This is a genomic window from Kitasatospora sp. NPDC059577, from assembly GCF_042735475.1.
Classification (GTDB): Bacteria; Actinomycetota; Actinomycetes; order Streptomycetales; family Streptomycetaceae; genus Kitasatospora.
On record NZ_JBHWBZ010000041.1, the window covers coordinates 1 to 56,674 of the forward strand.

50 protein-coding genes and 6 pseudogenes are annotated in these 56,674 nt (G+C 71.2%); 27 read left to right on the forward strand and 29 right to left on the reverse strand.

Annotated elements, in window-relative coordinates:
• The first annotated feature begins 145 nt into the window (after positions 1-145).
• Positions 146-2,707, forward strand: a complete 2,562-nt coding sequence (locus tag ACFV0O_RS26890; RefSeq protein ID WP_380346048.1) for an FG-GAP-like repeat-containing protein — start codon at positions 146-148, stop codon at positions 2,705-2,707.
• A 92-nt stretch (positions 2,708-2,799) separates the two neighbouring features.
• On the opposite strand, the pseudogene ACFV0O_RS26895 reads toward ACFV0O_RS26890, so the two are convergent.
• From ACFV0O_RS26895 to ACFV0O_RS26910, 4 genes and pseudogenes are all read right to left on the reverse strand, one after another.
• A pseudogene (locus ACFV0O_RS26895) lies at positions 2,800-2,850 on the reverse strand (hypothetical protein); the annotation flags it as partial.
• Positions 2,847-3,200, reverse strand: coding sequence for a hypothetical protein (locus tag ACFV0O_RS26900; protein WP_380346050.1), 354 nt, complete (start codon positions 3,198-3,200; stop codon positions 2,847-2,849). The gene ACFV0O_RS26900 and the pseudogene ACFV0O_RS26895, both read right to left, overlap by 4 nt.
• Before the next feature lie 158 nt (positions 3,201-3,358).
• Positions 3,359-4,906 (reverse strand): DEAD/DEAH box helicase, encoded by a 1,548-nt coding sequence (locus ACFV0O_RS26905; RefSeq protein ID WP_380346052.1) that lies wholly within the window; start codon positions 4,904-4,906, stop codon positions 3,359-3,361.
• Positions 4,907-5,272: 366 nt separating this feature from the next.
• On the reverse strand, positions 5,273-5,476 hold the full coding sequence (locus ACFV0O_RS26910) for a cold-shock protein (protein ID WP_099897249.1): 204 nt from the start codon (positions 5,474-5,476) through the stop codon (positions 5,273-5,275).
• 518 nt (positions 5,477-5,994) lie between these two features.
• Here ACFV0O_RS26910 and ACFV0O_RS26915 point away from each other — a divergent pair.
• Positions 5,995-6,222, forward strand: coding sequence for a hypothetical protein (locus ACFV0O_RS26915; protein WP_380346054.1), 228 nt, complete (start codon positions 5,995-5,997; stop codon positions 6,220-6,222).
• A 315-nt stretch (positions 6,223-6,537) separates the two neighbouring features.
• A complete protein-coding gene (locus ACFV0O_RS26920; RefSeq protein WP_380346056.1) occupies positions 6,538-7,101 on the forward strand; it encodes a hypothetical protein in 564 nt (187 codons plus the stop codon).
• Positions 7,102-7,367: 266 nt separating this feature from the next.
• On the opposite strand, the gene ACFV0O_RS26925 is transcribed toward ACFV0O_RS26920, so the two are convergent.
• Positions 7,368-8,252, reverse strand: coding sequence for a UbiA family prenyltransferase (locus tag ACFV0O_RS26925; RefSeq protein ID WP_380346058.1), 885 nt, complete (start codon positions 8,250-8,252; stop codon positions 7,368-7,370).
• Positions 8,253-8,330: 78 nt separating this feature from the next.
• Here ACFV0O_RS26925 and ACFV0O_RS26930 point away from each other — a divergent pair, with 78 nt between their 5' ends.
• The 4 genes and pseudogenes from ACFV0O_RS26930 to ACFV0O_RS26945 all read left to right on the forward strand — a co-directional run.
• Positions 8,331-9,395, forward strand: a complete 1,065-nt coding sequence (locus tag ACFV0O_RS26930; protein ID WP_380346060.1) for a type III polyketide synthase — start codon at positions 8,331-8,333, stop codon at positions 9,393-9,395.
• A gap of 6 nt (positions 9,396-9,401) precedes the next feature.
• Positions 9,402-9,923, forward strand: a complete 522-nt coding sequence (locus ACFV0O_RS26935) for an isoprenylcysteine carboxyl methyltransferase family protein (protein WP_380346062.1) — start codon at positions 9,402-9,404, stop codon at positions 9,921-9,923.
• Complete coding sequence (locus ACFV0O_RS26940) at positions 9,920-10,933, forward strand: NAD(P)/FAD-dependent oxidoreductase (RefSeq protein ID WP_380346064.1); 1,014 nt, start codon at positions 9,920-9,922, stop codon at positions 10,931-10,933. Before ACFV0O_RS26935 ends, ACFV0O_RS26940 begins: the two co-directional genes overlap by 4 nt.
• Positions 10,934-11,335: 402 nt before the next feature.
• A pseudogene (locus ACFV0O_RS26945) lies at positions 11,336-11,413 on the forward strand (AAA family ATPase); the annotation flags it as partial.
• A gap of 46 nt (positions 11,414-11,459) precedes the next feature.
• Here ACFV0O_RS26945 and ACFV0O_RS26950 read toward each other — a convergent pair.
• The 4 genes from ACFV0O_RS26950 to ACFV0O_RS26965 all read right to left on the reverse strand — a co-directional run bounded on the left by ACFV0O_RS26950 (position 11,460) and on the right by ACFV0O_RS26965 (position 14,569).
• On the reverse strand, positions 11,460-11,840 hold the full coding sequence (locus ACFV0O_RS26950; RefSeq protein ID WP_380346065.1) for a hypothetical protein: 381 nt from the start codon (positions 11,838-11,840) through the stop codon (positions 11,460-11,462).
• A gap of 1 nt (position 11,841) precedes the next feature.
• A complete protein-coding gene (locus ACFV0O_RS26955; protein ID WP_380346066.1) occupies positions 11,842-12,279 on the reverse strand; it encodes a hypothetical protein in 438 nt (145 codons plus the stop codon).
• Positions 12,280-12,429: 150 nt separating this feature from the next.
• The gene (locus ACFV0O_RS26960) at positions 12,430-12,819 is read right to left on the reverse strand and encodes an ArsI/CadI family heavy metal resistance metalloenzyme (RefSeq protein WP_380346186.1); all 390 of its coding nucleotides are present in this window, start codon (positions 12,817-12,819) and stop codon (positions 12,430-12,432) included.
• A 268-nt stretch (positions 12,820-13,087) separates the two neighbouring features.
• A complete protein-coding gene (locus ACFV0O_RS26965; protein ID WP_380346068.1) occupies positions 13,088-14,569 on the reverse strand; it encodes an IPT/TIG domain-containing protein in 1,482 nt (493 codons plus the stop codon).
• Between the two features lie 389 nt (positions 14,570-14,958).
• Here ACFV0O_RS26965 and ACFV0O_RS26970 point away from each other — a divergent pair, with 389 nt between their 5' ends.
• Positions 14,959-15,339: a hypothetical protein gene (locus tag ACFV0O_RS26970; RefSeq protein WP_380346070.1), complete on the forward strand. Its 381-nt coding sequence runs from the start codon at positions 14,959-14,961 to the stop codon at positions 15,337-15,339.
• An 11-nt stretch (positions 15,340-15,350) separates the two neighbouring features.
• Here ACFV0O_RS26970 and ACFV0O_RS26975 read toward each other — a convergent pair.
• The 3 genes and pseudogenes from ACFV0O_RS26975 to ACFV0O_RS26985 form a co-directional block, all read right to left on the reverse strand.
• A pseudogene (locus tag ACFV0O_RS26975) lies at positions 15,351-15,686 on the reverse strand (IS5/IS1182 family transposase); the annotation flags it as partial.
• 84 nt (positions 15,687-15,770) lie between these two features.
• Positions 15,771-16,178 (reverse strand): annotated as a pseudogene (locus tag ACFV0O_RS26980) (lyase family protein); the annotation flags it as partial.
• Between the two features lie 977 nt (positions 16,179-17,155).
• Complete coding sequence (locus tag ACFV0O_RS26985; RefSeq protein WP_380346072.1) at positions 17,156-18,136, reverse strand: GlxA family transcriptional regulator; 981 nt, start codon at positions 18,134-18,136, stop codon at positions 17,156-17,158.
• A 71-nt stretch (positions 18,137-18,207) separates the two neighbouring features.
• Between ACFV0O_RS26985 and ACFV0O_RS26990 the strand changes: the two genes are divergently transcribed.
• A complete protein-coding gene (locus tag ACFV0O_RS26990) occupies positions 18,208-18,882 on the forward strand; it encodes an HD domain-containing protein (protein WP_380346074.1) in 675 nt (224 codons plus the stop codon).
• 49 nt (positions 18,883-18,931) lie between these two features.
• Entirely contained in the window at positions 18,932-19,354 is a 423-nt protein-coding gene (locus ACFV0O_RS26995; protein ID WP_380346076.1) for a RidA family protein, read from the forward strand.
• A 115-nt stretch (positions 19,355-19,469) separates the two neighbouring features.
• Here the strand turns inward: ACFV0O_RS26995 and ACFV0O_RS27000 are convergent, their stop codons facing one another.
• The gene (locus ACFV0O_RS27000; RefSeq protein ID WP_380346078.1) at positions 19,470-19,631 is read right to left on the reverse strand and encodes a hypothetical protein; all 162 of its coding nucleotides are present in this window, start codon (positions 19,629-19,631) and stop codon (positions 19,470-19,472) included.
• A gap of 361 nt (positions 19,632-19,992) precedes the next feature.
• On the opposite strand from ACFV0O_RS27000, the gene ACFV0O_RS27005 reads away from it, so the two are divergent.
• Entirely contained in the window at positions 19,993-21,150 is a 1,158-nt protein-coding gene (locus ACFV0O_RS27005; protein WP_380346080.1) for a HEAT repeat domain-containing protein, read from the forward strand.
• Between the two features lie 202 nt (positions 21,151-21,352).
• Here the strand turns inward: ACFV0O_RS27005 and ACFV0O_RS27010 are convergent, their stop codons facing one another.
• The 3 genes from ACFV0O_RS27010 to ACFV0O_RS27020 form a co-directional block, all read right to left on the reverse strand.
• Positions 21,353-22,045: a hypothetical protein gene (locus tag ACFV0O_RS27010; protein WP_380346082.1), complete on the reverse strand. Its 693-nt coding sequence runs from the start codon at positions 22,043-22,045 to the stop codon at positions 21,353-21,355.
• A 31-nt stretch (positions 22,046-22,076) separates the two neighbouring features.
• Positions 22,077-23,936: a serine/threonine-protein kinase gene (locus tag ACFV0O_RS27015; RefSeq protein WP_380346084.1), complete on the reverse strand. Its 1,860-nt coding sequence runs from the start codon at positions 23,934-23,936 to the stop codon at positions 22,077-22,079.
• Between the two features lie 944 nt (positions 23,937-24,880).
• Positions 24,881-25,723, reverse strand: a complete 843-nt coding sequence (locus ACFV0O_RS27020) for a PH domain-containing protein (protein ID WP_380346086.1) — start codon at positions 25,721-25,723, stop codon at positions 24,881-24,883.
• Between the two features lie 682 nt (positions 25,724-26,405).
• Here ACFV0O_RS27020 and ACFV0O_RS27025 point away from each other — a divergent pair.
• Together ACFV0O_RS27025 and ACFV0O_RS27030 are read left to right on the forward strand one after the other, a co-directional pair.
• Positions 26,406-26,954 carry an RICIN domain-containing protein gene (locus ACFV0O_RS27025; protein ID WP_380346088.1) on the forward strand — a complete coding sequence of 183 codons (549 nt, stop codon included), beginning with the start codon at positions 26,406-26,408 and terminating at the stop codon, positions 26,952-26,954.
• A 23-nt stretch (positions 26,955-26,977) separates the two neighbouring features.
• Positions 26,978-27,532: an RICIN domain-containing protein gene (locus ACFV0O_RS27030; protein WP_380346090.1), complete on the forward strand. Its 555-nt coding sequence runs from the start codon at positions 26,978-26,980 to the stop codon at positions 27,530-27,532.
• A 278-nt stretch (positions 27,533-27,810) separates the two neighbouring features.
• Here ACFV0O_RS27030 and ACFV0O_RS27035 read toward each other — a convergent pair whose 3' ends face one another.
• Complete coding sequence (locus ACFV0O_RS27035) at positions 27,811-28,395, reverse strand: hypothetical protein (protein WP_380346092.1); 585 nt, start codon at positions 28,393-28,395, stop codon at positions 27,811-27,813.
• A 197-nt stretch (positions 28,396-28,592) separates the two neighbouring features.
• On the opposite strand from ACFV0O_RS27035, the pseudogene ACFV0O_RS27040 reads away from it, so the two are divergent.
• A pseudogene (locus ACFV0O_RS27040) lies at positions 28,593-29,533 on the forward strand (IS256 family transposase); the annotation flags it as partial.
• Between the two features lie 61 nt (positions 29,534-29,594).
• A complete protein-coding gene (locus tag ACFV0O_RS27045; RefSeq protein ID WP_380346094.1) occupies positions 29,595-30,587 on the forward strand; it encodes a hypothetical protein in 993 nt (330 codons plus the stop codon).
• 535 nt (positions 30,588-31,122) lie between these two features.
• Here the strand turns inward: ACFV0O_RS27045 and ACFV0O_RS27050 are convergent.
• The gene (locus tag ACFV0O_RS27050) at positions 31,123-32,424 is read right to left on the reverse strand and encodes a hypothetical protein (RefSeq protein WP_380346096.1); all 1,302 of its coding nucleotides are present in this window, start codon (positions 32,422-32,424) and stop codon (positions 31,123-31,125) included.
• Between the two features lie 219 nt (positions 32,425-32,643).
• Here ACFV0O_RS27050 and ACFV0O_RS27055 point away from each other — a divergent pair, with 219 nt between their 5' ends.
• Positions 32,644-33,318 (forward strand): DciA family protein, encoded by a 675-nt coding sequence (locus ACFV0O_RS27055; RefSeq protein ID WP_380346098.1) that lies wholly within the window; start codon positions 32,644-32,646, stop codon positions 33,316-33,318.
• A gap of 437 nt (positions 33,319-33,755) precedes the next feature.
• Here ACFV0O_RS27055 and ACFV0O_RS27060 read toward each other — a convergent pair whose 3' ends face one another.
• The 3 genes from ACFV0O_RS27060 to ACFV0O_RS27070 all read right to left on the reverse strand — a co-directional run bounded on the left by ACFV0O_RS27060 (position 33,756) and on the right by ACFV0O_RS27070 (position 36,028).
• Entirely contained in the window at positions 33,756-34,574 is an 819-nt protein-coding gene (locus ACFV0O_RS27060; protein ID WP_380346100.1) for a hypothetical protein, read from the reverse strand.
• A 464-nt stretch (positions 34,575-35,038) separates the two neighbouring features.
• On the reverse strand, positions 35,039-35,245 hold the full coding sequence (locus tag ACFV0O_RS27065; RefSeq protein WP_380346102.1) for a hypothetical protein: 207 nt from the start codon (positions 35,243-35,245) through the stop codon (positions 35,039-35,041).
• 429 nt (positions 35,246-35,674) lie between these two features.
• The gene (locus tag ACFV0O_RS27070; protein ID WP_380346104.1) at positions 35,675-36,028 is read right to left on the reverse strand and encodes a beta/gamma crystallin domain-containing protein; all 354 of its coding nucleotides are present in this window, start codon (positions 36,026-36,028) and stop codon (positions 35,675-35,677) included.
• Between the two features lie 426 nt (positions 36,029-36,454).
• On the opposite strand from ACFV0O_RS27070, the gene ACFV0O_RS27075 reads away from it, so the two are divergent.
• The 4 genes from ACFV0O_RS27075 to ACFV0O_RS27090 all read left to right on the forward strand — a co-directional run bounded on the left by ACFV0O_RS27075 (position 36,455) and on the right by ACFV0O_RS27090 (position 38,527).
• Positions 36,455-36,580 (forward strand): hypothetical protein, encoded by a 126-nt coding sequence (locus tag ACFV0O_RS27075; RefSeq protein WP_380346106.1) that lies wholly within the window; start codon positions 36,455-36,457, stop codon positions 36,578-36,580.
• Between the two features lie 165 nt (positions 36,581-36,745).
• The gene (locus tag ACFV0O_RS27080) at positions 36,746-37,315 is read left to right on the forward strand and encodes a hypothetical protein (protein WP_380346108.1); all 570 of its coding nucleotides are present in this window, start codon (positions 36,746-36,748) and stop codon (positions 37,313-37,315) included.
• Positions 37,316-37,674: 359 nt separating this feature from the next.
• Positions 37,675-37,797: a hypothetical protein gene (locus tag ACFV0O_RS27085; protein ID WP_380346110.1), complete on the forward strand. Its 123-nt coding sequence runs from the start codon at positions 37,675-37,677 to the stop codon at positions 37,795-37,797.
• Between the two features lie 301 nt (positions 37,798-38,098).
• On the forward strand, positions 38,099-38,527 hold the full coding sequence (locus tag ACFV0O_RS27090; RefSeq protein WP_380346112.1) for a hypothetical protein: 429 nt from the start codon (positions 38,099-38,101) through the stop codon (positions 38,525-38,527).
• 94 nt (positions 38,528-38,621) lie between these two features.
• Here ACFV0O_RS27090 and ACFV0O_RS27095 read toward each other — a convergent pair whose 3' ends face one another.
• From ACFV0O_RS27095 to ACFV0O_RS27105, 3 genes are all read right to left on the reverse strand, one after another.
• Positions 38,622-39,029, reverse strand: a complete 408-nt coding sequence (locus ACFV0O_RS27095) for a hypothetical protein (protein ID WP_380346114.1) — start codon at positions 39,027-39,029, stop codon at positions 38,622-38,624.
• A 358-nt stretch (positions 39,030-39,387) separates the two neighbouring features.
• Complete coding sequence (locus tag ACFV0O_RS27100) at positions 39,388-40,347, reverse strand: hypothetical protein (protein ID WP_380346116.1); 960 nt, start codon at positions 40,345-40,347, stop codon at positions 39,388-39,390.
• A 90-nt stretch (positions 40,348-40,437) separates the two neighbouring features.
• Positions 40,438-40,944: a hypothetical protein gene (locus ACFV0O_RS27105; RefSeq protein ID WP_380346118.1), complete on the reverse strand. Its 507-nt coding sequence runs from the start codon at positions 40,942-40,944 to the stop codon at positions 40,438-40,440.
• Positions 40,945-41,155: 211 nt separating this feature from the next.
• Between ACFV0O_RS27105 and ACFV0O_RS27110 the strand changes: the two genes are divergently transcribed.
• From ACFV0O_RS27110 to ACFV0O_RS27130, 5 genes and pseudogenes are all read left to right on the forward strand, one after another.
• Positions 41,156-41,737: a TetR/AcrR family transcriptional regulator gene (locus ACFV0O_RS27110; protein ID WP_380346120.1), complete on the forward strand. Its 582-nt coding sequence runs from the start codon at positions 41,156-41,158 to the stop codon at positions 41,735-41,737.
• A gap of 313 nt (positions 41,738-42,050) precedes the next feature.
• Positions 42,051-42,842, forward strand: coding sequence for a hypothetical protein (locus tag ACFV0O_RS27115; protein ID WP_380346122.1), 792 nt, complete (start codon positions 42,051-42,053; stop codon positions 42,840-42,842).
• Positions 42,843-43,870: 1,028 nt separating this feature from the next.
• Positions 43,871-44,202 (forward strand): annotated as a pseudogene (locus ACFV0O_RS27120) (methyltransferase domain-containing protein); the annotation flags it as partial.
• Positions 44,203-44,774: 572 nt separating this feature from the next.
• A complete protein-coding gene (locus ACFV0O_RS27125) occupies positions 44,775-45,266 on the forward strand; it encodes an HIT family protein (RefSeq protein WP_380346124.1) in 492 nt (163 codons plus the stop codon).
• Positions 45,267-45,767: 501 nt separating this feature from the next.
• Positions 45,768-46,649 (forward strand): hypothetical protein, encoded by an 882-nt coding sequence (locus tag ACFV0O_RS27130; RefSeq protein WP_380346126.1) that lies wholly within the window; start codon positions 45,768-45,770, stop codon positions 46,647-46,649.
• A gap of 63 nt (positions 46,650-46,712) precedes the next feature.
• Here the strand turns inward: ACFV0O_RS27130 and ACFV0O_RS27135 are convergent, their stop codons facing one another.
• Entirely contained in the window at positions 46,713-47,690 is a 978-nt protein-coding gene (locus ACFV0O_RS27135) for a GlxA family transcriptional regulator (protein WP_380346128.1), read from the reverse strand.
• A gap of 69 nt (positions 47,691-47,759) precedes the next feature.
• Positions 47,760-48,587, reverse strand: a complete 828-nt coding sequence (locus tag ACFV0O_RS27140; protein WP_380346130.1) for a S1 family peptidase — start codon at positions 48,585-48,587, stop codon at positions 47,760-47,762.
• Positions 48,588-48,782: 195 nt separating this feature from the next.
• Between ACFV0O_RS27140 and ACFV0O_RS27145 the strand changes: the two genes are divergently transcribed.
• The gene (locus ACFV0O_RS27145) at positions 48,783-49,832 is read left to right on the forward strand and encodes a GlxA family transcriptional regulator (RefSeq protein WP_380346132.1); all 1,050 of its coding nucleotides are present in this window, start codon (positions 48,783-48,785) and stop codon (positions 49,830-49,832) included.
• Between the two features lie 1,021 nt (positions 49,833-50,853).
• Here ACFV0O_RS27145 and ACFV0O_RS27150 read toward each other — a convergent pair.
• The gene (locus ACFV0O_RS27150; protein ID WP_380346134.1) at positions 50,854-53,853 is read right to left on the reverse strand and encodes an NACHT domain-containing protein; all 3,000 of its coding nucleotides are present in this window, start codon (positions 53,851-53,853) and stop codon (positions 50,854-50,856) included.
• Positions 53,854-53,962: 109 nt separating this feature from the next.
• On the opposite strand from ACFV0O_RS27150, the gene ACFV0O_RS27155 reads away from it, so the two are divergent.
• Entirely contained in the window at positions 53,963-54,187 is a 225-nt protein-coding gene (locus ACFV0O_RS27155; RefSeq protein ID WP_380346136.1) for a hypothetical protein, read from the forward strand.
• A gap of 263 nt (positions 54,188-54,450) precedes the next feature.
• Here ACFV0O_RS27155 and ACFV0O_RS27160 read toward each other — a convergent pair whose 3' ends face one another.
• Both ACFV0O_RS27160 and ACFV0O_RS27165 read right to left on the reverse strand, forming a co-directional pair.
• Positions 54,451-55,563: a hypothetical protein gene (locus ACFV0O_RS27160; protein ID WP_380346137.1), complete on the reverse strand. Its 1,113-nt coding sequence runs from the start codon at positions 55,561-55,563 to the stop codon at positions 54,451-54,453.
• A gap of 116 nt (positions 55,564-55,679) precedes the next feature.
• Complete coding sequence (locus ACFV0O_RS27165; RefSeq protein WP_380346139.1) at positions 55,680-56,618, reverse strand: hypothetical protein; 939 nt, start codon at positions 56,616-56,618, stop codon at positions 55,680-55,682.
• Positions 56,619-56,674 lie beyond the last annotated feature (56 nt).

Sequence of the window (56,674 nt, forward strand, 5' to 3'; positions counted from 1 at the left end):
GGGTGGCGCGCGCGGGCGCTCCCTACGGCCCCCGCTGTGCATCCGGCTCGAGAGGGAGGGCGCGGGCCCGCGCCCGGCGCCCGAGGGTCCCGCCGCCCCCCCCCCCGGCCGTACCACTGATCGCCACATCACCTCGAAGGACCGTATGAACATCCTCCGCCGAACACCTCGCGCCGCCGAACGCCCGATCGCGGCGCTGGCGGTGCTGTCCGCCCTGGGCGCCTGTCTGATGTCGCTGGGAGCGGCCCCCGCACTGGCCGCGACCCAGGGCAGCCCGCTCACCGCCCTGTTCGACAACACCGCCGTCACCGCGGACACCGACACCTCGGCCGGTGACCTCGACGGCGACGGCGACACCCTCTCCGCCTCCGACCTCGACGCGGCGGGCTGGTCCCGGAGTGCGCGGATCACCGTCAGCGGCGCCACCTTCTCCCGGGCCGATGTGGATCCCGGCCGCCCGGACAACGTCCTCGCCTCCGGCCAGACCGTCGCGGTCAGCGGCAGCGGCAGCGCGCTGAGCTTCCTGGCCACCGCCGCCAACGGCCCCGTGACCGGCAGCGGAACGGTGCGCTACAGCGACGGAACGAGTAGTGGCTACCGCCTCACCGTGGGCGACTGGGCCCAGGGTGACGCCGCCGAAGCGGCTCTCACCCTCCCGCACCGCAACACCGCCTCCGGCCCGCGGACCGCCGACGCCCGGCTCTACGCGGTCTCAGTCCCGATCGTCCGGGGCAAGGCCGTCACCTCGGTCACCCTGCCGAACGTCGGCGGGGTACTCGGCAGCGGTAGGCCGTCCCTGCACGTCTTCGGCCTTGCCCTGCGCGACACCACGTCCGCCCCCGACGGAAAGACCTGGGAGGCGAGTTGGGCGGCAGCGATGGGTGTGGCCAGTCCCGTGCCGCAGAGCGGCGGCTGGACCGGGCAGACCCTGCGGATGACCGTCCACCCGAACCTCGCGGGGGACACGGTCCGGATCAAACTGACCAACGCCCTCTCACCGTCTCCGGTCACCTTCGGGCACGTCACCCTGGCCGTCCAGGCCGATCACGGAACCCCGAAGGCCACCCCGGTGTCGCTGACCTTCGACGGCTCCCAGCAGACCGTGGTGCCGGCCGGCGGCGAGGTCCACAGCGACCCGATCGCCTTCCCGATCAGCCAGGGCGACAACCTCCTGGTCAGCGTCTACCTGCCCGGACCGGTACGGGTCGCGCCGATGCACGACTGGGCACTGAGCACCTCGTACACCACCGAGCCCGGCGCGGGCGACCACAGCGCCGACGCCGACGCGACCGGGTACCCCGGGCAGTTCCGGTTCTGGACCTTCCTCACGGGTGTCGACGTCGCGAACGACAACGGCGGCGGCACCGTCGTCGCGCTCGGCGACTCCCAAACCGACGGTGGTCACACCGCCGTGGACGCCAACCATCGATGGCCCGACTACTACGCCGCCGACGTTCGCGCCGGCTCACCGAACACGGGCGTGGCCAATGTCGGTCTCTCCGCGAACTCGCTGCTCACCGACACCGCCGGCGGGGCCGGGGTGAGCGCGCTCAACCGCCTCGACCGCGACGTCTTCGCCCAGCCCGACGCCCGGACCCTGGTGCTGTACGAGGGCATCAACGACATCGGTCTGCACAACGCCTCCGCCACCGATCTGATCAGCGGAGTCCGGCAGGTCGCGGCCCGGGCGCACGCCTACGGGATGCGTGTGCTCGTCGCGACCATCCCGCCGTTCGGCGGCAGTACCCACTACAGCGACGCCGGGGAGAACGTCCGGCAGGCCGTCAACGGCTACCTCCGCTCCTCCCACGACGTCGACGGCTGTGCGGATTTCGACCTGGCGGCACGCGATCCGCTGATGCCCAGCCGCCTCCGGGACGGCCTCTACGACCGGAACGACAACCTGCACTTCAACGACACCGGCACCAAGCTCCTCGCCGACACCCTCGCCCGGGGCACCCCTGGTGTCGCCACCGCGATGTCCCAGACCGCGATCGGCGACATCAACGGCGACGGTGTCGCCGACCTCATCGCCCGCGAGGACTCCACCGGCAGCCTGAAGGCCTGGTACGGCAGTGGCGACGGAACCTTCAGCGGCCCTGCCGTCGTCACCGGCGGTTGGCGGGACTTCTCGGAGACGACCCTCGCCGACTTCACCGGCGACGGCTTGGCGGACATCCTCGCCAAGGGCCCGGACAACGTCCTCCACCTCTGGAAGGGCAACGGCGACGGGACCTTCGCCCACCCCGTCCAGGTCACCTCGGGCTGGAACTTCACCCAGACCACCTCCGCCGACTTCGACGGGGACGGCAAGACCGACCTGGTGGCCAAGGGCGCGGACAACAACCTCTACATCTGGCCCGGCCACGGCGACGGCACCTTCGGCTCCCCTTCCAGACTCACCTCGGGCTGGAACTTCACCCAGACCACCTCCGCCGACTTCAACGGCGACGGCCAGGCCGACCTCGTCGCCCGAAGCGCCGACGGCATCCTGTGGATGTGGACCCACAACCCCGGCGGCTCCTTCAACACCCCCGTCAAGCTGACCGACGGCTGGACCTACACCCAGACCGTCGCCGGCCGCACCACCAAGGGCGGCAAGGCCGACCTCCTCGCCCGCGACGACTCCACCGGTGTCCTGAAGCGGTGGCCCGGCGACGGCAACACCGGCTTCGCCCGGCCCACCGACCTCACCGCCGGATGGTGACCGCTGAGCTTCCCCGTTGAGCGGGAGGCGGTGACTACCCGCAGGCCGAGGGTGGAGAGCAGGGCCGCGCCGTAGGCCCTGGGCCTGCCTTTCTCCTCCAGGACTCCGTACTCCAGGGTGAACCAGTACGCGTCGCTGATCATCTGCAGCACGTCCGGGTTCTCGATTCGCACCGCCGCCTGCCCGATCGCCGGTAGAGGTCGGCGAACTGCGGGTGGGCGAGGTGGATGCCGTGGCCGAGGACGTCGTGGACGACATCGGGTTCGGGCGTGTACAGCGGCACCGCCGGGTGGCGGACGAACCGCACCGCGTGGAAGTGCCCGCGGGCCATCGACCCGAAGAACCGCTCGTTGGCGACCACACCACCTGCCAGAGTGAAGTCGAAACCCGTCAGGGCCCGCAGCCGCGCGCCGACCTCGGAGCGCTGCGGGACTCCGTCCGGCGGGATCGGGGCCCGTTCCCTTGTGCGAGACCGGCCGGCGGTCGAGGACACGTCGCACCAGCAGGCATCCGGTGAAACGTCAGCCGGGCATCAGCGTGGGCCACCAGGACCTCCGAGGTGAGTGAAGTCGGCAAACTCCACTACGCCCGGAGGTCCTCCCGTGATCAACGGCCACCGGCTCCTGTCACCGACGTGTCGACCGAGTACGACTAGGCGGCGAGGGCGACGCGCCTCGGTGCCCGGCGGCGGCCGGAGGAGCCCTGGTTGTCGCGGCCCGCGACAGTCGCGCGGGTGTCACCGGCCGCGTGGGCGGGGCGGTTGCGGCGGTTGCGGCTCGTGGACGGGCTGCGGCGGGGGCGTTCGACGGCGGGGTCGGCGATGACGACGGGCACGCCGGTGGGGATGCGGGCGCCGGTGATGCGGGTCAGGTCCTCGTCGCCGGCGCTGACGCGGGTGGTGACGGGGGTGATGGCGGCCGTGTTCATCAGGCGGGCCATCGCGCGGCGCTGGTTGGGCAGCACCAGCGTGACGACGGTGCCGGACTCGCCGGCCCGGGCGGTGCGTCCGCCGCGGTGCAGGTAGTCCTTGTGGTCTGTCGGCGGGTCGAGATTGACGACCAGGTCGAGCCCGTCGACGTGGATGCCCCGGGCGGCGACGTTGGTCGCGATCAGCGCGGTCACCTCTCCGCTGCGGAACTGCTCCAGGGTGCGGGTGCGCTGGGGCTGGGACTTGCCGCCGTGCAGGGCCGCGGCCTTCACTCCGTTCGCGAGCAGGTCCTCCACCAGGCGGTCCGCGCCGTGCTTGGTGTCGGTGAACATGATCACTCCGCCGTCGCGGGAGGCGATGTGGGCGATCGTGGCGTTCTTGTCGTGGTTCTGCACGTGCAGCACGTGGTGCTCCATGGTGCTGACCGCTCCTGCGGACGGGTCCACCGAGTGGGTGACCGGGTCCTTGAGGAAGCGCCGCACCAGGCGGTCGACGTTGCGGTCCAGGGTGGCGGAGAACAGCATCGTCTGGCCGCCTTCGGCGACCTGGTCGAGGAGTTCCGTGACCTGCGGCAGGAATCCCATGTCGGCCATCTGGTCGGCCTCGTCGAGGACGGTGATGCCGACGCCGTCCAGCTGGCAGTCGCCGCGTTGGATCAGGTCCTTGAGCCGGCCGGGGGTGGCCACCACGACCTCCGCCCCGCGGTTCAGCGCCTGGGCCTGGCGTCGGATCGACGTCCCGCCCACCACGGCCGCCATCCGCAGTCGCACCGCGTGGGCGAACGGGGTGAGGGCGTCGGTGACCTGCTGCGCGAGCTCGCGGGTGGGGACCAGGACGAGGGCCAGCGGGCGGCGCGGTTCGGCGCGCCGGCCGGCGGTGCGGGCCAGCACGGGGAGGCCGAACGCGAGGGTCTTGCCGGACCCGGTGCGGCCCCGTCCGAGGAGGTCCCGTCCGGCCAGCGAGTTCGGCAGCGTCGCGGCCTGGATCGGGAACGGTGCGGTGACGCCGTGCCGGGTCAGGGTGGAGAGCAGTGCCTTGGGCAGGTCCAGTTCGTCGAACGCTTCGACGGCCGGGAGGGCCGGGGTGGTGCTCACCGGCATCGCGAACTCGCCTTGCGGAGTGGAACCCTGGCGGCTGCTACGACCGCGGGCAGGGCGGTCGCCGTAGAACGAGCTGCCGCCGGAGCGGGATCCGTAGGTGCCGCTGGAGCGGGAGGATTCCGAGGAGCGGGAGTCGGCGTTCCGGTACGGGGAGCGACTGGAGCGGTTCATGTGAAACCTTCCTGGGGCGGCACGTCGCGAGGATGCTCCGCAGCGCGGTGCGCCGGCAGGAGGCCGCAAGGGAACGGGCCGAAAGTGTGAGGAACGGGCGTGGACGGTGGAACCGTGCGGCACGTCACCGACGGTCGCCGCTCACCGCGGAGGGCGGGAGCGAAGAACCTCGAACCGTGAGCTGTCACGGCAGGGCGGCGATCCGGACGCGGCGCCGTGCGTCTCGCGTGGGGATGGCCGCCGGTGGCGGAGCCAGGGGCCGGAAGCGGCCGGGAAGCGCGTCGTGGCGCAATGCGGAGGGGCCCGCACCGGGCATCATGTACGCGGTGCGGGCCCCTCGCTACCAGGCGGGTGCCGTGGCAGGAACTACAGCGGACGGATGTTCTCGGCCTGCGGGCCCTTCTGGCCCTGCGTGACGTCGAACTCCACCTTCTGGCCCTCGAGCAGCTCACGGAAGCCGTTGGCGTTGATGTTCGAGTAGTGGGCGAAGACGTCAGCGCCGCCACCGTCCTGCTCGATGAAGCCGAAGCCCTTTTCCGCGTTGAACCACTTCACAGTGCCATTAGCCATAAAGAAATCTCCTTCAAGGGGCTGTCCGAAGCGAGCACAGCGCGCGCTTCGAGTCGCCGCGATGAGCACCCACCCGGGGAAGAGCCGGGAAACAAAAAGGCGCCTGCGAAACATCAGCAGGCGCACACAAAGTTCATGGGAACCACTACTGCAACTAGAACGACTCTAGCAGGCCCAGGCCCGCAGCGGGCGGAAATTCCACCCCGGCCCTTCCGGACCCCTTCCCCCAGGGCCGCCGGGTGCGGGGCGAGAGGACCGTCAACACCCTTGCAGAGATGACTGGTTGGGCATGAATACCGCCTCCTGGGAGCCGACCGACCCGCGCTCCCCCGGAAGGGTGAGTCGCGCGGTAGCTGAGCACCCGCCCCCACCACGACAGACCCGCGAAAGCGACGCACCACGCCCACCGGCCCCATCCGGGGCGCACTGGACGGTTTGCGCAGAATTCCTGTCGCAGCTCCGGAGGCGAGTGCACCGAGAAGACCCGCTCCCGGGTTTTTGGGCGCATACTGCAGGAAATGACGAAACCTGCAGCAGTCCGCCGCGCCCTGCCCACCAGTCCCTTCAAGCCCCCGGCTGAAGCACCGCGCAAGCGCTTCGCAGTCGGCGACCGCGTCACCCACGACACCTACGGCCTCGGCCGGGCCGTCGGCGTCGAAGGAGACAGCGACATCGCGGTACTCGTCGACTTCGGATCGCGGCGGGAACGCATCACCCAGCCCTACGCCACGATGTTCAAACTCTGACCCAGGACGCACGCGGTTCTCCGCCGCGTGCGCCGCACATGGTGCGAGCCCTCCGTGCCGGGTAGCCGTGGTCGGGTGCGGGTGCGGGTTCGTCGCTGTGGCGCTCCAGGCCTGCCGGTCGGCTGATGCCCACGGACGTCCCGGCTGACGGTCGGACCCCCGCGACCCTTGGTCACCCGCACGAGTGAAGGTGGGCGTGGGGCCGGATCGCTGGCGGAAGCAGGTCGGGCTTCGGTGCCTAACGTGGTTCGGAAAGTCACCGTCGGTGAGCCGCTCGACCGGCGTCGCCGCGTCCCCAGGGCCAAGAGGTATGTCATGAATCGTTTCATCGTCCTTACCGTCGGCGTGGTTGCCATGGTGGCCACCGCCTCCGGCTGCAGCAGTTCCGGCACCACGGCTTCCTCGACCCCGACTGCGGGCACCAGCACGCCCACGACCGCCACCGGCTCCGCCGCTCCCAGCGGAAGCGTCGCCACGGTGAAAACGGCGAGTTCGCCGTTCGGCCAGATCCTGGTCGACGGTTCCGGTAGGACGTTGTACCTGTTCAAGGCCGACACGGGGACGACCTCGACCTGCAACGGCACCTGTACGCAGAATTGGCCGCCGCAGACCACGACCGGAGCACCCAGCAGCAACGGAGTGACCGCGTCCCTCGTCGGAACGACCACCCGTTCGGACAACTCGACCCAGGTGACCTACAACGGCCACCCGCTGTACCACTTCTTCAAGGACACGAAGCCCGGGGAAACCAACGGCCAGGGCGTCAACGCCTTCGGCGCTTCGTGGTACGTGGTCAGTCCGAGCGGTGACGCGATCACCAGCGCGGCCTCCGCTTCGGCTTCACCGTCGGCCAGCTCCACCGGCGGCGGCAGCTACTGAGACCCGCTCCTGAACCTGTGCAGTTCGAGGGCTCGGCTCACGTGGCTGACCCCTTGCAGGCCCCGCTTGAACATGCCTGCCCGGCGCTCGGAATTCGAACGGACCGCAGGCTCGTGGTCGGCTCCCGGGCGTCGGGGGCCTGGGGGCGCCTCGCCCTCGGGTCGACCAGTACCGTGGTCGTCCGCCCCCGCCGTCCCGTGGTCGTCGTACCGGCGGAGCACGACACCGCCTGCCTGGCCGCCGACTTCGGGCGGCCCATGCTCCGATCAGGTGAGTGCGGCACCGCGGACCAGGAGCAGGCCGACGTCGAGGGTGGTCAGGGCGAGGGTGGCCAGGAAAGGCAGTCGGCTGCGCGGGTCGGACCGTGGCGGTCGCGCGACGGCCAGTGCCAGCGCGCCGGTGAGGGCAAGTGAGGTCAAGCCCGCGGCGCCGAACCGCCCTGACGGCCCGAGGACGAGGACGAACGCCCCGGCGAGCAGCAGCACGGCGGCCAGGACCCTCGCCGGTCGCGGGCCGAGACGCTGGGGCAGGCCGCGGACATCGGTCGCCAGATCGTCGTCGATGTCGGGCAGGACGTTGGTGACGTGGGCGCCCGTGCCCAGCAGTGCGCCGGCGACCATCACCCATCCGGCCGGCCAGGGGTGTCCGGGCAGGGCGAGGGTGACGAAGGCGGGCAGCAGCCCGAAGGCCGCGGCGTAGGGCAGCCACGAGAGCACCGTGCGCTTGACGCCGAGGTTGTACGACCATGCCGCAGCGACCCCGGCCAGGTGAGCCGTGCCGGCCGCGAGCCCGTTGGCCAGGGACAGCGGAACGCACAGCGCGAGCGCGCACCCGGAGGCGACGGCCGCGGTCCGCGGGCGCACCGTGCCGGCCACCAGTGGCTTGTCACCCCGACCGGTGGCAAGGTCCCGGCGCAGATCGACGCGGTCGTTGCACCAGCCCACCGACAGCTGCCCGGCGAGCACCGCCGAGGCCGCCAGCGCGGTGCCCGCCGGGCTCCGCCCGGAGGCGGCCGCCAGGGCGGTGATCACGGCGGTGACGGCGATCGAGGGGAGGGCGTGGGAGGCGGCCAGCAACCCACGGACCGGGCCGCCCGCGCCGGGACGGGACTGCCCGGCCGCAGGCGTGTGCTGGGCTCCGGCGGTGTGCACGGTCCCATGCTAGATCGGGCAAACCGCCGAATACATTCCATTTCGTGATGAATAGTCAGATAGCCGTAGTCTGGCCGGATGAGCAGAGTCGCCGCCGTCTACGGGGTACTCCCGCCGCACCGGTACGAGCAGGGCGAGATCACCGAGGCCCTCGCGGCGATGTGCCTGCCGCCCGATGGGGACCGCGCAGTGTTGGAACGGCTGCACGCCACCTCCACCGTCGGCACCCGTTACCTGGTCCTGCCGCTGGAGCGCTACCTGGAGCTGGACGGCTTCGGGCAGGCCAACGACCTGTTCGTCGAAGCCGGGCTGGAGCTCGCCGAGCAGGCGCTGACCGGCGCCCTGGCGGCGGCCGGCCTGGCACCCGACGAGGTCGACCTGGTGATCTCCACCTCCGTGACGGGCATCGCCACACCCTCGCTGGAGGCCCGGCTGGCCGGGCGCGTGGGCCTGCGGCCGGACGTGAAGCGCGTGCCGATCTTCGGACTCGGTTGTGTCGCGGGCGCGGCGGGCCTCGCCCGGCTGCACGACTACCTTGAGGGACATCCCGGGCAGGTCGCGGTCCTGCTCTCGGTCGAGCTGTGCTCGCTTACCCTGCAGCGCACCGACACCTCGGTGCAGAACCTGGTGGCCGGTGCGCTGTTCGGCGACGGCGCCGGCGTGCTGGTGGCCGTCGGCCGGCAGCACCCGCGCCACCAGGAGTGGGCGGGTCCGGAGGTGGTGGCCACCCGCAGCCTGCTGTACCCCGGCACCGAACGCGTGCTCGGCTGGGACATCGGCGACACCGGATTCAAGATCGTGCTCGGCGCCGAACTGCCCGAGCTGGTCCGCCTGCACGTCGGCGAGGACGTCAGGGCCTTCCTCGCCGAGCACGACCTGAAGCCGCCGGACGTCACCGGCTGGGTCGCCCATCCGGGCGGGCCCAAGGTGCTTGACGCCCTGGGCGAAGCACTCGGGCTGGACGCGCGGGCGCTGGAGCTGACGCGGCGTTCGCTGTCCCGGGTCGGCAACCTCTCCTCCGCCTCGGTACTGCACATCCTGCGGGACACCCTCGAACTGTGCCCGCCGCCGCCCGGTACGCCCGGTCTGCTCCTCGCCATGGGGCCGGGCTTCTGCTCCGAACTCGTCCTGCTCCGCTGGTAGGTCCATGTGCTCCCTTACACCCTGCTGATCCTCCTGGTAGCCGCCGAACGCCTCGCCGAACTCGCCGTCGCGCGACGCAATGCCGCTTGGAGCCGTGCGCTTGGCGGCGTCGAGTTCGGCCGCAGCCACTACCCCGTGATGGTCCTGCTCCACACCGGGCTGCTGGCCGGCTGCGTGGCCGAGGCCCAGCTCGCCGACCGCCCGTTCCTGCCCGCCCTCGGCTGGCCGATGCTCACCCTGGCAGTCGGCGCCCAGGCACTGCGCTGGTGGTGCATCGGCACGCTGGGGCCGCGCTGGAACACCCGGGTCATCGTGGTACCCGGACTGCCCCTGGTGACCACCGGCCCCTACCGACTGCTCAGCCACCCCAACTACCTCGCCGTCGTCGCCGAAGGGGCCGCTCTGCCCCTCGTCCACAGCGCCTGGCTCACCGCGACCGCCTTCACCCTGCTCAACCTGCCCCTGCTCGCCACCCGGCTGCGCTGCGAGAACGCCGCCCTGGCCGACTGCACCGAGGTGCCGGCGTGATCGACCTGTTGGTTGCCGGCGGCGGGCCCGCCGGCCTCGCCACCGCGATCCACGCCGCCCTGGCCGGGCTCGACGTGCTGGTCGTCGAACCACGGCCGGCCCCGATCGACAAGGCGTGCGGCGAGGGACTGATGCCCGGGGCCGTCCGCGCCCTGGCCGCGCTGGACGTGGCCTTGACCGGCCACCCGATCCACGGCATCCGCTACCTCGACGACCGCTACCGAGCCGAGGGCAGGTTCCGACACGGAGCAGGGATGGGCGTACGGCGGACCGTCCTGCACGCGGCGCTGTCCCGCCGGGCGGCCGAGCTCGGCGTGCCGACGCTGCAGAGGAAGGTCACCGCCGTCCACCAGGACGGCGACAGCGTCACCGCCGCCGGTCTCACCGCCCGCTACCTGGTTGCCGCAGACGGCCTGCACTCGACCATCAGGCGGCAGCTGGGCCTGGAACGCACCGACCCGCGACCACCGCGCCACGGGTTGCGGCGGCACTTCGCGGTGGCGCCCTGGACCGACTGCGTGGAAGTCCACTGGTCCGCACTCGGCGAGGCCTACGTCACCCCGCTGGGCCCGGACCTGATCGGCGTCGCCATCCTGACCGGCGAGCGGATGCCGTTCGACGCGCTGCTGCCCGCGTTCCCCGCACTCCTTCACCACCTCGCCTCCCAGGCCGCCTCGGCCGTCCGGGGCGCCGGACCGATGCGCCGGCGGGTCGGGGCCAGGGTGGCCGGGCGCGTCCTCCTGGTCGGCGACGCCGCCGGCTACATCGACGCACTCACCGGAGAGGGCATCTCGCTCTCCCTCGCCGGTGCCGCCCACCTGGTGCGCTGCGTACACGCCGGCCGACCGCAGGAGTACGAGCAGGCGTGGCGGCGGGCCACCTTCAATCACCACCTGCTCACCGGCGCGCTGGTACGCATCCGCGCCAGCCCGCTACTGGCCCCGCGAATCGTCCCACTGGCCAGCCGCGCTCCTGCGCTCTTCACTGCCCTGGTCAATCGCCTCGCCTGACCGCAACGACGGTGCCGCACAGGGCAGTGCCACCGCCACGCAAGCAGCCCGCGTCACCCTCGTGGACCACTCGGCAGCTGACGGACTCGCGAGGGCCGTCACCACGACGACACGCGGGCTCGACCGAGCCTCCGACGTCCGACACCGACGCTGGGCCGCCCGCCCGCCCGCCCGTCGGCGTCCGGCCGGGTCTCCCGTTGTCTGCCCTGTCCACGGAGCAGTCCCACGCATTCAGTCCTCTGCAGGACGAGATGACAGCTTCCGCGACGAGCAGTGCGCGGGTGTGACGTTGGGGTTGGCCGTGTAGTCGAAGTCGGACAGCCACTTCGAGCGTGGGAAGCCGGCCGCGCGGACGCGCCAACCGGGTGCTTTCCGCGCCCGTTCGACAGACAAGCAGAACGGGCTGAACCGCTGTTCCGGGTTCTGACCGAGCGCGAGGTGAAGAACAGCGTCGCCATCGCCTCCAACGAATCGTTCGGCAAAGTGCACATGTCCCGGCGAACCCGTGCGAGGCGCCGCCGAAACCTCACGGGTTCGACCTGCGTACGGTCCGGAAGTCTTGGTACTCGTCGCAGACGATGCCCTGGTTGACCCAGCGCTCGGGGTCAGCGGCGAGATCGCGCTCTGCCAGCTGGAGTGCGTCCTCAGGGGTGGGCAGAACAGCGATCTCCCGGCCCCACGTCTCGTCCTCGGGATCCAGGGGTGGGAACTCGGTGATGTCGAGAAAGGTGTCGGTGCCGACGTCCTCGACTTCGCTCAGGTAGACGGTGATGCCCGTAGAGCCGGGGCTGAGGGCGATCCAGCGCAGGCCGGGGCCGGAGTCGCTTTCGATGGCGCCCAGGAACTGCTCGATCTGCCTCCCGCGTCGGAGGGCGCCGAGGGCCAAGGCGGGGGCAAGGTGTCGCATGTCAGTTCCTCTGCTGGTGCTGGTCGGGCAGACGAGTCGGATCGATGTGATCAGCAAGGTAGATGAGGGTGGCCTGCGGGTCCATGCCGAAGGCGGCGGCGACCGGCTTGGGGTCCATGGTGTCGACGAGGTCGACCAGGCGGGTGCCGCGGACCATCCGTGGCGGGTAGCCGCAGTCGTCAAGGACGTGGGTCAGGTGGGCAGTTGATGCCGGGCTTCGGCCGCCCTTCGCTCCCTTGGTGACCATGACGTGGGGGTTCTGCGTCGACCAGGCCGTCCGGTGGGCGAGGCATCGTTGCAGCACGGCCCAGGAAGCGGGGTCGAGTGGGACCGGGTGCGGTCGCTTGCCGAGCCGGACTGTTCGCGTGGCTGGGTCGATGTCGGAGACCTGCAGCATGCGGAGCTCGGAGCTGGAGGCGCCGTGCAGCAGGGCGAGCATGCCGAGCAGGGCTTCGTGAGGGTGGGCCCCGTCATTGCAGGTCCACCGGCGGAAACAGGTGACGCTGCTGGTCGAGCGTGAGGGTCCGGCCTCGGTATCCGCTTCCTTTCTTCGAGCGGTTACTCGTCGCGGACAGGGCGATGAGCGGCATCACGGGGTGCAGCAGGCGGTGGTGCCGCAGCAAGCGTCCGGCGCGGTGGCGGCCTTGTCGAGGGTGTCGGCGTCGGCCTTGACGACATGGACCTCCCAGGGCTCCTTGCCGGGGCCGGCGACCCAGACCTTGTCCTGGAGCGCGTAGCAGCAGGAGGTGTCGTTCTCCTCGAAGGTGGCCAGGCCGGTGTCCTTGAGGCGGGTGGCGGTGGCGGTGACCTGCTCGCTGCTCTCGATTTCGACGCCGAGGTGGTCGAGGCGGGTGTCCTCGCCCGGCTCGCCCTCGATGAGGACGAGCTTGAGCGGCGGGGTGGCGATGGCGAAGTTCGCATAGCCGGGCCGGCGCTTGGCGGCCGCGGTGCCGAAGAGCTTGGAGTAGAAGGCGCTCATGTCGGCCGGGCCGGTACTTCCGAGCGGACGACGGCCGGCCGTGATCGCCTTGATCCTCTTGTTCGCAGGCTTCACGACCCCCGTCAACCTGAGGATCCTCGGCCTCGGCCGGTGGTCGGCCCGCGGGGCGACCACTGTGAGCCGGTGGAACGGTGCCCGGAGCGGCGGGCTTGAGGCATTGGTCCGAGGTCCGGTTCCGGGTCGGGGTTGTCGGCCGCTGCTCGACGGTCCACGCCGCCCGGCACCGGACCGCGGACCGATTTCCGGGTCAGCCGGTGTGGGTGAACTCGTCGACCGGGACGGTGGGAGACAGGTAGCCGTTCACCCGTACCCGGACGTCGATGGTCTTGGGCTGGAGGGGATCCGGCAAGGGCACCGTCGCCTTGATCTGGGTCGGCGAGACCCCCGTGACGGTTGCGGTGCGGCTGCCGAAGTACACGGTGGGCGTGGTGCCGAAACCCACGCCGTTGACGGTGACGGTGTTTCCGAGCTTCCCGCTGTCCGGGACGATGCCGGTGACCACCACGGGCTCCGAGCCGCCGTAGGCGAACTGCCCGAACGGCACGGCCGGGGAGGTGCCCAGGTCGTTGGTGACCCGGACATCGACGACGCCGACCCCGTCGGGCGCGATCGCGGTGATCTGGGTGTCATTGACGAGGTTGGGCGGCACGCACGGGACGGTACCGAAGTCGACCATGCTCTCCGAGTCGAAGCCGCTGCCCGTGATGGTGATCAGGGTGCCCGGGGCACCGACACGGGGGCTGATGCTGTCGACCACCGGCGCGGGAGCCGGTACGGGGGAGTTCAGCAGCTTCAGGTAGGTCGAGTTGGAGTGCTGGAAGGCGACCTGGGCCAGGAAGTCCTGGGTCGTGCTCTTGAGCACCTTGGGGTCGTAGGCCTTGTAGTCCGCGTTCAGCGGGGAGAAGGCGGTGGTCGGCTGGACGTACTCGTTGGTCCCGCTGAGGCCCTTGATCACCGTGAGGAGGTCCTTGACGGCCGGGGGCGCGACCGGACCGGGGGACGGGTACCACTGCTTGGCGGTGTCGAGACCGGCCCAGGCCAGCGGCACGAGGTCGTACTTGTTGACGTAGCCCTGGTACAGGGCCCACTTCACGGAGTTGAAGCGGTCGGCGAAGTCCTTCAGACCGGCGGTGGGGGCGGCGAAGGTGCTCACGGCGAACTGCGGCGAGTCGTTCCAGGTCTGGGCCTGCAGGTACAGCGCGAGCATGGTCGCGATGCAGCCGCCCAGGCTGTGACCGACCACGTAGACCGTCGCCCCCTGGGCGGGCTTGAGCAGGGAGGTGAGCGCCTCCACGAGGCCGGAACCGGCCGCCGAGGACTCGTCGGTCATGGCGACGACCTGGGTGAACGCCGTCATGGCCCCCTTCGAGACGGAGACCGGCGACGGCCCGCCGACCGTGAACGGGACCACCGTGCCGACGTCGAGGTCCTCGACCGTGTCGATCGCGTTGCCGACCGTCCCGCGGACGACCACGGCGAACTGGCTCGACGGACCCTTCGCGATGTACGCCATGTTGGCGTTGTCCGGGCTCAGCCCGAGCCAGGCCAGCTCCCAATTGCCCTGCGTCGCCAGGGTCTTGTCGGAGAGCTGCTGGACGATGCCGTCGGAGATGCGCTGCTTCTGCACCGCCAGGGTCTCCCCGGACGGACGCGGGGCCGCCCCGGTCGCCGCGATCGCGGCCAGGGTCATGGTCACACCGGGCGGCAGCGCGCTCGGGTCTTCCGTCATGATCACTCCTCGGGTGTTCTGCTCGGTCGTCGAACAGGCCAGATAGGTCGTGTCCAATGTATTTTCTGGCGTGAACACCTGAGCGCATATCGGCTCCGCGACTTCCCGGTGTCGACCGGTAGCCGGTCGGACTCGGGGCCGTTCTCCACGACTGACCCGACCGGACGCGCCGGCCCCCGACGTGGCGTCCGGTGTCTTCGCGCTCGACGACAAGGACGTCGAGGCCATCGGCGACGAGCTGGGCCCGGTCCTGCCTCCGGGCGCCCGGGTGGAGGCGTGGCACACCTACGGCGGCGACCTGGAGCTCCGAGCCCTGGGCGACTTCGCCGAGATCCTGGAGATCGCCTGCAACGAGGCCGGAGTCGACCACGAGGACGGCCGGGCCGCGCTTGCCGAGCACACCACGTCCCAGGACGTCGTGGCCGCCCTCGTCAAGGACCTCACGGCCAAGTCTCCCCAGGCAGGACCTCGGCAAGATCGCGGCGGAGCTGGAGAAGTTCGCCCCGCTTCTGGACGGCGAGCCGGACGACGACCAGTACGACGCCCTGGTGCACCGGCTGTCGAAGTTCTTCTACTTCTCCACCGACGAGATGCTCCCCGGTGAGTGCGACCTGACCGCGCTCGTGGCTCGGGCGAAGGCCGACACCGCCAAGGGCGGCGACCACACCATGCTCCCCGGATCGAGGGCGGCAGCGACCTGCCTCTCGCGGCGGCCCGCGACGCCAACACCGCCGCCCGCGTGCGGAAGCTGCTCGCCGGGATGTGACTGAGTGTTTCGTCCCTACTCCGGGGTTCGGGTTCCGCGCCAGGTGGGGGTGGCTCCGCCGGTGAGGCGGCGGGTCATGAGGTCGATCATCGCGACGTGGATCACGGCCTCGGAGCGGGCCGGGAGGGCTTCGTAGTCGCGGGAGAGGCGTCGGTCGTGCATGAGCCCAGCCGGTTGGTGCGCTCGACGACCCAGCGACGGGGCGGGATGCGAATCCCCTGGTGATGGGGTCGCGGCGGACGATCTCGACGTCGATGCCCAGGGTGGCGCCGTGTTCGACGACGGCGTTCTTGTAGCCGTGTCGGCCCAGGCCTTGCGGACGGTGGGGTGCTCGGCGGCGATCGTGGTCAGCGAGTGCAGGATGATCGGCGCGAAGGCGTTGAGCTGGAGCTGCCCGGCCTCGGCGGCCATGGTGACGTCGTTGCCGATCACCTCGGGGGCGACCTGGTTGACGGCTTCGGGGATCACCGGGTTGACCTTGCCGGGCATGATGCTCGAACCGGCCTGCACCGGCGGCAGGTTGATCTCGCCGAGGCCCGCGCGCGGCCCGGAGGACAGCAGGCGTAGGTCATGGCAGGTCTTGGAGAGCTTGACGGCGATGCGCTTGAGTACGCCGGACATCTGGACGAACGCGCCGCAGTCCTGGGTGGCTTCGACCAGGTCGGCGGCGGTGACCAGGGGCAGCCCGGTGATGTCGGCGAGGTGGCCCGGGCGGATTCGGCGTAGCCGGCGGGGAGTTGAGCCCGTGCCGATCGCGGCGGCGGCCTCCTTCACGGCGGCCGGGGCGTCGATCAGGTGCGGATACGCGGAGACGGGCGTGCCCGTGATGGGAAAGTTCTCCATCGCGCGCAGGGTGCGGACGCCCCAGTACGCGTCGGCGGGGACGTCGCGGTCCCCGAGCAGGTCGTGTTCGCTGCGGGTGGCGGCGACCGCTGAGCTTCCCCGTTGAGCGGGAGGTGGTGACTACCCGCAGGCCGAGGGTGTCGACCACGGCATGTCGTTCGCGGCCATGGATCGGTTTGCCGCCGTCGAAGCCGCGGCTGTCATGGCCGACGACGGCGTCGTACCAGGTCGTCGACCGCGTCGGCCGGGGCGGCTTCGAAGGACCGCGCCTCGGTGGCGGTCTCTGCCAGGACGTCCTCGTCCGGGCCGTCGAAGGCTCCCGTCGCGGCTCGGCGCGCTGCTCGAACTCCTCCGGGACGGTGCGCAGTTCGGCGTCGACGGTGGCCGGTGACCACGGGGGCGGTGTTCGGGGAGGGCCGGCGGTGCCGGTCAGGACCCGGTCGGCGCCGGGGTCGAGCGCGCGTCGGGTCCGGCCGGGCCGCGGTCCCGGCGCTGCCGCGGGTCACCGTCCGGGTCGGTGGCGGCGTGCGGTCCGACCGGCTCGGCGCCGGCCGGGAAGCCGAGACCTCGTGGGTCTGCACCACGTGTGACACTCCGCCAGGACCCCGGCCGAGCCACCCGGCCGGCCGGGGCATCCTCGAAACCGACACCGGTGCCCGTCGGATGCGCGGCGGCGAGGTCGGGCGGTGTGTTGCCTCCGTCCAGCAGGATGGACCACTGCTGTGCGGTGGGAGCCGGATCGGTGCGCCGACGGTGGGGGATCCCCCGGCTTTGGAGATCGCCCCCATCAGCGGGGGTCCGACCGCTCAGCGGGGGTCCGACCGCCTGGCGGCGGACGTTCCGTGAACACGGGCGACGCGACCCCGGGCCGGGCTTGTTCTCCTGACCGCTCGGGTCCGAGGTTTCTCCTTGCCCGCTCGGTGGCCCGGACGGCAGTGACCCGCCTCCGAAGCCCTTCGGCGTCGCGGTGGCCGTCCTCAGTCCGAGCACGGGACCGCGGGTGAACCGGCCGGACCGTGCGACGTCGAGCGTGTGAAGGTGCGGCGGTAGGCGGTGGGGGTGGTGTCCAGGGAGCGCCGGAAGTGCAGCCGCAGGTTGGCTGCCGTGCCCAGCCCGCAGTCCCGCGCCACCTGGTCCACCGAGCGGTCCGTGGTCTCCAGCATTTCCCGCGCCCGGCCGAGCCGGGCGTTGAGCAGCCACTGCAACGGGGTCGTGCCCGTCTCCTCGGTGAACCGGCGCATGAAGGTGCGCTGCGAGAGGCCCGCGTGCCGGGCGAGCACGCGCAGTGTGAGCGGCTCGCCGAGCCGTTGCAGGGCCCAGCCCCGGGTACCGGAGAGCGACGCCTCACCGGCCACCGCGACGGGAGCCGGCACGTACTGGGCCTGCCCACCGTCCCGGTGCGGGGCGGCGACCAGACCGCGGGCGATCTGGTTGGCCACCTCCGCCCCGAGGTCGCGGCGCACGATGTGCAGGCACAGGTCGATGCCGCAGCACACCCCGGCCGACGTGAGCACCTCGCCCTCGTCGACGTAGAGCACGTCGCGGTCGACCGTGACGGCCGGGAAGCCCCGCTCGAACTCGTCGATGTGCTTCCAGTGGGTCGTGGCGTGCAGCCCGTCCAGCACGCCCGCCGCGGCCAGCGCGAAGGCGCCCGTGCAGATCGACACCACGCGCCTGCCCCGGCCGCGGGCCTCGGCCAGTACGTCGAGCACGGCGTCCGGCAACGGGAGGAGCGGTTCGAACCCCGGCACGACCACGGTGTCGGCGGCGCGCACCTGCTCCAGACCCCCGTCGGCGAGCAGGGCGAAACCCGCGCTGGTGGCCACCTGCGCAGCCGGCGCGCACAGGGTCATCTCGTAGGGGGTCTCCGGCCGGGTGGTGAAGATCTGCGCCGGGATCGCCAGGTCGAGCGGGGTGACCCCGTCCAGCGCCAGGACCGCGACTCGATGCACTGCCATGGCAAGATTCTAGCGAAGTATGGAAATTTTGCCTCTCACCAGGTCAGGGGGGTCGCGGCCAGGCTGAAGACATGACCGGACCCACCCACGAGACGATCGCCGACCTGATCACGCTGCCCGGCACACCGCTTGCCGACGCCGTCGTGAACCTCATCCGGCCGGTGGAAACGCCGTCCGTCTTCAACCACAGCATCCGCAGTTACCTGTTCGCCCGGCTGGTGGCCGACCGCCTCGGCCTGGCCGCCGGCCACGACTACCAGGACGACCTGTTGTTCGCCGCGTGCGCGATGCACGACCTCGGCGTGGCATCGGACGGCCCGCACAGCCAGCGGTTCGAGGTCGAAGGCGCCGACCGGGCCGCCGCGTTCCTGACCGACCGCGGGGTACCCGCCGCCGACGCCGACCAGGTCTGGCAGGCCATCGCCCTGCACACCTCCCCGGGCATCGCGGAACGCCGCGGCACGCTGTGCCTGCTCGTCCGCGAGGGCGTCGCCCTCGACTTCGGCCGCTCACCGGGCGCCGACCATCTCGACGCCGTCACCGACGAGCAGGCCGACACCGTGCACGCCGCCTACCCACGGCTGGACATGATCCGCGCCCTCACCGACGCGATCGTCGCGCAGGCCGCGAAGGACCCGAAGAACGCACCCCGGTACACGACCCCCGGCGAACTCCTCCGCGAACGCGAGACCTTCGGCCGGACCCGGCTGGAGCACACCGGCCGTTCGTCCCGCTGGCGCGACTGACTCCACGGAAACCCGCTACCCCCGTCAACAAGGAAGAGGAAGCACCGCAATGACCGTCCACACCGTCGAGGTCCCCGAGGACAACGCCGTCTTCGGGCAAACCACCAGCGCCTTCGCGAGTTTCGGCTACTCCGCCGCGGTCCGCGCTCACGGCCTCCTGTTCATCGCCGGAACGATCGGTCGCCGCGCCGACGGAACCATCCCGGACACCATCGAAGAGCAGACCGAGATCGCCCTCCGGAAGATCGAGGAGATCCTTCGGCTGGAGGGCCTCGACACGTCCGCCCTCGTCGACGTCACCAGCTACCACGTCGACATCCACCGGCACCTCCCCGGCTTCATCGAGACCAAACAGCGCCTCGTCGAAGCCCCCTACCCGACCTGGACGATCATCGGGGTCAGCGGCCTCGCCAGCCCGGGACTCCTCGTCGAGATCCGCGCGACCGCCGCGTACCCCGACGCGTCCCGGTAGACCGCCGCTCCTGGGCCCGCTCCCCCCGGGCCCAGGAGCAGCCGTCCCGGGCGCCACACTCCAGCGCCTGCCCGGGTTCCTCCTACCTCGCGTGGGACTCGTGCACCTCGGGCTCCTACACCGAAGCCCACATCACCACCACCAACTGGACCAGGGCCAACGGCCTCATCGAGGTACGGAACTCCTCCGGCGGCTCCTCCCGGTAGGGACCGGCATCTCCGACGGTGGTGTGGGACGGGACGGCCTGGTGGGACTCGTTCCACCCCGGCGCGAGCAAGCTGTCGATCCACTCCTACCCCCCAACGACCGCCTGTACTACGGGATCGCCGAGTTCAGCGGCTGTTCCCGGGAGGGACACACGCCGGAGTGGAACCTCTCGAACGGCTCGGTCGTCGACAGCGGCCAGGACATGGTGTGCTGAACGAGCCGCAGTGAACCCCGCAACGGTCTCCCGGTGCCCGCCGTGCCCCGGCCCGGGCACCGGGACCGCTGCGCGCACGCCAGAGCCCACAGTCCGCGCGCCGGACGCTGCCCGGCCGGTCAAGTGACCGTCGCCCGCCCTCCACGTCCGAAAGGCCGCGGGGTGGGGCGGTTTCGGCTGGCGTGGGTTGTCGGGGGCCGGGTGCAGGATACGGGTCATGTCCTCACACGAGATCTCCGCCACGGCGGGCCCGGACCCGACCGCCGTGGTTCGCAGCACCGACTGGGCGGCGCTCGCCCACGCCTACGGCCCGGCCGTCACCACGGCGGACGACCTGCTCGGGCTGCTGCAGGAGGATCCCGAGGTCCAGGCGGAGTCGTTGGGCCGGCTGGAGATGTCGGTTCTCCATCAGGGCTCGCTCTACTCCGCGACCGCGCCCGCGGCCCTGTTCATCGCCGGGATCCTCCCCGATCCGCGCACGCTGGCCGTCCACGAGAGCTTCTTCCCCTGGGACGACCGCCGGCGGCCGCTGAGGGCGGCGTTGCTGGACTGGCTCGGTCAGTTCGCCGAGTCCGCGGCCTGGGACGACGAGGACCTCGCCGACCCACAAGACACGGACGAGGCGGAGGAGTCGGAGGCCGTGCACGCCTGCCGGGCCGTCCGGCCACAGATCCTCGATGCCGCCCTGCGCTTCCTCGACGACCAGGACGAGACGGTCCGCGAGGCCGCGCTCGGCGCCGTCACACACCTCCTCACAGCCGACGACCTCGCCGACCGCATACCCGCCGCCGCGGACCGCCTGGAACACATCGCCCGCAACCGGGGACGACGCCGCGAACGCGCGGGCGCACTCCTCACCCTGGCCCACTGGGGACGGGACACCGCACCGCTGCTCACCGACGACGACCCGGCCGTGCGCACCTGCGCCGCGCTCGGCACCGCAGACCCCTCGGCGGCCGGCGTCCTGCTGACGGCGCTCACCGACCCCGTCGCGGTGGACAGCTGGTTCGACGAGCCGCTGCCGCAGACCGACGGCCACTTCCGCTTCACCGTCCTGCGGGCACTGCTCGACCGCGCCGAGGACTTCGAGCAGATCCTGCCCGCCGCCCTCGCCCTCGTCCCGCTGTGCAGCCAGCACACCGTCGACCGGGACTGGGGCCCGCTGCTCGCCCTCGCCTTCCCCGAGCCCCACACACCCGCGACCCCGCTGACACACGCGCAGAGTGCGTTCCTGGCATCCCTGGTGGACCAGGACCGGTGCTGGGGGCCGATCGCCAACCGGGACGCCTGGCTGCGTTCGGCCGGCCTGCCCACAGACCGCAAGGACCTGCGAGCCCTCGTACACAGCGCACGGGACCGGACCACAGCGTCCTGACGACACGACCGACCGGCCGCCTGCACCCGTGCCCGGCCGGGCACGGGTGCTCGGCGGAACTCGGTCACCTGGCAGCGGGCAGGGCCTTCGCGACCCGGCGACCCGGCGACCCGGATCCCCGGCGACCCGGATCCCCGGCGACCCGGATACCCGGCGACCCGGATGCCCGCTGACGGTGACCGTGCCGCCCGGCGGCGGCTGTTCAGCCGGTGCAGGCGTAGTCGAAGGTGGCCGATCCGCTGAGCTGCTGCGGGGTCAGGATCTCGACGGTGGCGGTCGCGCGCAGGGTGCCCGGGCCGTCGAAGGTCCAGCGCAGGACCAGGTCCACCCGGCGTTCGCCGGACTGCACCGGCTGCACGAGTTCGCCGGAGGACGTTCCGTCGCTGCGCAGCCAGCGGTAGTGGATGGTGCCGGGGTTGCCGTTCGTGGTGACCGTGGCGGTGAGGACGGCCGTTCCACCGCAGGTCGGTCCGGCCGCCGGGGCGGCGGTGACGGAGACGCCGGTGAGGCCGAGCGGTGGATCGGCGCGGCAACGGGTGAGCAGCACGGCCAGCAGGACGAGCAGGACGGCGGCCCAGACCAGCCAGCCGAAGGCCCGGCGTCGGCGGGCCGGCGGTACCGGGTCGCCGGCCGGCGCTTCGCCGCGCCACACCGCGGCGGCCTGCGGTGGTACGCCGGGGCCGAAGCGGCGCAGCTCCGGCGCCGGTGCGGGAGGTGCGGGGGTCGGCGAGGTGGGGGCGGGGGTGGAGTCCCAGGCGGCGGGGTCGAGGAAGGTGGCGCTCTCGTGGTCGTCCGGGGCGGGTCCGCCGCGGTCGGACGGCGCGGTGCGGCCGGGCGCGCCCGGGGCGAGGCGTTCGGTCGGGTCCTGGTCGGGTGTGGATCCTGACGGGGGCACGGGTGGACCTCCTGGGGCGGTGGGGTGCGGATCAGCCGGGCTCGTGGCAGGAGGGGGAGTACAGCTCCCGGTAGGCCGTCGGGGTGCTCCCGGCTGCGGGTGTGGTGGACACCCGGACGCCCCACTGGAGGCGGCTGTCGCCGGTGCCGAACTGGTGGTGGACGGTCAGGGTGGTGCGGCCGGTGCCGAGTTTCACGGTGTCGGTGGCGACGGTCTCGCTCGGGAACTGGGGGGCCGAGTTGTGCATCCAGCTGAGGACGAGCGTGGCGCCGGGCGGGCCGGAGGTGACCACGGTGACGGTGGCCTGGATGCCGTAGCCGCCGTCGCAGGCGATCGAGTCGACGTTCACCGACGCCACCCGGACCGGCGGCGGGGTGGTGGGCGGTGTGCTGGTGGGGGGCGTGGTGGGCGGGGTGGAGCGGCTCGCAGGAGGGCTGGTCGGGGCGGTGTGGGGCGGTGGCGGCGGCGGTGGGGGCACGGAGGTCACGCGATCGGTGGGCGTACGCGACGGGGTGGGGGCGGGCCGCCCGCTGGGGACGGGGCCGGGGCCGGGGCCGGGGTCCGTCGTGGAGGTGGGGCCGGGCGCCGGGTCGGTGGTGGGCGGGCCGGAGGGCGGGGACGTAGGAGAGATCGGCGGCGAGAGCGCGGGCGACGGCGAGGGCCGCCCGGTGGGGGAGGGCGTCGGGTCGGGCGGCGGTGGGGCGGTCGCCCGGGCCGGGTCCAGGGTGGTGGTGATCCGGGGCATCGGACTGCCCGTCAGCGTCCGCTCGCCCCGGTCGGTGACGCCGGCCAGCGCGACCCCGCCGATCACGGCCAGCGCCAGGCCGCCCGCCACCACGCCCGCCGTCAGCCGGGCCCGTCTTCGCGGGAGCGGTCGCCGTACGGTCCCGAGGACGCCGGGATCCGCGGGTGCGGCGGGTGCGGTGGGAGGCGCGGGGACGGCGGGGGCGACGACGGCTCCGGCGAGCTGGGTGTGCGCCAGCGCCGTCGTCCCGGCCGGCGAGGGGCCGCCGGGGCCCCGCGGCAGGAGCAGGGCCAGCAGGGCGACCAGGGCGGCGAGGTCCTCGTGGCCGCGTTGCTCCCACTGCTCGCCGTACCCGGCCGTCGCGGCCCGGTCGAGCAGCCGGACGAACTCGGCCGCGCCGGCCGGCCGGTCCTGCGGCCGTTTGGCGAGCCCGGCCAGGACCAGCGGGCGGACGTGGCCGGGCACCAGCTCGTCGGGGATCCGGGACTCCCGGTGCTGCACGGCGAGCGCGCCGATCGTCCGCCCGGTGAAGGGTCGCTCACCGGTGAGGCACTCGAAGAACGTGACGGTGGCCGCGTAGACGTCGGCGGCGGGCGAGGCCGGGGCGCCGTCCCACTGCTCGGGCGCCAGGTAGGCGGGGGTGCCGGAGATGTCGCGGCCGGACCCGCGGGGGACGGCGATGCCGAAGTCGACCAGCTTGGAGGTGCCGTCGGTGGCGACCAGGACGTTGGCGGGCTTGTAGTCCCGGTGCACCAGCCCGGCCGCGTGGGCGGCGGCCAGTCCCAGGAGGGAACCCTTGAGGACGACCAGCGCCGCCTCGGGCGAGGTCGCCGCCTCCTGCTTGAGAAGCGTGCGCAGTGACACGCCGTCGACCAGCTCCATCACCAGGGCCGCGTGCGGCCCGCCCTCGACGTACTCGTAGAGCCGGGTGACGTACGGGGAGTCGAGCCGCGCCAGCGTCTGCGCCTCGGTGCGCAGGGCGGGGCCGGCGGCGGTGTCGAGCAGGTACTTGATGGCGACGTGCGTGCCGGTGGGGTCGTGGCGGGCGAGCACCACGCGGCCGTAGGCTCCCGCGCCGAGTTCCCGCAGGTGGGTGTAGTCCGGCAACTGCCAGTCGCCGGCTTCCCGTACCGCTTCGTCGTCCATCGCCAACCCCCACGCCTCGTCCCGTCCGGCGGCCGTCGCCCGGATCGCGGCCGCTGCGATCGACGCGGCCGTGCAGGCCCGGGTTCCCGCGTGCGGTGCCGTCCGAACCGCCGGTGCGGCGGGGCCGGCGACGGCGGGGACGTTCCCGCAGGCAGACCGCCCGTCCGGCCGGACGGCGATCGGAAACACACGGGCGCACAAGGGAGTTGTGCGCCGCTGCGGCCCGCGCCGGGGGCGCGCCGCCGCACCCCCGGGCCGGTCGCCGGCCGGGAGGCGGGCCGGCCGCCGGGGCGGGGGAGTGGGCTCCCGGGTGCCGCGCGCATCAGCCGGCGGATCACCCGCCTCTGACCTGTCGGTCCGGCGCTCGTGGCCGAGGGCGAGGTGACGGCCGTCCCTGGCCTTCCCGCCGTGCCACCCGGCGGCACCCGCGGGCTGCTGCACGACGGGCAGATCCGGCAGTACAGGCTCTGACCACGGGCGACGGAACGGCGTGCGAGCGCGGCAAGGCTGCTCGGGAAGTCCGCGAGCCCGTCCGGGTCGGGCGGAGCGGAGAAGACACCGGACACGGACCGGCTGCGGGCGACATCACCCGGCAACTCGGTGGTGAAGTCAGCGAGTGAGTCACGGAACGCGCCAGTGATCGACCAGCCGACCACTTCACCGCTCCACCTGCGGCAACAGAATCAAGTACCGGACGATCCCCAGGAGTTGTACGCGGTTCAGTGGGACTCGCCGCTCTCCCGGTGGCGATCCGGAGCGACCGTCACCGGACCTGCGCACATGCTGGTCGCCGACCGACGAGGAGCCCGGCCGGCGGTCGGAGAGGTCAGCGACGTCGTCACCGCGGCATTGCTCCGGAGACCACGCGCCCTTACCGCCGCGCCCGTGCCCCGCACGCCCGCGCTCGGATCCAGGCCCCCGCCGTCGTGCCGACGCCCACGGGGTCAGCGAAGCAGCGGCGCCGCTCCGTGCTCGCCGATCGCGGCTTCCAGGTCACGGGCGTGCCGCACGGCCTGCTCGCGGGAGACGAACGGCAGGGTGAGCGTGCGCGGCTCCGGGCCGCCGACCTCGACGGTCAGCCGGTAGCCCGGCTTCCTCCGCACCCGGCGCACGACGGCCGACACCAGCCGCCCCGCACCGATCAGCACGGCGGCCACGAGGCCGACGATGAGGCCGCCGGGCTGGACGGCGCCGGCCGTCCAGTCCTGGCGCACCCCGTCGGGCCCCCGCAGCCGCAACACCACCGGCACGCCGTCGGGCCCGACGACCGGCTCGTGCAGCGGCTGACCGGACATGCGGTCCGGATCCCCCGGGATGACGCCCAGCCGGGCGCCGTTCGCGTTCTCGCTCCTCTTCGCGTTCCCATCCCCGAGCCCGTCGGCCCGCAGTGCCAGGAGCCGGTGCCCGACCTCCTCCACGGCCTTCCGGTCCCGGCCGGTCGTCGAGTGCAGCAGCAACTCCTCACCGTCGCGCAGCCGCAGCACGATCGACCAGAAGTCGACCCCGTCGCTCCCCCGCCCCTCGCGGACCGCCACCTCCTCGACGTCCTGCCAGGGGGTGCGGCGAGCCCGCCCCAGCGACCGTGCGGTGATGCCGTTGCGGTCGATGACCAGCCCGGCCCGGGCCATCCGGACGCACCACACCGCACTGATCACCAGGAGCACGGCGGAGAACGCCTTCCCCCCGGGCGGCGCGGCGGACACCCCGGCGAGCGCGATCACCAGGTACAGCGCACCCGCGGCGACGAGCACCACTCTCGCGGGCTCAAGACTCTTGACCGGCTCCATCGGACCCCCGTGAACTCCTCCGACGACACACCACCACTGACGCGTCGCCAGATCGGACGACGCCCGCGCACTCCCGGTTCCCGGCCCGAGCCGGCCCCCTTCTCCGTGCGCGGGGGATCCGCTCTCCGCTGGAGAAGAAGGACACCGAGGACCAACTCGGCGCCCCAGCAGCGCATCAGACAACGTTTGCCCGGTCACGGGAGATCGCTTCATCGACCGGTGGGAGAGTGTGGCCATGGAGACGGCCGACCGCGCGCCGGCGGCGGACGCGACCGTGGTTGAAGAGCCGTGTCCCGACCGTGACCGTGCCGGTCACGAGGATGGGGAGCACCGTGCCGGGAACGACCGGCCACCTGCGAGCCGTGGCGCGGTCACCGGCCTGCATCTATGGCGTCCCCGTGCCGGCCGGTCTCCCCGCGGTCCTGATCACGACGCCAGTGACGTGCGGTGACGCAGACCTGAGCACGGGTACTCGGATGTGGGCTCAGGCGGTCCGTCGCCTGCCGCCCGACCCTGTTCGGCCTCACCGACTGGCCGGGCCGGGCGGCACACGGGGTGGGTGGACCTGTAACGGCGACCCCGCGCGGCCGTCCATCATCTGTCTACCGGTTCTTCGTACTTTTTCCTCACCTGGTCGGCGACGCGAGGGCGTCGCCCGCAGGACGAGAACGAGAGGAAGACAGTGAAGAAGAAGAAACTCGCCGGCACCTTGATGGCCGGCGCCGCACTGGCCGCCACCGTCACCATGGCCACGCCCGCCGACGCCGTGGTGCAGCAGGGCTGGGCGCACGTCCTGAACCTGGGCACCGGCCAGTACCTGGACGACTACGCGCACAACACCAGCCAGGGCGCCCCGGTGTACACCTACGCGCAGACCGGGCAGTCCAACCAGTGGTGGTGGGTGGCCAACAACGACGGCAACACGGTCACCTTCTCCTCCTACGAGACCCAGCAGTCCGGCGGCCTCGGCGCCTGGTGGTACCGCAACCTCACCCGCGACAGCGGCAACGGCGGCGTCCTCGGCCCCCAGCAGCGCTGGGGCGCAGGCATCGGCTTCGGCACCCTGCCCGGTGAGGAGCGCTGGTGGTACGCGAACGGTGACGCCGGGACGTACATCCACTCCAACGCCTGGAACGGCGACTGCCTGACCGCCCACGCCGGAAACCAGGTGACGGTCGAGGGCTGCCGCACCGGCGACCACACCCAGCAGTGGGTCATCAGCTACAGCTGACACACCAGAAGGGAAATCCCGTCGTGAAGAACATCAGAAGGATCCTCACCGCTGCCGGGCTGTCCTTGTCGGTCCTCGCCGGCGTGTTCGCCGTGGAGGCCCCCGCACAGGCAGCCGTGCCCCGGGGCTGGGTGCACGTCCTGAACATGGGCACCGGCCAGTACCTGGACGACTACGCGCACGACACCAGCCAGGGCGCCCCGGTGTACACCTACGCGCAGACCGGGCAGAGCAACCAGTGGTGGTACGTCACCATGACCTCCACCAACACCGTCGTCTTCTCGTCCTACGAGACGCAGACGTGCACCGACTTCTTCTGCACCACCAAGACCTACCAGAACCTGCGCCGCAGCTTCAACAACACCGGCGAGCTGTCCGAGAAGAACCCCTGGTACGACCCGTACGACAACACCGCGACCAGGTCGCGCTGGTTCTACGCGGCCGGCGACGCCGGGGCGTACATCCACTCCGCCGACGGCGACCAGGGCTGCCTGACCGCCCACGCCGGAAGCCAGGTGACGATCGAGGGCTGCCGCACGGGAGACCACAGCCAGCAGTGGGCCGTCATCTACAGCTGACCCGCTGCGGTGGGCCGCGTCCCGCACACCGGGCGCGGCCCACCCGCACGTGTCGATCACGCCTGCCGGATCGAGGCGTTCCCGCTCCGGCCCGTCCCCGCTCCGGCCCGTCCCTGCCGGGTGCGTCCTGTCGATTCGGACCGGCCGGGAGTGGCCGCCGGACACGATGCGCCCGGGTGTCCGACTCTGCCGGCCCGAGCCGGTCCCCGCGAACCGCGCCGCCCCGGCACACCGCGACGCCGTATGTGTCGGGGTCGGGCACCGACTCCGAGGTGGCCTCAGACGCCTGGCGGTAGGACCTCGATGATTTCGGCAATGCCGGCGGCTGGTCCGGCCTCGTGCATGGTGATCACATCGCCGGGCTTCAGATGCTGCCACTGCTCGGGTCGCAGGGGAGCCAGTCGGACATCGGCGGTCTCTCCCGGGCCGAGCTGCGGTGCGAACTCCACCCAGAGCCGCGCGATGTTCAGATCCTGCCGCCCGGCTGCGTCGCGGTGACCGATGTCCCACATGGGCCTGAGCCGGCCGTCTCCCGAGAAGGCGCTCCGGCGTCCGCCCTCGTCCGAGCCCAGCAGGGCCAGGGTCGCACGGATCGTGCCGTGCCGGACTTCCCAGCCCCGCCACTCGCACCAACGGCGGCTCCGGTCGAGCACCATCTGCCGAGCGGCCTCGGAGAGCATCTCCCAGAAGGTGATGGATACCGGATGGACATCCGCGATCTCGATGAGCATGTCGAGCGCCATCTCCCATTCCTGGAGCTCGATCTCCCCGCGAACGTCTTCGGCCGTCCGGCCGTTGTCCGCCACGGCGTCCTCGGGCAGGAGGTCGGTGGCTCGCCGAAGGAGTGTGAAGGCGTCATCCATGTGCTGGATTGTTGCCCGTCCCGGGCGCTTTGTCACAAGTGACCGGGCAGGACGCAGCGGCGCGCTACACGCCCGGACACCCGGCGCGGACGGAGCCCGACGTCGACGGGCGGGTGCGGACGGGAGGACGAGCTCGAACGGCTCCGGGCGCTGATCACCTCGGCGGTCCGGACCGGAAGCGGGAGTTCGGCCTGAACCGCAAGTCCCCGAAGATCGCCGAGGTGCTACCCCTGCTCTACCTGCACGGCCTGTCCTCGGGCGACTTCGTCCCGGCGATGGAACGGTTTCTCGGCTCCTCAGCCGGGCTGTCCCCAGCGACGGTGACCCGGCTGACCACCCAGTGGCAGGCCGATCATCAGGCGTTCCAGGAGCGTGACCTGTCCGGTACCGACTACGTCTACGTCTACGTCCGGGTCGATGGCATCCACCTGCGCATACGTCCGGACGAGGCCAAGGCCGCAGTCCTGGTGGTCATCGGAGTGCGCGCGGACGGCACCAAGGAACTGGTCGCGATGGTCGACGGCTACCGGGAGTCCTCGGAGTCCTGGGCCTCGCTGCTGCGGGACTGCGCGAGACGGGGCATGCGCGCGCCCGTGCTCGCGGTCGGCGACGGCGCACTCGGGTTTGGAAGGCCCTGCGCGAGGTCTTCGCCGGCACCCGCGAGCAGAAGTGCTGGGTTCACAAAACCGCCAACGTCCTAAACGTCCTGCCGAAGTCGGCCCGGCCGGCGGCGAAGAAGGCCCTGCGGGACCTCTACAACGCCGAGGACCGCGAACACACCGAGCAGGCCATCAAGGCCTTCGCCAAGCTCTACGGAGCGAAGTTCCCCAAGGCCGACAAGAAGATCACCGACGACCAGGACGTGCTGCTGGAGTTCTACGACTACCCGGCGGAGCACTGGATCCATCTGCGGACCACCGACCCGATCGAGTCGACCTCTGCCACCGTCCGGCTCCGCACCAAGGTCACCAAGGGCGCCGGCTCTCGCGCCGCCGGGCTCGCGATGGTGTTCAAGCTCGTCGAGTCGGCCCAGGCCCGCTGGCGGGCCGTCAATGGCGCCCACCTCGTGCCACTTGTCCGCGCTGGAGCCCGCTTCGAACGCGGAGCCCTGATCGAGCGTGACCGGGCGGCGGCATGATTGCCACGATGCGCGGAAGTCAACGGTCTCTCCGATGTCAGCCGGGCGATAATGGTCCGCCATGACGAGCGATGAGTACTCAGCCAGTCCGGCGCTGCGCCGGATTCTGGCTAAGGCAGGCGGACCGGAACTGTTGGATCTGCTGGCCAAGGGGTTGACCGGGACGGATCTGACCACGCTGCTGCTGGAAGTCTTCCGGCGCCGCGCCGATCGGCTCACCCCGGCCGAAGTGATGCGGCGCTATCGGACCGACCGGTTCGTGATCCCAGCCCCGACAGAGTTCGCGCAATTGCGACGAGCCGAAGACTCCCTGCTCTCGGCGCTGCCCGATGACTTCCAGATGCTCACCTTGGCCCCGCTCGTACCCCTGGCGGCGCATACAGCTGTCGCAACCGTCGACCCGCGCAAGGTCGTCGCCACCATCCGTGGCAGCGAGGTCGCAGCCGACCCGACCAACGCACTGGCCCTGGAGGCAGCCCAGCGGAGATCCCAGGCCCTGGCCGCCGATCCCCGCTCGGCCGTGCCAGTCCGGCTAGCCGCCAGCCAACGAATCGTGCGTGCCCAGCACTTCGGCGCGCCCGGTATGCTCGCCCACTTCCAACTATTCGCCCTGGTGACTGCCGGCCGGGACACCGGCAGCCGGACCTTCGAGCAACAGCACTTGGTCGAGCACCTACATTTCGCCGTCCGGGCGATGGCACGTGCCGGAGTAAGTCAGACCGAGATCCACATCACCTGCCTCGACGAGGCCGCCGCTCCGATCCTGGCGCGCACGCGCACAGAGCTGGCCGGAACACCGGGCGTTGACATCATCGACGATCCCAACCGGGTGACCGGACGCGGCTACTACACCGACCTGTGCTTCAAGATCTACGCCACCATCCACGGCCGGCAACTGGAGATCGCGGACGGGGGGTTTGTCGACTGGACCCAGTGCCTCACCGGAAACCAGAAAGAACGCCTCCTGATCAGCGGATTCGGCGTCGACCGACTCGCCACAACGCTGACGCCACCCACCGACACCGACCCGTCACCTCCGCGCCAGACCAGCTAGCAGATCCACAGGTATTGACAATTGCTCGACCATGGCCAGCAGGGGCAGGAGTTGGGTGACGTCGTTGCGGTTGCCGCCGGTCAGTGACAACGTCGGTCAGCTCGGAGGCGCTGACCTTGGCCGGTTGACCCCCGCGGGTGCGGGGAGGAGTGTGCTGGAGCCGGTGAAGGGCTTCATCGACGCGATGCTGCGCGGGGACCTGGACGGGCCGCCGAAACACAGAAGCACAGGATCGCGCGGATCATGGAGCGTCTGGCCGCGGAGCACGACTTCGAGCCAGGTGTCTTCCTTCCCGCCTGCCGCGGCCCGTACGCCGCCGCCAGCCAGGTGAACGGGCCGCGCGGGGCCGATCGCCGCCCGGCTGCTAGCCGGTGGCGCTGACCGGTGCCGGGACAACCCACTCGCGGGGTCCCTCGCCGCCATCGACCCCTGATCAGCTCGACTCCGCTGGCCGTGACTTCGCCGCGCGACCGCGCGGTGCCGGGGGCGCTGACAGCGCGGACGTCGCACAGCGCCCCGGGCGCGCCGATGGCCTTCACCGAGGCGGGCATGGCCTCAGGTCGCCGATGACTCCGATCCGGATGCCCAGCCATGGGTAGGTGTGGTTGAAGAACACGTTGTCCTGGGGCTGCAGTCCGACTGCCGACGGCCACATCTGGTACGCCGAGGCGTTGGAGATTCCGCCATGCAGCCGCCGCCAGACGCGCTTGGAGTTCTGTCCGGACGGGGGCGCCGTGATCGTGTCGGTCCATTCGACCGCGTTGCCGCCCTGGTCCAGGGTGCCCCACGGTGACGTCGTCCTGGCCTGGCCGACCGTACTGAGGCTGCCCTGGTAGACCTCGGCGTAGGCGCGGGGGTCGAGCCCGATCGGGTTGACGGTGGAGCACTCCTGCGGCCGGACCTGGGCCGGGCACCAGCTCGGTGCGGGCATGCCGGTGGCGTGGTAGGAGGCCAGTGGCTGGGTCGCGGCGTTGGTGACGTCGCCGGTGGCGGGATCGAGGACCGTGGGGTGCGGAGCAGTCGCTTCGCCGTCGCCGAACACTCCCGGGTTGGTCGGGTACTTCCAGTACGAGTAGGTGCCACCACCACGCGGGTCGTAGTAGGCGGCCTTGATCCACTCGTCCTGGCTCGGCAGCACGAAACCGGAGTCGCGGGTTCTGGCTGCGTCCGGGCGAGCGAGGTCGTACATGCCGTCCTCGGTCCGCGGCGACAGTTCGACCCGGTAACTGACGTAGTGGAAGTCTCCGCTGGTGCTGGTGGTTGTCGAGAGCAGCCGACCGTTGAAGAGCGAGTTGACGAAGCGCGCGGCTCTCAGGAAGTCCGCGAATCCGTAGGGCTTGTCCGCCCACTGCGGGTAGGCCACCGAGTAGTGCCGGCCGGCGCCGGCACCGGAGGAGAAGTTGATCTGCCCGTACTTCGGCCACAGCGTCGAGCTCTCGGTCTCGTCGTAGAGGCCGTGGGGGTCGCGTCCGTTCGGATCGGCCGTGTTCAGGAACGCCACCCACTGTTCAACCGTGACCTCGAACTGCCCGATCTGGTAGGGGTAGCCGACGCCGCCGACCATCAGGCAGTCACCCAAGGTGGCGGGGGCGTCGGCACACGACTGGTAGACGGCGTCCGTGAACGGCACGACACCAACCGCGGGATTGCCGGGCGAGCCGACCACCGCGGTGGTCATCGTGACCACCGCGCCCGCGCCCACGGCGCTCCCGGGCAAAGGCTCCCCGGCGGCAGCCGCACCGGTGCCGGCCAGGGCGGCCGGGGCCAGCAGCGCCGAGGTCCCGCAGATCGCCGTAACGGCCCGGCGCAGGCGAGATCGGCTGGAAACGAATGGCATGGGGGCACACATCCTCTTCGGCCACGGGACCCGCCCCGACACCAGGACGGCATCGAGCGGTCTGGACGATCCACTTGTGACCGAATGTATCTGCATAACTACTCCACGCACTCGATTGGCGTGCACAACCGGCGCAGACACCCGAGTAGCCCCTCGAACCGATGGCGCCTCACCTCTCGGGCACGCTAGCGGACGGGGCCGTGGCCACGCTGGTTGCGGGTGGCGGGCGGCGCGCACCAGCGGCAATGCCCCGTCCACCGCACTGCCCGGCAGACCACGGTCGCGCAGCGGCGCGGCCCGCGCGAACCCGAACCGATCGCCGACGTGTTCCTCGCCCTGGTCGCCGCCCACGGCTGGACCCTCGGCACCGCCGGCGGAGGCTTGCGCGACCACTGGCCCACCATCGTCGGCCCCGCCGCCGCCCACTGGCACCTCGCCGGCTACGACCCCACCACCCGCCGCCTACGCGTCGCCGCCGACTCCCCGCCCTGGGCCGCCCAGCTGCGCTACCAGACCCGATACATCCTCACCGCCCTCGACCAGCTAGGCCCCGGCACCGTGACTGCCATCGATGTCCGCGCCGGCCCCGCTCCCGTGGTGCAACACGACCAGGACCCCGACGACCGGCCCACCCGCCGCGACGAGCGGCCCGCCGCGCGGCCGGCCCGGCTCCCGCTCGCCGACGACCCGCGCGAACGCATGATCACCCAGAAGATGCCCGGCACGGTCGCCCAGCGCCTGTACGCGGCCCGCGACGCCGGCGCCCCCCGGGCCCAGCAGGAGGCGATCCTCGCCCAGGCCCTCGGCGAGCACTACTTCAAGGACGGCGGCCGCCGCGCCACCGGCCTCGACGTCGAACTCAACGACATCGCCTGGATGGACATCGAGCTGTAGTCCCAGGGCCGGCCACGGGTCGTCACAGGCACCTGTGACTGAGCGCTTCAGCTAGCCAGTGAGCCGTTGAGTCGGCCACCTGAGTGGCTGGTGGTCCCGTGGTCGTTGGACCACCAGCGCGCCGTTGTCAGTGATACCGGATACGGTGCGGCTCGTTGGGCCGGACGGAGATCGTGAGGGACTCGCGGCCATGAGGGGTGGGTGGGAAGGTCCCCGGCATCCAGCTCGGGACTGGATTGGTATCCGCGTCCCCACCCCCCGTCTCTATTGAGCCGGGACACGAGAATTGGAACCAGGGCCGTGCGCTGACCTGGCGATTCTGAGCTTGCGGGACACGCTTGCTGGAACCACCTGGTCATGCTTCTTGCAACCCGTGGTGGCCTGCCATTCACGTTGGAACCGGCGAGATCCGCAGCGGAGCGTCTGGCGGCGCCCTGTCAGGAGCGGCCGAACCAGCGGCGCTTTGGCCGGGGCTGGGGAGCGGCGTCCTTCGTCGGGGCCGTAGACGGGTCGTCGTACTCGCGGGAGATCACCTGGACCTGGCCCGACTCGGGGTCGTGGCGCACGGTGTCCAGGCCCTGGTGGTCGAGCTCGGCGATGGTTTCGGCGTGGGTGGTGGTGTTCAGGGCGAGCATCCCGACCTTCGAGTGCTTCGGGCCGAGCTCCACCTCCTCGCGGAGCAGGATCTGCATCAGGCGGTTGGCGGAGGCCGATGGCAGGTCCTCGTCCACGGCCACGTGCAGCATCAGTTGTTCCTCGCCGCTGGTCGGCCACCGGACGTGCGCCACCCACGCCGAGCGGACGGCGGGGAACTCGCGGACCCGTCGAGCCAGTGCGTCTCGCAGGGCGACCGCCACCGGGTCGGTGGACCAGTCGAGCTTCATCTCCGCCCCGGACCCGTAGGTCGCCCAGTCCCGCAGCACCTGCTCGGGAAAGATCGCCTGTCCGTTTCCGGAGCGGACCCCGAGCACGGCGACGCCGGTCTTCTCCAGGATGTCCCTCAGTCGCGCCGCGTCGCAGTGCACCATCCCGGCGGCCGCCGGCAGCAGTTGCGTGCCGAGCGCCGCGTTGGTGAACCCGAGCAGCGTGGGCGACTGCTTGTCGTCGGGGAGGAACATCACCGATCCGGTGTCGGTGACGGGAACGAACGCCCCGCCCTCGAACAGCGCGGTGAGCACCGCCTCCGGCGCGGGCTCGTGCCCGTCCGCACGACGGTCGAGAAGGTCGGCGAGACTTACGTTCGAATGCTCGATCACGCGTGCAGCGTAGTGCCCGGACGGCCACCGCCGGCCCCGCCCCATCGGCATCCGACCGGCGCTCCGGTTCCAACAGTCGTGACCGAGTTCCGACTGACGTGTCACGGCTCATCTATCGGCCTGGCCAGTCGTCGCTCAACTGGCCAACCCCCACCGCTCACTGGCCAACTAAAGCGCCCAGTCACAGCACCGGGGCCGGGGACGCCGAGCCGGCGCATGGCGTGCCCGCACCGCCGCAGGCGTCACCAGGGCCATCGAGACGACCTGCATTCAGGGCCCGGGTTTCAGGAGGGGAACGGGGCTGGGCGTGGCGAGGTAGGACGGAATTCAGCTGCGATGAGGATCCGGGCCCAGGTACTTCTCCCACAGCGGCGTCCGGTCGGAGCTGCGCCGGTAGCGGTCGCCGCGTCGGTTCGGCGTGCATCGGCCTCGCGTGAGCAGTCCGGAGCTGTCACGCGCCCGGGTCACATCTTGTGCACCTCGACCGAGAAGCCACGGGCGAGGACGCCATTCAGGTGTTCCGCGTGGGCGCCAAGCCACTGCTCGGTAGGGACGCCCGGGGCGCTGATCCCAAGGAGTACATAGTCGTCGGAGTTGGCGGTGCTCTGGCCACAGGTACAGCACAAGAGACGCTCGACCATGGTGTTCGCGGGGCTTGCGACGTTGGGCACGAGCGGCAGAGTAACGCGCGCAGGTCGTTTGGTGCGGGGGATTATCGCTCTCGGAGGTCCGGGTCAGCCGCTGGATCAGCCGTCGGCTGCTCCGGCTGCCTGCTTCGGCGACGCCACCCCACCGCTGGGGCCGTCGGCTGCCAGGCCGCGGCGCTGGACGGGCCGCCTGGGCACGCAGGACGCCGAGCCGCTCGCCATGGCCTGCTCGAAGCCCAGGCCTGGCCCGTTTCCTCGGCCCGCTCCAAGGAGGCCCTGGTGTTTCCGGTGGCATTTCTGGGGCGGCGCCAGCCTGGCCGCCGCCCCGCCGCGTTCGGTGGCCCGCTGCGGCGCCGGTCTGTCGCCGGCTGAACCGCCCCGCACACACCCCGCCGACCCGGCCGGCCAAACCGAACGCAAGGCTTGCGGCTCAACTCATTCTGAAACGATCAGTTACTCGATCTTGATCCACTCGATCTTGTACGCCACGAAGGGCTCCTTCCACGTGTCACTTCCGGAGCGCAGGGGGTAGGTACTCCACTTGCCGATGCCGAACTCGATCGCCGGGTCGTTGATTCCGGGCTTGTACCGGACCCTCACGACGTTGTTGCCGGAAGCGACGTAGGAGACTCCGTAGATGGCGACATTCTGTTCACCGGCGTTCGCGAAGCAGATGGATCCGCCCGGAGCCTGGATGCTGAACACCTTGAAGAGGTCGGTCCTCGCCCCGCAGCCCGTCCGGGTGAGGGCGTGTGCGGGAATGGCGGTCGCGACGGTGGTCAGCAGCGCCAGGGCTGCTCCACCCACCCCGCGTACAAGGCCGCGACTTATCTGACGTTTCATCACAAGGTCCTCTGGTTGGGTTTGGGAGTGACGTAGATCTGCTGGTTTCACGCGGTGGCAGCGCAGCAGGGTTGCCCGCTCGGTCCCGTGATTTGCCCGAGGTCGGTCCGGAGGAACTGACGCTGTCTCAATTTCTGCAACACCGGCAACGGGCGCGCCGAGCACTGCCTCGCAGTCTGGAGACCGAGGTGGCTGCATAGGTGGGTACCGAGACCACTTGTCGGCTGGTCTGGAGAGTGCTGGTCGTCCGTGCGCGTGGGGAATGTTGGTGAGCTCTTGCAGCACCGGTTGCCGCCGCGGGCGAGGCCCGTGCGCACTGGCAGACCGAAGCCCTCCGCCTTCAGCAGGTAGCTTGCCGGCGGCCACGCGGACCGCACCTGGGACAAGCGGATGCGCGAGCTGATCCGACCCGATGTCCTCATCCTGGACGACTTCGCGACCGACTTCACCACCGAGCAGGCCGCGACCGACATCGGGGCCACCTGGAGCCGGTACTCCGCTGAGCGTTGGCGATGATGGCGCTCTCCGAAACTGGCTCCGACCGTGCCTGCGTGAACGGAGCCGAGTCGCACCCCGTCAGGCCGTGGGCTGGCCGTTGACGTGGTACTCCTCGGAGGGCAGCGAGTCCCATTCGGTATGGTGGCCCGGCGACTGGCGGCCGCATCTTCCAGCGAGCGCACAGTGTTCGCGGCCGGCGTTGCTGAGCGGCTGCTGGGTGCGCACGAGGCGATGCCCGAGAACGAGCAGGCGCCCTTCATCCTGAGCCTGCGTCCGCTGCTGAACTCCGTCTGGGAGGGCGCGTTGGGCGACACCACGGCCTTCAAGGCCGTCAACCGGGCGATGGCCGACTACATGCTCAGCGAGTACTGTCACAACGACGGCCAGGATGGCCCCGACGACGCCGTCGAGGACGCCGCCGCGACGGTGCTGCTCGCAGCGGACACCTACCTGCACGGAGTCGCGGAGTTCGCCGTCTGGGCCAGCCGTCGCGCGGTGGAGATCGTTCGTCGGCGTGCCGAGTCGCATTCGCCCGAGCAGCTCCTCGCACACCTCCACGACGGGGCGGACCTTCCGGACCCGGAGAAGGCGCTTGTCCCGGATCTGCTCGTGGAACTCCGCCGCCAGCTTTGCGATCTCGACCTGATCGCGGGCCGGGCCGAGGACCTTCGATACTCCCGGCTGGGGCTTCCGATCGACGTCTCGATCCGCCTGCGCGTCGAGCTGCGTGGTCCGCTCTCGGTGCGGGACTGAGCGGCCCGGGCCAGGTTCGCCAGGACGCCTTCGGGTCATGCGGTAGCTGCCTCTGTCAGCGGGGCGGCTGCGGGAATGGCGGTGTTCTCGTCGAACCGTTCGTGGTGCTGGAGGCAGTTGCGGAGCTGTCTGGGCAGGCGGTTGAAGAGATGGCGTTGGGCGGCGGCGTGCCAGTGACACCGTCGTGCAGCACGGCGGCGACATCCTGGTGCAGCACAGCGCGTCACCCTGCTGCAGTGCGACGACATCCTGGTGCAGCAGCGGCGACACCGTCGTGCAGAACCCCCTGAGCCCACCGGCGGCGGTGTTTGCCGCAGCCGCGGTCGCCGATGCTCCCGTTCGTGGCGGACAGTCCCGGGATGGCCACGCGCCTGCGCTGGACCTTCGCCGTGATGGGCGCGGTCTCGCTCGCCACGATCCGTCAAGACGTCGCGGCGCAGATCAACGAGGTCTTCGGTCGTGCCGTTTCCTGGGGCAAGTGACCCACGAGCAGAGGCATCCCCCGATCCGACACGCACAGTCCAGGCCGTTCCCGGCGGGCACCGCTCCGCTGCCGGCCCGGGAGGATCCGGCCGAGCGGAGCGCGTGCTTCCGGCTGGACGCTGCCGGGCCGGGTGCGGCCGGTCACCCTCCCACACCCTACCGGCCAGTAGACATGCCGTCACCAAGCGAACACAGAAGGTAGTCTGGCGCCCCGGCAAAACAGCGGCGGACCCTTCGAAGTGCCCAAGAGGAGCGGCCCGCAACGGACTTCATCACCCACCATCCGAGGGGCCACCCACAGTGACCGGTCACCATCCCCGCACGGACGAGGGCCTCGACGCCCCCTTGCCGGAGAGCGCGTACGCCGCAGCCCTGGGACCGGCGGCCGAGAACACCGCGGTGACCCGCCTGCAGACCGCCCTCAGACACGACGGCGAGTACCCACGCGCCTCCCTGGAACGGGAGTTCCGGCTGCGCCGGGCGGCGCTGGCCGACCGCCTGGCGCTGCAGAGCGACGACGAGCAAGACGTCACCGAGGCCGCGCGTACCGCGTACGAGCTGCTCGCCTTCGACCTGACCGACGGCCGGTTCGTCCTGGGTCCGGCCGGGCCCGGCTCGTCCACGTGGGAGACATCCGCGCGGCCGTATGTCCGCCAGGAGTACGAGAGGTGGGCGGAGCTGACCGACGGCGGCCGGGACGCCTGCGTGAAGAACCCGGGCAGCCGCTGACCCCCGGCCCCGGCCGGATCGTCCTCGGCATGCAAACATCGCTGTTTCCCGCGAGTGGCCCGGTCGGCGTTGCCGACGGCGGTGGCTCGGTTCGCTACGAGGCGGTGCGGTGGGATCGTGCGGCCTGTTCGAGGGCGTGTTGGAGCTGGTCGCGGGTCATGGTGGAGCGGTGGGGGATGTCGAGGTCGGTGGCGCGCTGGTAGAGCTCGGCCTTGGTGAGCTGGGCCAGCCGGCGCTTGCCGGTCGCGCTGGTGCGTTTGCCCGCGGCAGCGGTGCGCTTCGACGTGGTCGTGGAAGTGGTCTTGACCGCGGTCGTCTTGCCGGTGCCGGTGCCGGTGCCGGTGCCGGTGCCGGTGCTGGTGCTGGTGCCGGTGCCGGTGGTCTTGGTGGAGGTGCTCTTCTTGCCGCCGGTCTGCTTGGGGGAGTGGCCGGGCGGAGGGGGCCTGACGGGCGGGCTCGGTGGATCGGGGCTACCAGAAGCGCGGGCGGGCGGGCAGTGCATGGGCCTGGCCGGCAGACCTTTCCCCCTGGCTCTGTCGGCCGGGTCCTGGGCGTACGGCCCCGACCACCTGAGCCCTGAGGGCGCCCCGGATGCGGTCCGGCGCGCGCCCCCGGTCAGGTGAGCCGGACGGTCTGGTCGCAGTGCGGGCACACGAGCCTCACCGAACACAGCGCCGGCGCATCACCCCCGCCCGGCTCCACGGCACACGCCGGGGGCCCACCCCCGACACCAGTGCCCCGAGGAAGAAGGTGCGACGGTAGCCGGTAGGTCAAGCCATGGTCCGCTTGATGGCCCACCGGTGGCGGCCCAGCACCTGGCTCGGCTCGACGCTCCTGCGGCGATCCGCCGCAGGGGCGGGTCAGGAATCGACGCCCCAGTCCCGGTCGAACAGCTGCTTGAGTCGGGCTGCTTCGTCGTCCAGGGTGGCTTTGACCTTCCGCATGGTCTCGCTGTCCCGATTGATCGCGGAGTTCTGCAGATCCGACTCCACCGCGAACCAGATACCGATCAGATTGGTCTCGTGCTTGCAGGCGATGTCGGCGTCGCCCCGAACGATCTCGGCCTCGCTCGGTGGCTGGTCCGCAGCCATCGCAAGGCCCTCGGAGGCGCGCAGGGGAGTGGCCACGTCGTGGCCCCGGCCCTTCATGCAGGACGACCAGGCGGCGATGGCTGCGGTCACCCGGGGATCGGCCTGGGAGTCCTCGAAGGACTTGGCCTTGAGTGTGGCGACGATCCCCTGTTCGCCGTTGCCGGGGCCGAGCGGTCCGGCGGCTGCGGCCGGGAGGATCCGGTCGAGCTCCGTGAGGCAGCCGTGTTCGGGCAGCGGCTTTCCGGCGAAGCTCGACACCCGGTTCCGGGTCCGGGGGTCGACGCCTGTCAGGACGGTCTGTGCGTCGAGCGGGAGTTTGCCGATCGGCGTGGTTTTGCGCGGGTCGGCGGTCTCCGGGAGGTGATAGCCCCACCGGTGTGTCTCTTCGGCGTCGCTGATGCCGTATCGGCGCTTCATGGTCTCGAACGCTCCGGCCGGCGTCCGGTCCGGTCGGGCCGGCACCGGGTAGTCCTGCCCGTACCGCTTCATGCAGGCGCCGGTCGCGGCCTGCTGGACCCAGTTGAACTGTACCGACTGCGTGGGCGAGAGCATGTAGGCCTCGACCGGCAGGTGCAGTTCCGCCGTTCCGGCGGCGACGGTCGGGGTGGCAACCGGCTGCGGGGGAGCGAGCGCGCCGGTAGTGGTGGAGGTGCAGCCGGCCGCGGCCAGCAGGAGGAGAGCAGCGCCGCTCCGGCAGTGGCGCGGTCGTACGGCCGGGCGGCGCTTCATGGTGCCCTATCGGTCGATGAGGTCGGTACGGAGCGCTGCCGCCGGGCAGGCGGCCCGGCGGCAGCACCCATTCAGGCAAACCGGCGGGGGTCAGCAGACGGCGCCGATGCTCTCTTCCTTGTTCTTCACGGTGGACGTGAGGTTGCCGCCACGGCCGGCAGGGACGTAGTTCGCATCGCCGGTGAGCCACGCTCCGGAGTAGACCCCGACGGCGCAGCCGCCCTCGACGGCCTCGACGCTCGCGGCATCGTGCCAGACGGCCGCTCCGGCACCGTTCGAGCCGTAGCCGTCGTTGTGGAAGTATTCGCCCCCGAGGGAGTACACCTTCCCGGACGAGGACAACCAAATGGCACCCTCGGCACCACTGTTGTAGTACAGGCAGAAGAAAGTCGCCTCGTCGCTGCCGACGGTGCAGCGGAACGGTGTCGAGACTGTGCTCCAGCCATTGATCCATGTCCCCGACGCGTGCGCCTGGCTGGTGCTGGTGATGAGGCCGGTTCCGGCGAGTGCCACGGCGACGGCCGTGCTGCCCGCCCGTCTGCCGAGCTTCCTGCGCACCGAGCCGGCGCGGCCGCTGTCGGACGCGATGGTCTTCATTGGTCCCCCTGTGCGTGGGCCGGTTGGTCAGTCCCCCGGCGTTTCCGGCGCGAGGCGTTCCCCCGTGACGGAAACGGCCTTCCCTCGTACGGCAACCCGCACCGTCTCGTCTCGTGACGTACCGTCTCGTCTCGCCTCGCGGGAACCATGTTCCCCGGACAAGACGATCACGTCAAGACGGTACGTGACGTCTCGTGGAATAATCCGGACCATGCCGCCAGCCCCGAATCCGGACCTCCGCAACCAGCGCGCCCACCGCGCCATCCTCGACGCCGCCCTCGAAATCGCCGTGAGCGACGGCTACGCCCGGGTCACCATCGAGGGCATCGCCCACACCGCCGGGGTCGGGAAACAGACCATCTACCGCTGGTGGCCCAGCAAGGCCGCCGTCGTCCTCGAAGCCCTCAACGACCGCACCGGGCCCTTCTCCGGCGTCCCGGACACCGGCGACATCACCGCCGACATCACCGCCGCCGCACAAGGAGTCATCCGGGCCCTCGGCGCCGACCTCGGAATCATCTGGCGCGGCCTGGTCGCCGACGCCCAGAGCGACCCCCGACTCGCCGAAGACCTCCGCACCGACTTCCTCGAACCCCGCAACAAGGCCTGGCAGGACCGCCTCGACCAGGCCGTCACAGCCGGCGAACTGCGCACCGACGTCCCGACCCGAACCATGGTCGAACTCCTCTTCGGACCCGTCTACTACCGCCTCCTGCTCGGAACCGGCCCACTCGACCCGGACGACACCGCCGCCCGCATCGACTATCTCCTCAACGGCCTCAGACGACGCTGACCACGGGAACAGGCGGGCGCGCAGCGAATCCCGCACCACCAGCGGCGCGCCTCAGCCGGCCACCTGCCGAGAATCTGCCTTTCCACCCCCGAGCAGCACCGACACACCCCGCCGTTTGATGAGGACCCGAAAAATTGGTCGAGACCAGCTGGTATCGACCACCTGGTATCCGCACCTGCGACACGTTGAATATCAATCTGAGCAGTTCACGCCGTCGGCGGCATGCTGATGACAGCTGTGGAGCGGCCTCCTGGTTCAGGCCGAGAGCTTCGCGATAAGGTGCCGATCCTGTTGCTGTTCGCCACCTCTGGAAATGAAGTACAGGATGCACATCCTGGACGATCCCTCCGAACTGTCGGAGCGGGCACAGGATCTCCTTCGCCGTACGGGCCGCCGTGAGAGGCCGGTCAGGTTCGAAGTTCCGATCGAGATGTGGCGAGTGCGGGACCGCACGGGCCGTCTCGTCCCAGCCCCCATGGAACTCATCATCCGATGCGAGGGCTTCGAGCAGCGATTCGGCGGCCTGCGCTACCAGGTGCGACACAGCTGGACCCTGGACGGGGCGCGGTACGAGACGGCCCGTAGCTGGGAATTCGACCACTTCGGCGTGAAGACAGGGGCCTGGCAGGATCCCGTGCGAGGCGGGTGGTACTTCGAGTGGCTCGGAGAACGCGTGTCGAAGCCGTGCCGGGACTTGCTTCACACCGATGGAGGTGTCGGCACTGACGTGGACGGCGGCAGTCCTTACCTCCCCGTCGCTCCCTCGGTCACGCACCTGATCGAGTCCCATGCCCTGACGGACGCCGTCTCCGTCTGGAGGCCCTGGCCTGTCGCCGGTTCTGCTGCAGTTTCGGCCGCCGAGGCTCTCGGCGGACTCGTCGAGGTGCCGGAGGCTTCCTGGGAAACCTCACGATGGCGGCTTTCGGACTCGGTCGCCGTATTCGACAGCGAAAGCTGGGACCGGGAGAATCCGAGTCGTCGTGTGCGGATCTGGTCTCGGAACGAGGTCGGCCACCGTGAGGTCCGGGTGAGCGAGACTCCGACTTCGCGGGGTACGAATACTCAACGCTCAGTCGGTCTCGAACTGGGCCAGCCGTCTGCGTAGCAGGAGGTTCTCACCTTGGGCAACTTCCAGACCCTTTTCGGTGACGGGGACCCCGACAACCCGCCCTTCTGACCGCCCCAACCTCTACCGGCCCGGCCCGTATCCTCCGTCCCGGGCGGCACCGCCGCCGGAGAGCACCTGCACACCCCTGCGGGCCCCTCGCCGTTCCCGGGTCAATTGGTTGTCAGCGAGTTGGCGGGCAACGCGGCGAGGACGGGGTGCCGGCGGAAGATGACGGTCGCCGTCGAGCGGATCACCGGCCGGTGCGTGCGGATCAGCGTTCGCGACGGCTCCCGCGCCTAACCCTGCCTGATCGACGCGGGCCTCGCCGCCGTGTCGGGCCGCGGCATGGCCCTGGTCCACCATCTCACCGGCGGGCACTGGGGCGTGACCCTGGAGCCGCGCGGCAAGACCGTCCACGCGGATCTGCGCACCCGCTCTCCCAACCCCGCGTAGGCCCACCAGTGCCCCGGTGCGCCGGGGCGCACCTCTACTCCTCCCGGGCACCGGGAGGGCACCATCACAGCGACGGCAAGGAGGTCGGTATGGACATCGACGGAGGCCACGGTGGCGGAGGCTCGGGCGGCGACGGGGGGCGGGGGCGACGGGCACCCGGGCACCCCGTGGACGCCGCCGTCCGATCCGCCGTCCCCTGACGGCAGCACCCCGCCCGGAGACGGGGGACACCGCAAGTGACGCTCGCACCCGAGCAGGAGGAGCGCCCCGCGCCGGGGCGGTCCTTCCCCGTCGCCGACGCGTGGGTGCCGGCCTTCGACGCCGTCCCGCACGAGCTGTTCCTGCCGGCCTTGATCTGGGCGCACGACATGGCCACCGGGAAGAGTCGGCCCCTGGCGCGGACTGAGGACGAGCAGGGCTGGCTGGCGGTGGCCGCCGCGGACATCCCGATCGTCACCCAGTGGGACGACGGCGAGCACCAGGGCGCCGAGCCCGGCACGGTGCCCACCAGCTCCGCCTCGATGCCGTCGTTGGTCGCCTCGATGCTGGACGACCTCCAGGTCGAGCCGGGGATGCGGGTGCTGGAGCAGGGCACCGGCACCGGCTGGAACGCCGCGCTGCTGAGTCACCGGCTCGGCGACGCGAACGTGACCACGGTCGAGTTTGACCCGCAAGTCTCGGCGCAGGCCCGCGCCGCGCTCGGGCGGGCCGGCTACCGACCGACCGTCGCCTGCGGGGACGGCGCGCTCGGCCACCCGCCCGGCCCCCGTACGACCGGATCACCGCTACCTACGGGCTGCGGGAGATCCCGCGGGCATGGATCGAGCAGCTGCGTCCCGGCGGGCTGATCCTGGCCCCGTTCGGCACCCACTACTCCAACGCCGACGCCCTGGTCCGCCTCACCGTGGCCGGCGACGGCACCGCGTCCGGGCCGTTTCTCCAGCCGGTGGAGTTCATGAAGATGCGCTCCCAACGCCTGCGGTGGCCGCAGAACCCCGCCGACGGCGGCGCCCTTGCCGAGACCGCGACCACCGCGACGCTGCCCGCGCACGGCAAGTTCGACCCGTTCCCGCTCGCCGCCGGCCTGCGCCTGCGCGATGTCGTCCACGCGATCCAGCGGCACGACGATGGCGCCCGCACCCTGTGGCTCTACTCCCTCACCACCCCGGCCTGGTCGGCGACGACTTTCCGGGACGGCGAGGACGAGCACCTGGTCCGCCAGTACGGCGGCCGCCGCCTGTGGCCGGACTTCGAGAGCACCCTCGCCTGGTGGCACGAGGCAGGCGAGCCCGGCATCGAGCGCCTCGGACTCACCGTCACCCCGCGGCTGGCACGCCTGGCTGGACGACCCCGCCCAGCCGATCTGACCGCCTGGTCCGGCGCCGAGAGCCCGCCTCGCGGCGCCGGACCCGCCACCGACTACCGCCCGCCCCGGCGGGCCCACGCGGGAAGAGGAAGCGTATGGAACGCCAGCCGATGGACACGACCACCTACAGCGAGCAGGTCCAGCACGGGCCCTGCTTCATCTGCCGCCTGGTCGAAGGCGACCCGGCTTACGCGCACGAGATCGTCCACGAGACCGAGCAGCACCTGGCCTTCCTCGACAAGTGGCCGGTCCTGCCCGGCAAGCTCCTGGTCGTCCCCAAGCAGCACCTCGAGCACGTCGTCACCGACCTCACCGAGCAGGACTACCTCGCCATCATGCGCACCGTGCGCCTGGTCGCCCTGGCCGCCGAGGACGTCCTCGGCGGCGAACGCACCTACCTGTTCTCCCTCGGCTCCCAGGCCGGCAACAGCCACCTCCACTGGCACATCGCCCGCCTCCCGCACGGCGTCCCCTACGAGCAGCAGCAGTTCGAGGCCCTGGCCTTCGGCAACGGCGTCCTTGCCTACACCCCCGCCGAGCACGCAGCCCTCGCCGACCGGCTGCGCCAGGCCATCGCCGCCCGCGCCACCACGGCCGGCTGACCTGCCGTTGCCCAACCGGGCGCCCGCTCGTTGAACCCGCTGAGCGCCCCTACCAGGGCGCGCGGCTGCGCCTGCTCCGCACCGCCCGGCACGAACACCCCCACGGGCCGGGCGCCGCACGGTGAAGCCCCCGGGCGGCCGGGCCCGTACACAGCCCGGCCGCCCGTCCGCTGCGTCGAGGCCGGATCACTCCGAGGTGTCCTCCGGTTGGCCGACGCCCGGTGAGGGCCGGGCGGTCGTTGACCGGCCATGGGACGACGCAAGGCCAACAAGCCCAAGCACCGCCGCACCAGCGAAAGGCGTGGACAGTGTCGGTGAGGAGGCGTAGACGCAACGCTCTACACCAGGATCGCCGAGAACCTGCGGCACCAGCTGGAGTGCTGACCCTCCGACAATCCGTTTCTCACCACGGCGAAGGCCCGTGTCCTGGCCAGCCATTGCCGGGAGCCGGGCCGCCGAAATTCCCCCACCCGCACTCGTCCGTCTTCGTAGGGTCTGAGCATGGACGACGACGTCACCGCGCACCTGCGCGCCACCGTGCAGACCCTCGACAACTTCCTGTCCCAGTACGAGCCGCTGCGGGAGATGCACTGGAGAGTGCCCCCGGGCAGCTCCCTCGCCGGTGACGACGCCAGGACCGACCCCTACCAGGTCTCCCACAGCGCCCAGCACGCCATCCAGGCAGCGGTGGACCACCTCCACTGCCTGCGGTCTTCCCTGACCCAGTACGAGGACACCGAGCGGATGACCCTGCTCCTGCACTCCTACGGCTCCTCCACGCTCCTGCGCGGGGCCCTGGAGAACAGCGCCCGCGCGGTGTGGCTGCTGGCTCCCACCTCGCGTTACGAGCGGATACGTCGACGCCTGGCCCTGCAGAACGACGACAACCGCAACCACCACAACCTCCGCCAACTGGCGGCCGACGCCAACACCCTGCGCCCGACGGCCACCGGCGCCGCACTGCCCGAGCCAAGAAGCGAGCAGGACCTGTACCAGGACCTCGTTGACCGGCTCCTGGCAGCAGGCGGCCCTCACAACGACCCCAGGGAGCTGAAGAAGGCGCTGCGGTTTCCCGGCTACGCGGAAGTCGTCCGTGAAGCCGGCCGCCATCTACCAGGGCGCATCCGCAACAGCGCCGGCGCAAGCGTCGACACCAGCAGCTACCTGGAATGGGTCCGGAGGGCCTGTAGCGCCCTCGCCCACGGCGACCTCAAGGGTTCCCTCGCTCAGCTGAACCGCGAGGTCCAGGCCATCGACGGCGACTTGACGTCCCTACGCCTGACTGGCTCTCCCGGCGAGCTGCACACGAGAACGGAGCTGACCTGGCGGGCCGTCAGTACGGCGACTGCCTTGTACGCACAGCGCTCCCAGCCACCGCACTGAGTTGGGCGGCAGCGGTCGAGGCGCGGGGGGCCGCCGGCCGGGCGGCGCTCGCCCGGGTGCTGGCTACCGCGTAGACCCGGGGCCGGGCACCCCGGAGACCGCCCGGTGTCGCGCGCGGTAGGAGCGCGGTGTGGTGCCGGTCAGCCGGGCGAAGTGCTGCCGAAGGCTGGCGGCCGAGGCGAATCCGGCCAGCGCCGCCACCCGTTCCACCGGTTCGTCGGTCTGCGTGAGCAGTTCGCGGGCCCGATCCAGCCGCAGGCGCAGCAGGTACTGCGGTGGGCTGACGCCGGCCTGGGCGCGGAAGCGGCGGTTGAGGCTGCTGACACTGATCCCGGCGTGCTCGGCGAGGTCCGCGGGGGTCAGCGGGAGGTGGAGACGGGCCTTCAGCCAGCGCAGGGTCGGTTCGAGGCCCGCGCTGTCGGCCAGCTCGCGGTCGATGCACTCCTGGACGCGGTCGGCGTGCCGCAGCAGGGGCGTGAGGAGTTCCCGGGAGGTCTCGCCGGCCGTCCGCTCGCCGTGGTCCTCGGCCAGCAGGTGCAGGCACACGTCCATCCCGCCGAAGATCCCGGCGGAGGTCAGGAAGGGGCCGTCGGCGACGGCCGCACCGACCGGGTCGACCTCGATCCGGGGGTACCGCCGGGCCAGCTCCTCGGTGTGGCGCCAGCCGGTGGTGGCGCGCCGGCCGTCGAGCAGGCCGGTGGCGGCGACGGTGAACACCCCGGCGCCGATCGCGCCGATCCGGCTGCCCCGGGCCGCGGCGGCTCTCAGTGCGTCCAGGACCACGGGCGGAGGCTCCAGTGGAACACCGTCGCGGCCGGGCACCAGCACGATGTCGGCGTCGGCGAGGCCTTCGAGGCCGTGCGGCACGGCGATGGCCAGCGGCGCCGGCAGGCCGATGCCCAGCGGGCCGGGAGCGGCGCAGAGCCGCACGTCGTAGGCCACGCCAGGGTGCTCTCGCGCCGCGGTACCGAACACCAGCCCCGGGGTGGTGAGGTGGTGTCCGGGCAGCCCGTCGGGCACGAGGACGGCGATGACCGACATACCCGGAAGATACCCGAAACCGGACAGGCGAGCGGTGCCCCGGTGGCGCCGGGGCACCGCCGGCGGGCATCAGCCGTACTGGTGGATCGTCTTCCAGATCCAATCCGTGTACGCCGGGACGCTGGTGTAGAGGCCCGGGCCCGTCGAGCAGGTCGGGTCCGTGTCCCCGTCGCCCGAGGTGGTCCCGACGAGCTCCCAGCGGCCGCCCCGGCCCTTCTGGAGCTGCGGGCCGCCGGAGTCCCCGAAGCACGCCATGGCGCCCGGCACCTGGCTGACCGTGCAGAGGCGCAGCCACCCCGCCCGGCCGGGGGCGCACTCGTCGACGGCTCCCCGGCGGGTCTCCAACTGCTGGAGCCGGCTCGCGAACTCGGCCTGCTGCGGGTTGTCAACGTTGGCGACGCTGCCGAAGCCGAGCAGGCGGGTCGGCGTACCGGGCCGGGCCGCCCGGTCGGCGATCCGGATGGGCTCCTCGCTCACCGGGCGGTCCAGCCGGATCAGTGCGAGATCGTCCTGGTTGGCCCCGCCGCCGCCGGTGCCGATGCCGTAGCCGGGGTGGGTGATCGTCTTCTGGATGGTGCGTACGGTGCCGCCGGACTTGCGCCGGTCCGAGCCGATCCGGACGGTGCCGTCCAGGACCACGCCGATCTCGGGGTCGAGGCAGTGGCCCGCCGTCAGTACCCACTGCGGGTGGATCAGGGTCGCGCCGCAGACACCGTCGGCCAGGCCCTGCGTCGGAGCCGACAACGGGATCGAGGCCATGTACGGGTAGCGCGCCGTGGCGTCCGTCCCGTTGACGATGGCTCCGGCGCTGCCGGTCATGGCGGTGGCGCACACCGTCGCGGCCAGGGCGACGGTGGCGACGCGCGCCGCTCGGCGCGCCAGGGAACTGATGGGCATGGAAGGTCCTTCCTTCGGGGTGGGCGCAAGCACGCCTTGGCAGATGCGGATGTGCGACCGTGAGACGGGTGCACCGGCGGTACGGGCACCGCAGCCGGGCGTCCCCTCACCTCGGGTGCCGCGTACCGCCCATCCTCCGCACCGGCCCGCGCCCGCAACAGCGGCCCCGATGTCACCCTGGGCTAAATTCTGGACATGTCAGTCATCGCTGTTCTCGCCCTCGACGGCGTACCGGGCCACCAGCTCACCGCGCCGGGAGTCGCCTTCGGCAGCGCCGCACGCCATCACCCGCACGTCGGGTACGAGGTGCGGTACTGCGCGGGGCCCGGCTTCCGTACGACGGGCGGGCCGGCGCCGTTCCGGCTCGACACGCGCTGGGGGTTGGAGGGGCTGGAGGACGCGGACACGGTACTGCTCCCCGGTCACGACGGCTTCCGCGCGGACCCGCCGCCCGGAGTTGCCGAGGCACTGCGGGCCGCGGCGGCCCGGGGCAGCCGGATCGGCGCGATCGGGACGGGGACGTTCACCCTCGCCGCCACCGGGCTGCTGGACGGTCGCCGGGCCGCGACCGGCCGCCGGTATGCCGCAGAACTGGCCGGGCGCCACCCCCGGATCACGGTCGATCCGGAGGGCTCGGTCACGGAGGCGGCCCCGTTCCACAGCGCGGCGGGGGTGCTCGGCGGTGTCGACCTGTGCCTGTGGCTGATCACGCTGGACCACGGCGATCCGGTTGCCGTCGAGACGGAACGGCAGGTCTTCCTGGAGCTCCACGAACGCGGCGAACCGGCCGGGCCCACCCGGGCCGCCCACCAGCCCGGCCCGGCAGGCTCCCGCCTCGGACCCACGCTCCGGTGGCTGGAGGCGCACCTGGACAGCCCGCTGACGCTGAACGACCTCGCCGACCACGCCGGACTCACCGTTCGGGGCCTGACCAGGCGCTTCCGGACCGAGACCGGGCTGCCGCCGCTTCAGTACCTGCTCCGCGCGCGCATCCAGCTGGCGCAGCGCCTGCTGGAACGGGGCGACGAGCCGGTCGAACGCATCGCCGCCCGCACGGGGCTCGGCACACCCGCCAACCTGCGCCACCACTTCCAGCACCACACGGGCACAAGCCCGCGGACCTACCGGACGGCCTTCCGTTCCCTCGTCTCCACCCTGACCTGGGCCGACGGCCGTCCGGGCGCCCCTGCCCAGGGAGCGCCGACCGACTCCCCCGCAGTGGACCGGGCGGACCTGCCCGGCTGAGGCCCGGCCGCCGCCGCGCGGCGGGCCGCATCCGGCGCGGGGAGTCCCGGCCGCCCGTGCCTTGGAACGGTTCCTGGTACGACGAGCCCCCGTTCTGAAGCCGCGGGGATCACCGGCCGGCCCGCCCCACCTCTGGCCGGCCGAACCCTCCACAGGGCATGGAGGGCCACCGGCTCGGGCACGACTACGGTGCGCTCTCGTAGGCGACTTCGGTGTCGATGCAGTCCTGGGCGATGCGGGCCAGGGCGTCTTGCTCCCTCTGGTCGGCGGCCAGGTTCCAACGGGTTTGGTGGACACCCATTCGGAGGCGTAGCGGCAGTGGACGGGGCCGGCGAGTGGGGGGAGCCAGTGGGCGGGGTCCTTGTCGCCCTTGGCGCGGTTGGACTTGGCGGTGACAGCGACGAGGGTCAAAGGTGATCGCTGGTCGTTGGCGTAGGCCTCGCGGCGTTCGGGGGTCCAGGCGTAGCCGCCGGAGTCGTGGACTTCGGCGAGCGGGACGATGTGTTATCCGTACCTGTTTCTCGGTGTCATCGACATCGTCCACAGAGCAATCCGGACCCGTGTCCTTCCTGTCAGCGTCGCGCTATCCGGTACAGCGGCGTGTGTCGCGGCTCGCCACCGTCGCGTCGGCTGCCCGGCCGTCACGCGCGCTCGATGGCTCCCCGGACCTGGCGATAGCCGAAGTCGTCACGGGACCAAATGCGCACGCGCCGACCTGGGCTCTCCCGGTCCCAGCATTCACTGTCGAAGACTGCGACGGAGTCCGAAAGCCGCCATCGTGAGGTTTCCCAGGAGGCTTCCGGCACCTCGACGAGTCCATCGAGAACCCCAGCGGCCACAGCGGCACCGGCGATAGGCCAGGGCCTCCAGACGGAGACGGCGTCCGTCAGGGCGTGGGACTCGATCAGGTGCGTGACCGAGGGAGCGATGGGGAGGTAGGGACTTCCGCCGTCCACGTCGGTGCCGACACCTGGAGGAGACGGAGAACGGTGACTCGGTCGCCGCCTTCAAGGAGCTGTCCCTACGGCTGCCCTCCTACAGCCACCGCATCGTCGTCAGCGCCCAGGAGATCCGGGACAAGGCCCGCTGGCCCGACCTCACCGAACGCGAGCGCGTTGACCGCCGCATGCGCGAGCGGCTCGACGTCTGAGGCGACGACACCGCCGGCCGACGACGACCAGAACGACGAGCAGGACGACTCCGCGAGTACCTGTAGTGCGGTGCTGCGGACGTTTGAGGCGGTGTCGGTGGTGGCGGTCAGGACGGTTCGGTGGGTGTCCTGGTGGTCGGGCCACCGCTCCGCGAGTACTCGCAGTGCGGTGCTGCGGATGTTCGGGGCGGTGTCGCTGGTGTCGGTGGCGGCGGTTAGGACGGTTTGCCGGGTGGCCTGGTCCTCCGGCCACCGCTTTCCCAGTACCCGCAGCGCGGTGCCGCGGACGAGCGTGGCGTCGGTCGTGTCGGTCGTGTCAGTGGCGGCGGCCAAGACGGCTAGTCGGGTGTCCTGGTGGTCCGGGAACCGCGCCCCGAGTATTTCCAAGGCGGCGCTGCGAAGGAATGGATCCCAGGGGATGCGTGCCTGGCGCGCTGTCTCCTCCAGGTCTCGGCCCAACGCCGCAGCGATGTAGCCACCCCGAAACGCGCGATCCCCTAATTGGGTCGCGTAGTACCAGCGCAGGTAGCGCTCCCGGCCACTCCAGAAACGATCGAAAGTCCCGAAGGCCGGCAGGGCTTCCTCGATGGAGACAAACGTCGACTGGCGCAGCGTGGTGGTGAGGGTGTTGATGACGGCATCGCTTTGCGCGGCCACGGAAAGGTGCCGGTCCCTGGTTCCCGGGGCCGGAGAGGCGCCGATTTCCTTGACCTCGGCCAGGACACGGATAGCCAGCACCAGCACCAGCATCGGCACCAACCAACCCCGGGGACTCTCCTCACGTCGGTGTTGGCGAAGGAGGTGCGCGATGAAGGCCGCCACGCCACGCTGATGAAGGTTGCCGGCTATGAGGAGCAGCACTTCGTGCCACGCGGGATCGCCGGCACGCTCGGCCAAGACCCCGACCATCTCGTCGTGGGTCCATTCCTCCTCATGGGAACGGTCCAGGAGTTCGGTGGCGGCGAGGTACTCCAGGAAGGTTCGGTGGACGAACCCGTAGATGCCCCCGCCGTAGTGGGCGAGGAGGAAGTTGCGGGTACGCAGCCGGTCGACGACGTGATGGGCGGCGATGTCGGCGGCAGGGCGGGAGATGTTCTGCTCGGTCAGGTAGGTGCTGATGATGCCCGTCAGCTCGTCGTGCTGGATGAACGTGCCGGCGGGCCGGCCCGCGCCTTCCTGCATACGGCGGGCGATGCGCTGGAGCACCTTGAGGCGCTTGTCGACGTTGAGCCACTCCAGTGCCTGGGCGGCCTCCCCGGTGACAGGTGAGTGGGGGGTGAGGAACTTGGCGTCCTTGTCCCACTGCTCGATCAGCACCTCCACCGCGTGGGCGTAGACCTCGCGCCGCTCGCGGGGGATGGTCTTCCCGAGTCCCATGGAGGCCAGGACGGTCAACAGCAGCGGGTTGCCGGCCAGCTCCGCCACCGCCCGCACTCCCCGCACCGCACCCAGCAGACGCTGGGTGAGCTGGGATGCCAGATGAGGGTTCTCCGGATGTGCTGCGGTGTACCAGCGACGGATGAACTGCTCGACCTGCCCGTGCTCCAGGTCCTGGAGCATCACCTGCGTGAACCCCGCCGCGGTGAACTCACCCGCCCGGTAGCCGTACTCCCGCGACGTCACCACCACCCGAACGCCCGCGTGATCGGCAGCGAAAGCGGTGATCCGCCGAGCGGTCTGCGCACGCACAGCCGGGTCGAACACCTCATCCAGACCGTCGAAGAACACCAGGACACGCCCCTGCGCGAGCAGACCCTCCAGCACGGGCCGGGTCAGACACATCCGGTCCTGCCGGTCCACATGCTCCAGGAAGTCCTCGATCGTCCGATCACGCCACTGCGCCTGCGCGTACTGCCGCAGCTCCACCACCACCGGCACCAACCCGTCAAGCCCGGCGAGTTCGGCCGGCAAATCCTCCAACGCACCGGCCAGCGCCAGCGCCGTGTACTTCGCCAGCGTCGACTTCCCCGCACCGGGATCACCCAACACCACTACCCGCCGACCCGCCTCGCCCGCCAATACCTCCAGCACCGGCCGGGTCGGCTGCGCCCGGTAGCTCTCCTGCAGAGCTCGGACAGTCTTGGCCTCCATCCCCGGTGGCAGGTCGGTGTCCGCCAACTCGCCCGCTGCCAGCAGCCGACGCACCTCACCCGGCACGTGGGCCACGTGCGGGCGGCACGACTGCGGCATGAACACCTGACGCACCTCGATCTTCGGCTGCTCACCGGCGCTGCCGGAAGCGCCCAGGACGTCGAGGTTCAGCCGCCAATGCACCTCCCGCACCCGTCGCCGGTACGCCTCCAGGGCTGCGGCCCACTCAGCGGCACGCACCTGGCCCTGCGCGGCGGCATCGCCGCCAGCGGCCATGCGGGCAGCCTCACGTTCTGCCCGGGCCCCGTCCAGCAGCCGCTCCCACCGGGGACGCTCCGCGCGCAGCCACCGCTCCTCCACCCGGCCATCAGCCGCCAGCGAGGGGTCCCCGGCCCAGGCAGACCACACTGCTACCACCGCCAGCAGAACCTCGGCGTCCTGCGGAATCTGCGCCTCGCCTGCACGACCGGCCGGCGGCACCCATGAACTGATCCGCTTCCCGGCGAACCTCTCCGTCCCGGCCCGCCCGGTGCGCCGTACTGCCTTCTCCAACTCCAGCTGCCCGCACAGGGCCTGCTGAGCCTTGCGCTCCTGCTCGGCCCGCTCCTTCAGCTCCAGCAGCACACCGTGCAGCGCTCGCCGCCTCGGACCCAGCTCCAACTCGTTCTCCGGCATCGCCCGCCGCCCCGCCTCTCGCCCGCGCGTGCCCGTCCCGCCCGCAACCGGGCCGCCGGGCACCCGTGACCCACCACCGCTGACCAGCAGCGTAGTGCTCACCATGCCCTCTCCGCCCGCAACTTGGGACACCCCGGACGCCCAGATGCCACATTCGAGACCGACGCCGGGCCCGGCATCCCAACACCACCGACCACCGACAAGGACACCCGCCATGAACGACGACATCACCCGCAAGTCCGAGCCCGCCGACGCCTACGCCTACGCCTACGCCTACGCCGAGGCCGACGCCGAGGCCGACACGGCAACGGACGCCGTACCCGCCCCTGCTGGAACCTCGATCCTCCACGAGATCGGGCGTACCGCCCTGCTCTCCCTGGCTGCCACCCCCGCCCCAGTCCTGGTCGCCGTCGCCGACTGGTGGCTGAAGACCCACTGACGCCTGGCCCCGAAGGGCGTGACGGCCGCGAAGCACGAGCCGGCCACGCCCATCAGAGGCCCAGTAGCCCCACTCGTGCCGCGCTACGCCCACTCCACCCCGTGCTCGGCCAGTTGCGCGTCCGCGGCTGCCCGCCTGACGGAGCTCCACTCGGAGTGGAGCCGCTCTTTTGGATCACGGACAGCCTGTTTGGCGCAGCCGTGGCAGCGCGGGACGCCCCCGGCAGTCAGGGGCGGCCCACTGCTCGGCGAACGCCACGAGGCCTACCCGTCGAAGCGCTGCCACTCGACGCCGAGTTCGCGCAGTGGCTGCAGTGCGTTGCGGTGGAGGGCGCCGATCCAGACGTCGACCTCGTCCTCGTTCTGCCAGGTTGGCGTGATGAGGGCAACGACGCCCGGCCCGACGAGGAACTCGGTTGGAGCGATGGGGGACATGAACGTTCGCAGCGGCACGCGCTGTAGGCGGCTCTCCAAGCTGGGCAGCAACCGCTTGGGGAAGTTTCGGGGGAAGGCCTTGTAGGAGGCGGTCATCGCTGCCTCGTAGAGCGAGAACTGCAAGAGGAATCTGCTCAGTGGTTCTTGCTCCGGGACCGGCCTGTCCGTCTCGTTGATCCACACCGCCGGGTCGGTGTTCGAGGCGTCGACATCCCACGGAATCGACCACTCCCACCCGCCCTGGTTCTCAACGGCGAAGACCAGGTAGCCGGCACTGCTGTCGGGACGCACGGTGTCGACCGGCTCGATCCGGTTCTGGCCACCCAGGATGGCCGGGCGCCTCTCCGCAAGGCGATAGAAGTCGGCCAGGGCCGGGGGAATGGAGCGGGGTATCTCTGCGACTGCCGGCGGCTCGCCTGACTCTGGGTACCAGCCTGTGATGAAGAGTTCCAGGGCCTTACCCGGCTCCGAGACCGAATGGTCGAGCCAATCAAGGCTCGGCAGGCTGGGTGATGTGGCCGACGGACGGACCGTGCCGAGCAACTCGCAGCTCAACGGCGGGTCGATTCGCAGGTGGCAGCTGTAGAGCTCGCCATCGACCCAACTGCTGCGCGAATGGCGGACGGGGCCGACATAGGCACAGAGCTCGGCCACCCGGACGAAGAGGTACACCGGCAGATCCCGATCCGGCTCGGTCCCCGCGAAAGGCTGCCGCCCGGTCAGCCTGGAGGCGGCGAGCGCAGGCACGGAACCCCGCAAGCGCAGTTCCTGGTCATTCCACACGCCGCCGGCCAGCGGATCGTCCACGGCCTCCGCGATGATCACAGTTGCCACGGTTCCGACCGCGACCGTTGCCCTGCCCACGGGGAACACCTGCAGCTCCGAGCCCACGAGGTCGAGCGCCAATCTCACATCGACCATGTCCGAACGTGTCAGAGGCACTCACGGAGTGTATCTGGGAAACGATCAACCCCAGGGTGGGAATCGATCTCCGGCCAGACCTGAACGCCACTGGCAGAACCGACTCGTGAACTCCCCCTGGCTGGCCCCTGCATGCCTCAGCTTGACAGCCCTCCACCCCAGGGGTCGTCGGGCACCGCTGTGGGGGTGTTCGACGTGAGCATTTCGTCGATGCAGCTGCGCAGGGCGAAACCGGGAGCGTCGCACCAGGTGAGCCACGGCACCGGCTGGAGCAGGTCGTCGTACCGGCGAATGGCGGGGTCGGTGAGGAGGGTGCGGAGCTCGTCAGGGGCAGGGTCGGTGACCAGGCACAGCCAGGCCAGGCCGGCGCCGATGCGGACCTCGGGCGGTCGTCCCGGGTCCGACCAGAGGTCCCGGGCCCACCCGGGAGCGCGGTCGTCTTGGTGTTCGCGGGCGAGCTGGGCGATCGCCAGGATCAGGCTCACCCGGACCATCGCGTCGTCTTCGTTCGCCAGCCTGAACCGCAGGGCCGAGGAGACGCGTGGGATCTCGTCGGTCGCCGCCGCCAGGACGTAGGCGCTCATGGAACGGGCCTCGGGGGCGGGGCCGTCGAGAAGCGGGAGCAGGAGGGGCAGGTCGTCCGTGACCGCCAGACGGGCGGCCTGGATCGTCCAGTCCACCGGGCACATCGTGCTGCCCTCGACCATCAGCGGCTCCTCGGCGACTTGGAGCAGGCCTTCGCGCGATCCGTCCCCGATGTGCTGGCACCGGCCGATCTCGGCGACCAGGTGAAGCGTTTGCGCGCGGAGCCCGGGATGCCCGGTCGTCGCGGTCCGGAGCAGGAACGGCACCGCCAGTGCTCCCACCGCGATCGTGCCGCCCTGGTGGTGAAGATTCGTCCAAAGCTGCCGCAGGGCCCCGTCAGCGGCTTCGGCATCCCCGGACGCGAGCGTTGCGAGCAGGCCGGGGATCTCCTCGCCCGGGCCGTAGAAGTGTCGGAATCGCCGCCAGGGGACCTCGTCGTACCTGAACTCGTCCTTGACCTCCGGCGCGATCGCGCCCACGGCCGTCCGCACGTCGCAGTCCGTGCCGGCCCACCGTTCTGGCCAGCCTGCCCAAGAGCCGTCGTCCA

Bases quoted from the DNA above. Each gene is read 5' to 3' on its own strand.
- ACFV0O_RS26960 (WP_380346186.1), bottom strand. From the start codon at position 12,819: ATGAGCGCCTTCTACTCCAAGCTCTTCGGCACCGCGGCCGCCAAGCGC.
- ACFV0O_RS26990 (WP_380346074.1), top strand. From the start codon at position 18,208: ATGACCGGACCCACCCACGAGACGATCGCCGACCTGATCACGCTGCCC.
- ACFV0O_RS27110 (WP_380346120.1), top strand. From the start codon at position 41,156: ATGCCGCCAGCCCCGAATCCGGACCTCCGCAACCAGCGCGCCCACCGC.
- ACFV0O_RS26950 (WP_380346065.1), bottom strand. From the start codon at position 11,840: ATGCGACACCTTGCCCCCGCCTTGGCCCTCGGCGCCCTCCGACGCGGG.
- ACFV0O_RS27100 (WP_380346116.1), bottom strand. From the start codon at position 40,347: ATGAAGCGCCGCCCGGCCGTACGACCGCGCCACTGCCGGAGCGGCGCT.
- ACFV0O_RS27050 (WP_380346096.1), bottom strand. From the start codon at position 32,424: ATGCCATTCGTTTCCAGCCGATCTCGCCTGCGCCGGGCCGTTACGGCG.
- ACFV0O_RS26890 (WP_380346048.1), top strand. From the start codon at position 146: ATGAACATCCTCCGCCGAACACCTCGCGCCGCCGAACGCCCGATCGCG.
- ACFV0O_RS27125 (WP_380346124.1), top strand. From the start codon at position 44,775: ATGGACACGACCACCTACAGCGAGCAGGTCCAGCACGGGCCCTGCTTC.
- ACFV0O_RS27085 (WP_380346110.1), top strand. From the start codon at position 37,675: ATGGCCACGCGCCTGCGCTGGACCTTCGCCGTGATGGGCGCGGTCTCG.
- ACFV0O_RS26905 (WP_380346052.1), bottom strand. From the start codon at position 4,906: ATGAACCGCTCCAGTCGCTCCCCGTACCGGAACGCCGACTCCCGCTCC.
- ACFV0O_RS27075 (WP_380346106.1), top strand. From the start codon at position 36,455: ATGCGCGAGCTGATCCGACCCGATGTCCTCATCCTGGACGACTTCGCG.
- ACFV0O_RS26920 (WP_380346056.1), top strand. From the start codon at position 6,538: ATGAATCGTTTCATCGTCCTTACCGTCGGCGTGGTTGCCATGGTGGCC.
- ACFV0O_RS26915 (WP_380346054.1), top strand. From the start codon at position 5,995: ATGACGAAACCTGCAGCAGTCCGCCGCGCCCTGCCCACCAGTCCCTTC.
- ACFV0O_RS26985 (WP_380346072.1), bottom strand. From the start codon at position 18,136: ATGGCAGTGCATCGAGTCGCGGTCCTGGCGCTGGACGGGGTCACCCCG.
- ACFV0O_RS27130 (WP_380346126.1), top strand. From the start codon at position 45,768: ATGGACGACGACGTCACCGCGCACCTGCGCGCCACCGTGCAGACCCTC.
- ACFV0O_RS27045 (WP_380346094.1), top strand. From the start codon at position 29,595: ATGACGAGCGATGAGTACTCAGCCAGTCCGGCGCTGCGCCGGATTCTG.
- ACFV0O_RS26995 (WP_380346076.1), top strand. From the start codon at position 18,932: ATGACCGTCCACACCGTCGAGGTCCCCGAGGACAACGCCGTCTTCGGG.
- ACFV0O_RS26965 (WP_380346068.1), bottom strand. From the start codon at position 14,569: ATGACGGAAGACCCGAGCGCGCTGCCGCCCGGTGTGACCATGACCCTG.
- ACFV0O_RS27005 (WP_380346080.1), top strand. From the start codon at position 19,993: ATGTCCTCACACGAGATCTCCGCCACGGCGGGCCCGGACCCGACCGCC.
- ACFV0O_RS27020 (WP_380346086.1), bottom strand. From the start codon at position 25,723: ATGGAGCCGGTCAAGAGTCTTGAGCCCGCGAGAGTGGTGCTCGTCGCC.
- ACFV0O_RS27145 (WP_380346132.1), top strand. From the start codon at position 48,783: ATGTCAGTCATCGCTGTTCTCGCCCTCGACGGCGTACCGGGCCACCAG.
- ACFV0O_RS27015 (WP_380346084.1), bottom strand. From the start codon at position 23,936: ATGGACGACGAAGCGGTACGGGAAGCCGGCGACTGGCAGTTGCCGGAC.
- ACFV0O_RS27095 (WP_380346114.1), bottom strand. From the start codon at position 39,029: ATGCACTGCCCGCCCGCCCGCGCTTCTGGTAGCCCCGATCCACCGAGC.
- ACFV0O_RS27155 (WP_380346136.1), top strand. From the start codon at position 53,963: ATGAACGACGACATCACCCGCAAGTCCGAGCCCGCCGACGCCTACGCC.
- ACFV0O_RS26910 (WP_099897249.1), bottom strand. From the start codon at position 5,476: ATGGCTAATGGCACTGTGAAGTGGTTCAACGCGGAAAAGGGCTTCGGC.
- ACFV0O_RS27035 (WP_380346092.1), bottom strand. From the start codon at position 28,395: ATGGATGACGCCTTCACACTCCTTCGGCGAGCCACCGACCTCCTGCCC.
- ACFV0O_RS27140 (WP_380346130.1), bottom strand. From the start codon at position 48,587: ATGCCCATCAGTTCCCTGGCGCGCCGAGCGGCGCGCGTCGCCACCGTC.
- ACFV0O_RS26930 (WP_380346060.1), top strand. From the start codon at position 8,331: ATGAGCAGAGTCGCCGCCGTCTACGGGGTACTCCCGCCGCACCGGTAC.
- ACFV0O_RS27150 (WP_380346134.1), bottom strand. From the start codon at position 53,853: ATGGTGAGCACTACGCTGCTGGTCAGCGGTGGTGGGTCACGGGTGCCC.
- ACFV0O_RS27105 (WP_380346118.1), bottom strand. From the start codon at position 40,944: ATGAAGACCATCGCGTCCGACAGCGGCCGCGCCGGCTCGGTGCGCAGG.
- ACFV0O_RS26955 (WP_380346066.1), bottom strand. From the start codon at position 12,279: ATGCTCGCCCTGCTGCACGGCGCCTCCAGCTCCGAGCTCCGCATGCTG.
- ACFV0O_RS27115 (WP_380346122.1), top strand. From the start codon at position 42,051: ATGAAGTACAGGATGCACATCCTGGACGATCCCTCCGAACTGTCGGAG.
- ACFV0O_RS27135 (WP_380346128.1), bottom strand. From the start codon at position 47,690: ATGTCGGTCATCGCCGTCCTCGTGCCCGACGGGCTGCCCGGACACCAC.